This window comes from Lentzea sp. NBRC 105346, assembly GCF_030269605.1.
Taxonomy (GTDB): Bacteria; Actinomycetota; Actinomycetes; order Mycobacteriales; family Pseudonocardiaceae; genus Lentzea.
On record NZ_BSTQ01000001.1, the window covers coordinates 824,521 to 881,464 of the forward strand.

Annotated in this window: 53 protein-coding genes (2 of these 53 running past the window's edge); 29 read left to right on the top strand and 24 right to left on the bottom strand. The window is 69.8% G+C overall.

The genetic code is table 11. The features are described 5' to 3' along the window. Together QSK35_RS03100 and QSK35_RS03105 are read right to left on the bottom strand one after the other, a co-directional pair. Positions 1–316: the start of a S1 family peptidase gene (locus QSK35_RS03100; RefSeq protein WP_285741990.1), read on the bottom strand. Its footprint begins 398 nt before the window's first position; the window shows 316 of its 714 coding nt (coding positions 1–316); its start codon is at positions 314–316; its stop codon lies beyond the left edge, outside the window. 263 nt (positions 317–579) lie between these two features. After that, entirely contained in the window at positions 580–978 is a 399-nt protein-coding gene (locus QSK35_RS03105; protein ID WP_285741992.1) for an SSI family serine proteinase inhibitor, read from the bottom strand. Between the two features lie 406 nt (positions 979–1,384). Between QSK35_RS03105 and QSK35_RS03110 the strand changes: the two genes are divergently transcribed. From QSK35_RS03110 to QSK35_RS03125, 4 genes are read left to right on the top strand one after another with little or no spacing between them, the layout of a single operon-like run. Further along, positions 1,385–1,819, top strand: a complete 435-nt coding sequence (locus QSK35_RS03110) for a hypothetical protein (protein WP_285741994.1) — start codon at positions 1,385–1,387, stop codon at positions 1,817–1,819. Continuing rightward, positions 1,816–3,045: an NRAMP family divalent metal transporter gene (locus QSK35_RS03115; RefSeq protein WP_285741996.1), complete on the top strand. Its 1,230-nt coding sequence runs from the start codon at positions 1,816–1,818 to the stop codon at positions 3,043–3,045. The genes QSK35_RS03110 and QSK35_RS03115 overlap by 4 nt, the downstream gene beginning before the upstream one ends. Next, entirely contained in the window at positions 3,042–3,431 is a 390-nt protein-coding gene (locus QSK35_RS03120; protein WP_285741998.1) for a hypothetical protein, read from the top strand. Before QSK35_RS03115 ends, QSK35_RS03120 begins: the two co-directional genes overlap by 4 nt. Further along, entirely contained in the window at positions 3,421–3,681 is a 261-nt protein-coding gene (locus tag QSK35_RS03125) for a PRC-barrel domain-containing protein (protein ID WP_285742000.1), read from the top strand. The genes QSK35_RS03120 and QSK35_RS03125 overlap by 11 nt, the downstream gene beginning before the upstream one ends. Here QSK35_RS03125 and QSK35_RS03130 read toward each other — a convergent pair whose 3' ends face one another. After that, positions 3,682–5,139, bottom strand: coding sequence for an aminotransferase class I/II-fold pyridoxal phosphate-dependent enzyme (locus tag QSK35_RS03130; protein ID WP_285742002.1), 1,458 nt, complete (start codon positions 5,137–5,139; stop codon positions 3,682–3,684). It lies immediately after the preceding gene. A 29-nt stretch (positions 5,140–5,168) separates the two neighbouring features. Then, positions 5,169–6,182: a Ppx/GppA family phosphatase gene (locus QSK35_RS03135; RefSeq protein WP_285742004.1), complete on the bottom strand. Its 1,014-nt coding sequence runs from the start codon at positions 6,180–6,182 to the stop codon at positions 5,169–5,171. Positions 6,183–6,341: 159 nt separating this feature from the next. Here QSK35_RS03135 and pgfA point away from each other — a divergent pair, with 159 nt between their 5' ends. Continuing rightward, positions 6,342–7,472 (top strand): cell envelope lipid trafficking protein PgfA, encoded by a 1,131-nt coding sequence (gene pgfA / locus QSK35_RS03140; RefSeq protein WP_285742006.1) that lies wholly within the window; start codon positions 6,342–6,344, stop codon positions 7,470–7,472. Between the two features lie 983 nt (positions 7,473–8,455). Here the strand turns inward: pgfA and QSK35_RS03145 are convergent. Together QSK35_RS03145 and QSK35_RS03150 are read right to left on the bottom strand one after the other, a co-directional pair. Next, positions 8,456–9,286 (bottom strand): patatin-like phospholipase family protein, encoded by an 831-nt coding sequence (locus QSK35_RS03145; protein ID WP_285742008.1) that lies wholly within the window; start codon positions 9,284–9,286, stop codon positions 8,456–8,458. A gap of 4 nt (positions 9,287–9,290) precedes the next feature. Next, complete coding sequence (locus tag QSK35_RS03150; protein WP_285742465.1) at positions 9,291–11,831, bottom strand: LuxR C-terminal-related transcriptional regulator; 2,541 nt, start codon at positions 11,829–11,831, stop codon at positions 9,291–9,293. 127 nt (positions 11,832–11,958) lie between these two features. On the opposite strand from QSK35_RS03150, the gene QSK35_RS03155 reads away from it, so the two are divergent. Continuing rightward, entirely contained in the window at positions 11,959–12,510 is a 552-nt protein-coding gene (locus QSK35_RS03155; protein WP_285742009.1) for a hypothetical protein, read from the top strand. A gap of 37 nt (positions 12,511–12,547) precedes the next feature. On the opposite strand, the gene QSK35_RS03160 is transcribed toward QSK35_RS03155, so the two are convergent. Beyond that, complete coding sequence (locus tag QSK35_RS03160) at positions 12,548–12,940, bottom strand: nuclear transport factor 2 family protein (protein ID WP_285742011.1); 393 nt, start codon at positions 12,938–12,940, stop codon at positions 12,548–12,550. 71 nt (positions 12,941–13,011) lie between these two features. On the opposite strand from QSK35_RS03160, the gene QSK35_RS03165 reads away from it, so the two are divergent. The 3 genes from QSK35_RS03165 (at position 13,012) to QSK35_RS03175 (ending at position 15,347) form a co-directional block, all read left to right on the top strand. After that, positions 13,012–13,602, top strand: coding sequence for a TetR/AcrR family transcriptional regulator (locus QSK35_RS03165; RefSeq protein WP_285742013.1), 591 nt, complete (start codon positions 13,012–13,014; stop codon positions 13,600–13,602). An 11-nt stretch (positions 13,603–13,613) separates the two neighbouring features. Further along, positions 13,614–14,447, top strand: coding sequence for a TIGR03560 family F420-dependent LLM class oxidoreductase (locus tag QSK35_RS03170; RefSeq protein ID WP_285742015.1), 834 nt, complete (start codon positions 13,614–13,616; stop codon positions 14,445–14,447). A gap of 84 nt (positions 14,448–14,531) precedes the next feature. Then, positions 14,532–15,347 (top strand): hypothetical protein, encoded by an 816-nt coding sequence (locus QSK35_RS03175; RefSeq protein ID WP_285742016.1) that lies wholly within the window; start codon positions 14,532–14,534, stop codon positions 15,345–15,347. Between the two features lie 9 nt (positions 15,348–15,356). Here QSK35_RS03175 and QSK35_RS03180 read toward each other — a convergent pair whose 3' ends face one another. Together QSK35_RS03180 and QSK35_RS03185 are read right to left on the bottom strand one after the other, a co-directional pair. Then, the gene (locus tag QSK35_RS03180; RefSeq protein WP_285742018.1) at positions 15,357–16,037 is read right to left on the bottom strand and encodes a 3-keto-disaccharide hydrolase; all 681 of its coding nucleotides are present in this window, start codon (positions 16,035–16,037) and stop codon (positions 15,357–15,359) included. Positions 16,038–16,111: 74 nt separating this feature from the next. Further along, a complete protein-coding gene (locus QSK35_RS03185; protein ID WP_285742020.1) occupies positions 16,112–17,149 on the bottom strand; it encodes a LacI family DNA-binding transcriptional regulator in 1,038 nt (345 codons plus the stop codon). 214 nt (positions 17,150–17,363) lie between these two features. On the opposite strand from QSK35_RS03185, the gene QSK35_RS03190 reads away from it, so the two are divergent. The 3 genes from QSK35_RS03190 to QSK35_RS03200 are packed head-to-tail and all read left to right on the top strand — an operon-like array spanning position 17,364 to position 20,200. After that, positions 17,364–18,395: a sugar ABC transporter substrate-binding protein gene (locus QSK35_RS03190; protein ID WP_285742022.1), complete on the top strand. Its 1,032-nt coding sequence runs from the start codon at positions 17,364–17,366 to the stop codon at positions 18,393–18,395. 6 nt (positions 18,396–18,401) lie between these two features. After that, the gene (locus QSK35_RS03195; protein WP_285742024.1) at positions 18,402–19,427 is read left to right on the top strand and encodes an ABC transporter permease; all 1,026 of its coding nucleotides are present in this window, start codon (positions 18,402–18,404) and stop codon (positions 19,425–19,427) included. Continuing rightward, a complete protein-coding gene (locus QSK35_RS03200) occupies positions 19,424–20,200 on the top strand; it encodes an ATP-binding cassette domain-containing protein (RefSeq protein WP_285742026.1) in 777 nt (258 codons plus the stop codon). The genes QSK35_RS03195 and QSK35_RS03200 overlap by 4 nt, the downstream gene beginning before the upstream one ends. A 58-nt stretch (positions 20,201–20,258) precedes the next feature. On the opposite strand, the gene QSK35_RS03205 is transcribed toward QSK35_RS03200, so the two are convergent. The 5 genes from QSK35_RS03205 to QSK35_RS03225 all read right to left on the bottom strand — a co-directional run bounded on the left by QSK35_RS03205 (position 20,259) and on the right by QSK35_RS03225 (position 24,626). Next, entirely contained in the window at positions 20,259–21,458 is a 1,200-nt protein-coding gene (locus tag QSK35_RS03205; RefSeq protein ID WP_285742028.1) for a cytochrome P450, read from the bottom strand. Positions 21,459–21,497: 39 nt separating this feature from the next. Then, positions 21,498–22,334 (bottom strand): oxygenase MpaB family protein, encoded by an 837-nt coding sequence (locus QSK35_RS03210; protein ID WP_285742030.1) that lies wholly within the window; start codon positions 22,332–22,334, stop codon positions 21,498–21,500. Positions 22,335–22,354: 20 nt separating this feature from the next. Continuing rightward, positions 22,355–23,107, bottom strand: coding sequence for an SDR family NAD(P)-dependent oxidoreductase (locus tag QSK35_RS03215; protein ID WP_285742031.1), 753 nt, complete (start codon positions 23,105–23,107; stop codon positions 22,355–22,357). After that, a complete protein-coding gene (locus tag QSK35_RS03220; protein ID WP_285742034.1) occupies positions 23,104–23,724 on the bottom strand; it encodes a TetR/AcrR family transcriptional regulator in 621 nt (206 codons plus the stop codon). The genes QSK35_RS03215 and QSK35_RS03220 overlap by 4 nt, the downstream gene beginning before the upstream one ends. Before the next feature lie 86 nt (positions 23,725–23,810). Beyond that, positions 23,811–24,626, bottom strand: coding sequence for an MBL fold metallo-hydrolase (locus tag QSK35_RS03225; protein WP_285742036.1), 816 nt, complete (start codon positions 24,624–24,626; stop codon positions 23,811–23,813). A gap of 76 nt (positions 24,627–24,702) precedes the next feature. Between QSK35_RS03225 and QSK35_RS03230 the strand changes: the two genes are divergently transcribed. After that, a complete protein-coding gene (locus QSK35_RS03230) occupies positions 24,703–27,840 on the top strand; it encodes a helix-turn-helix transcriptional regulator (RefSeq protein WP_285742038.1) in 3,138 nt (1,045 codons plus the stop codon). Here QSK35_RS03230 and QSK35_RS03235 read toward each other — a convergent pair. Beyond that, the gene (locus tag QSK35_RS03235; RefSeq protein WP_285742040.1) at positions 27,749–28,375 is read right to left on the bottom strand and encodes an MOSC domain-containing protein; all 627 of its coding nucleotides are present in this window, start codon (positions 28,373–28,375) and stop codon (positions 27,749–27,751) included. The genes QSK35_RS03230 and QSK35_RS03235 overlap by 92 nt on opposite strands. Positions 28,376–28,436: 61 nt before the next feature. On the opposite strand from QSK35_RS03235, the gene QSK35_RS03240 reads away from it, so the two are divergent. From QSK35_RS03240 to QSK35_RS03290, 11 genes are all read left to right on the top strand, one after another. After that, positions 28,437–29,537 carry an alkaline phosphatase family protein gene (locus QSK35_RS03240; protein ID WP_285742042.1) on the top strand — a complete coding sequence of 367 codons (1,101 nt, stop codon included), beginning with the start codon at positions 28,437–28,439 and terminating at the stop codon, positions 29,535–29,537. Between the two features lie 20 nt (positions 29,538–29,557). Continuing rightward, positions 29,558–30,472 (top strand): prolyl aminopeptidase, encoded by a 915-nt coding sequence (gene pip / locus QSK35_RS03245; protein WP_285742044.1) that lies wholly within the window; start codon positions 29,558–29,560, stop codon positions 30,470–30,472. Next, a complete protein-coding gene (locus tag QSK35_RS03250) occupies positions 30,472–30,882 on the top strand; it encodes a YciI family protein (RefSeq protein WP_285742467.1) in 411 nt (136 codons plus the stop codon). Before pip ends, QSK35_RS03250 begins: the two co-directional genes overlap by 1 nt. After that, complete coding sequence (locus tag QSK35_RS03255) at positions 30,879–32,054, top strand: RNA polymerase sigma factor (protein ID WP_285742046.1); 1,176 nt, start codon at positions 30,879–30,881, stop codon at positions 32,052–32,054. The genes QSK35_RS03250 and QSK35_RS03255 overlap by 4 nt, the downstream gene beginning before the upstream one ends. Before the next feature lie 9 nt (positions 32,055–32,063). Next, on the top strand, positions 32,064–32,483 hold the full coding sequence (locus tag QSK35_RS03260) for a VOC family protein (RefSeq protein WP_285742048.1): 420 nt from the start codon (positions 32,064–32,066) through the stop codon (positions 32,481–32,483). Between the two features lie 5 nt (positions 32,484–32,488). Continuing rightward, complete coding sequence (locus tag QSK35_RS03265) at positions 32,489–33,076, top strand: DedA family protein (RefSeq protein WP_285742050.1); 588 nt, start codon at positions 32,489–32,491, stop codon at positions 33,074–33,076. A 105-nt stretch (positions 33,077–33,181) separates the two neighbouring features. Continuing rightward, positions 33,182–34,048, top strand: a complete 867-nt coding sequence (locus QSK35_RS03270) for an ABC transporter permease (protein ID WP_285742469.1) — start codon at positions 33,182–33,184, stop codon at positions 34,046–34,048. Then, a complete protein-coding gene (locus QSK35_RS03275) occupies positions 34,045–35,034 on the top strand; it encodes an ABC transporter permease (RefSeq protein WP_285742052.1) in 990 nt (329 codons plus the stop codon). Before QSK35_RS03270 ends, QSK35_RS03275 begins: the two co-directional genes overlap by 4 nt. A gap of 13 nt (positions 35,035–35,047) precedes the next feature. Beyond that, positions 35,048–36,718 carry an ABC transporter substrate-binding protein gene (locus tag QSK35_RS03280; protein WP_285742054.1) on the top strand — a complete coding sequence of 557 codons (1,671 nt, stop codon included), beginning with the start codon at positions 35,048–35,050 and terminating at the stop codon, positions 36,716–36,718. Continuing rightward, positions 36,715–38,292 (top strand): dipeptide ABC transporter ATP-binding protein, encoded by a 1,578-nt coding sequence (locus QSK35_RS03285; RefSeq protein ID WP_285742057.1) that lies wholly within the window; start codon positions 36,715–36,717, stop codon positions 38,290–38,292. The genes QSK35_RS03280 and QSK35_RS03285 overlap by 4 nt, the downstream gene beginning before the upstream one ends. A gap of 12 nt (positions 38,293–38,304) precedes the next feature. Continuing rightward, entirely contained in the window at positions 38,305–39,486 is a 1,182-nt protein-coding gene (locus tag QSK35_RS03290; protein ID WP_285742059.1) for a D-arabinono-1,4-lactone oxidase, read from the top strand. On the opposite strand, the gene QSK35_RS03295 is transcribed toward QSK35_RS03290, so the two are convergent. Further along, on the bottom strand, positions 39,461–40,480 hold the full coding sequence (locus tag QSK35_RS03295) for a Gfo/Idh/MocA family oxidoreductase (RefSeq protein WP_285742060.1): 1,020 nt from the start codon (positions 40,478–40,480) through the stop codon (positions 39,461–39,463). The two genes, QSK35_RS03290 and QSK35_RS03295, sit on opposite strands and share 26 nt — an antisense overlap. Positions 40,481–40,609: 129 nt before the next feature. Here QSK35_RS03295 and QSK35_RS03300 point away from each other — a divergent pair, with 129 nt between their 5' ends. Next, the gene (locus QSK35_RS03300; RefSeq protein ID WP_285742062.1) at positions 40,610–40,825 is read left to right on the top strand and encodes an MbtH family protein; all 216 of its coding nucleotides are present in this window, start codon (positions 40,610–40,612) and stop codon (positions 40,823–40,825) included. A gap of 81 nt (positions 40,826–40,906) precedes the next feature. After that, entirely contained in the window at positions 40,907–41,719 is an 813-nt protein-coding gene (locus QSK35_RS03305) for a class I SAM-dependent methyltransferase (protein WP_285742064.1), read from the top strand. Here QSK35_RS03305 and QSK35_RS03310 read toward each other — a convergent pair. Continuing rightward, on the bottom strand, positions 41,716–42,750 hold the full coding sequence (locus QSK35_RS03310) for an aldo/keto reductase (protein ID WP_285742472.1): 1,035 nt from the start codon (positions 42,748–42,750) through the stop codon (positions 41,716–41,718). The two genes, QSK35_RS03305 and QSK35_RS03310, sit on opposite strands and share 4 nt — an antisense overlap. Before the next feature lie 95 nt (positions 42,751–42,845). Here QSK35_RS03310 and QSK35_RS03315 point away from each other — a divergent pair, with 95 nt between their 5' ends. Further along, positions 42,846–43,736, top strand: coding sequence for an SMP-30/gluconolactonase/LRE family protein (locus QSK35_RS03315; protein WP_285742066.1), 891 nt, complete (start codon positions 42,846–42,848; stop codon positions 43,734–43,736). Here QSK35_RS03315 and QSK35_RS03320 read toward each other — a convergent pair. Continuing rightward, positions 43,733–44,164: an SRPBCC family protein gene (locus QSK35_RS03320; protein WP_285742067.1), complete on the bottom strand. Its 432-nt coding sequence runs from the start codon at positions 44,162–44,164 to the stop codon at positions 43,733–43,735. The genes QSK35_RS03315 and QSK35_RS03320 overlap by 4 nt on opposite strands. Then, positions 44,154–44,576 (bottom strand): SRPBCC family protein, encoded by a 423-nt coding sequence (locus QSK35_RS03325; protein WP_285742069.1) that lies wholly within the window; start codon positions 44,574–44,576, stop codon positions 44,154–44,156. Before QSK35_RS03325 ends, QSK35_RS03320 begins: the two co-directional genes overlap by 11 nt. 55 nt (positions 44,577–44,631) lie before the next feature. Here QSK35_RS03325 and QSK35_RS03330 point away from each other — a divergent pair, with 55 nt between their 5' ends. Both QSK35_RS03330 and QSK35_RS03335 read left to right on the top strand, forming a co-directional pair. Further along, entirely contained in the window at positions 44,632–44,934 is a 303-nt protein-coding gene (locus tag QSK35_RS03330) for an ArsR/SmtB family transcription factor (protein WP_285742071.1), read from the top strand. Beyond that, complete coding sequence (locus tag QSK35_RS03335; protein ID WP_285742073.1) at positions 44,922–45,344, top strand: SRPBCC family protein; 423 nt, start codon at positions 44,922–44,924, stop codon at positions 45,342–45,344. Before QSK35_RS03330 ends, QSK35_RS03335 begins: the two co-directional genes overlap by 13 nt. Here the strand turns inward: QSK35_RS03335 and QSK35_RS03340 are convergent. The 5 genes from QSK35_RS03340 to QSK35_RS03360 all read right to left on the bottom strand — a co-directional run. Beyond that, positions 45,341–46,276: an aldo/keto reductase gene (locus tag QSK35_RS03340; RefSeq protein WP_285742075.1), complete on the bottom strand. Its 936-nt coding sequence runs from the start codon at positions 46,274–46,276 to the stop codon at positions 45,341–45,343. The two genes, QSK35_RS03335 and QSK35_RS03340, sit on opposite strands and share 4 nt — an antisense overlap. Positions 46,277–46,280: 4 nt before the next feature. Next, positions 46,281–47,090, bottom strand: coding sequence for an alpha/beta fold hydrolase (locus tag QSK35_RS03345; protein ID WP_285742076.1), 810 nt, complete (start codon positions 47,088–47,090; stop codon positions 46,281–46,283). 13 nt (positions 47,091–47,103) lie between these two features. Then, the gene (locus tag QSK35_RS03350) at positions 47,104–47,739 is read right to left on the bottom strand and encodes a helix-turn-helix transcriptional regulator (RefSeq protein WP_285742078.1); all 636 of its coding nucleotides are present in this window, start codon (positions 47,737–47,739) and stop codon (positions 47,104–47,106) included. Between the two features lie 433 nt (positions 47,740–48,172). Beyond that, the gene (locus tag QSK35_RS03355) at positions 48,173–48,391 is read right to left on the bottom strand and encodes an MbtH family protein (RefSeq protein WP_285742080.1); all 219 of its coding nucleotides are present in this window, start codon (positions 48,389–48,391) and stop codon (positions 48,173–48,175) included. A gap of 79 nt (positions 48,392–48,470) precedes the next feature. After that, positions 48,471–56,944, bottom strand: the 3' portion of a protein-coding gene (locus QSK35_RS03360) for a non-ribosomal peptide synthetase (protein WP_285742082.1). It continues 5,230 nt past the right edge of the window; only the last 8,474 of its 13,704 coding nucleotides appear in the window; its start codon lies off the right edge, out of view; its stop codon occupies positions 48,471–48,473.

The window sequence follows — 56,944 nt, forward strand, 5'->3', positions numbered from 1 at the left end:
GCTGCAACAGCTTGACGTCCTCGGTGGGGTGGCTGACGCCGCGGGTGACCTTCACGACGGTACCGCCTTTGGTCCGGTCGTTGCTGCCGACCCGGACCGAGGAGGGCGTCGAACAGTGTTTGGCGGTGAGCGCCCAGTTCGCCTTGATCAGCGAACCGGTGCAACCGCCGGTGTAGACCATGAAGGTGTAGTTCTCGGTTGCCGGACGCCCGCCGACGATGAACGGGGTGGGTGTATCCGAAGCGGTGGCGGCCGGTGCCGACACCACACCGGCCGCCGCGACCGTCAGGCCGATCAGCAGAGAGCGTAATTTCATTCGTAACTCCGTTGCGCCGCAGAACTTTCAGTCCGCGGCGGCGGCAGCAACAAACGCTATTGGCTGGTCGGTCTCCGGTCTGCCTCCGTTTGCCGGAACCGGGACCGGCGCCGGTCTCGTTTGGGCAGTGGACTCGCCTGGGCAGGGACGCCTCCACCGTCCGGTGCGAGACGCTCCCGCCCCTGATCGAGGGCCTCGGCCGGCGCACCTACCTCCCGCCGCGCTGGGTGCACGACCTGGCGATCATGCGCGCCGAGCCCCCGCTAGAAGGTGAACACCGATCCTGTCTCACTGCGCAGCACACACGAGTTCGGGAACGTTTCCACGTACTCGACGGTCTGGCCACGCCACGTGCCGATCGCGCTCACCGTGACCGGTGAGTACTCGAAGGTGCAGTACGTCGAGCCCAGGTCACCGGGCAGCTTGGTGAAATCACCGCCGGCCGCCGTGATCTCGTCGCACGCCACGGACGCACGCGGGTGGTCGCCACCGGCCGGGCCGCACCGCAGCTCCGTCACGTTGTTCGTGCCGTTCTCCTGCTGGTGCACCGCCAAGAGCAGGTCGGCCGGCTCCGCGGCCCCTGCGATCCCAGGCGAAGCCAGCGGAACGGCCAGCCCGGTCGCGGCGAGCATGGACATCACAAGGATTCGCTTTCTGGTCATGCCTCCGGGGTAACCGCGATCGCCGCCCGGAACACGACCTGTCACCAAGATTTCGAACTTCGGGGCGGCTTGGAATCCTTGGTGCACAAGGGTTTCCGGTTCGACGCCGGGCGGACTTCACTGGTCCGCCCAGTACTCTCCGGACACCGTGGACACTCCGGCCCATCGCCACGGCGGACCCGAAGGCCACCTTCATCGAGAGCAACACCTCCACCAGGAACACCACGTGGGTGGATCTGTCGTAGGCCCACAGGCCGAGGCCGGTGCCGGAGACCGTGTCCTTGATCCGGCGGTCGGTGGCGCCGAGGACGATCGCGTGCCCGGCGGGTGCGGCCCCGGCGGGTACAGCCAGTCGAGAGGAAGCCCAGCGGTGTTTCGCCTGCCCACGGAGCGGGTAGCAGGTGTTATGCGGCGCTGGTTGCTGGCCGGGACGGTCGTGGTGGTGGCGCTCGGCGCCATCGGCCTCGGACTGCTGCCCACCACTGAGGACGGCTTCCGGTCGACCGCGGTGACCAGTGCGCGCGACACCAGGTCGGCGGTGCTCAGCACCCGCGAGGTCGGCGCCGCCGCGCTACGCGGCCGCGTGTTGCAGTCCTATGTGAACATTGCCGTTCAGCGAGCGCGGGACCAGGTGTCCACGGCCATCACCGACCTGGTGGACACCGAGGTGCCCGGCCCGTCGTCGCAGCGGCTGCGCGACGAGGTGCTGCCGATGCTCACCCGCTCCGCCGCCCGGATCAACGACGTCGCCACCGCGAGCTCCACGGAGGACCGGGACGCGTTGTCCCGGGCCGTCGACGAGCTGAGCGGTCTGGCCGGCGAACTCGGCGGTGTCCGGTGAAACGCGTCTTCGCCATCACCCTCGGCATCCTCACCGCGATCGGTGGGTTCGTCGACATCGGCGATCTCGTCGCGAACGCGGTGACCGGCGCCCGGTTCGGCATGCGGCTGGCCTGGGTGGTCGTCGTCGGCGTCATCGGCATCTGCGTGTACGCGGAGATGTGCGGGCGGGTGGCCGCGGTGAGCGGGCGCCCGGTGTTCGACCTCGTGCGCGAGCGGCTCGGTCCCCGCATCGGGCTGACGAACCTCATCGGGTCCTATCTGGCCACGCTGTTCACGCTTTCGGCGGAGATCGGCGGTGTCGCGATCGCGGTCGAGCTGGCGACGAGCGTGCACTACCTGCTGTGGGTGCCGATCGCGGCGTTCGTCGTGTGGGTGGTCATATGGCGGGTGAAGTTCGAGATGATGGAACGGATCTTCGGCCTCGCCGGCCTCTCGCTCGTCGTGTTCGTCGTCGCGCTGATCCAGCTCGCGCCGCCGTGGGGGCAGCTCGCCGGGCAGGCGGTGACGCCGGTCGTCCCGGCCGGGGAGGACTGGGCCACCTACGGTTTCTTCGCGGTCGCACTGTTCGCCGCGGCACTCACGCCGTACGAGGTGTTCTTCTTCTCCAGCGGTGGCGTGGAGGAACGCTGGACCCGCAAGGATCTCGTGGTCTCGCGGCTCAACGTGTTCATCGGCTTTCCGTTGGGCGGCCTGCTGTCCCTGGGCGTGATGGGGACGGCGGCGACGTTGTTCCTGCCGCTCGGGGTGCGGGTGGAGAGCCTGGACCAGGTCGCGCTGCCGGTCGCCGTGGCGCTGGGCAAGCTCGGCCTCGCCGTGGTCATCCTCGGGTTCTTCGCCGCCACGTTCGGCGCGGCGCTCGAGACGGGTCTGTCGGCGGGCTACACGATCGCGCAGTACTTCGGCTGGCAGTGGGGAAAGCTCGTCCGCCCGCGCGAGGCCGCCCGGTTCCACACCGTGGTGCTGGTGAGCATCCTGATCGGGGTGGCCATGCTGCTCACCACCACGGACCCGATCATGATCACCGAGTACTCACTGGTGTTCAGCGCGGTCGCGCTGCCGCTGACCTACCTGCCGATCCTCATCGTCGCGAACGACCGCGACTACCTCGGCGACCAGGTGAACAGCCGCACGGCCAACGCCCTCGGCGTGACCTACCTCGTGATCATTCTCGTCGTCGCAGTGGCCGCCGTGCCACTGATGATCATCTCCGGGATGGGCGGATGAAGATCCCCGATCCGCTGCGCGTCGACTTCCACCTGCTGGACCGGCAGGTGGTCGATCCCGACGGCTACCTCATCGGCAAGGTCGACGACGTGGAGGTGTCGGTCGGCGAGGACGGTGTGCCCGTCGTGACCGCGATCCACATCGGACAGCACGCGCTGGGCAACCGGATCGGCGGCGTGATCGGGCGCTGGCTGGCCGCCACCGCCCGGCGGCTGCACGAGACCGGTGACCCGCGGCCGCTGCGGGTGCCGTTCGAGCTCGTGCACAAAGTGGACAGTGCGGTCGTGCTGTCCGTGCGGCACGAGCTCATGGACCCCTCGGCGTTGGAGATATGGTTGCGCGACAACGTGATCGGCCGCATTCCGGGAGCGCGTGATGCTGGCTAGTGACTATCTGGGCCGGACCGTGCGCGACGCCGACGGCCAGGAGCTCGGCCGGGTGGCGGACCTGATCGCCCAGGTCGGCGAGGACGGCACACCCCGCATGGTCGCCGTACTGGTCACGCCGCGGTGGCGCGGCCGGCTGCTCGGGTACGAACGGCCCGGCGTGCAAGGGCCGTGGGTCTTCGACAAGCTCGCCGGGTGGCTGCACCGCGGCACGCGCGAGATCCCGTGGGACGAAGTGCGCTGGGAGTGACTACCGCTTGACCACCCTGATCTTCTGCACGTCGACGTCGGTCGGGTCCGGGATGTACATGCCCGCCTCGCGGCCGGACCGCAGGTAGTCGATCACCGGCTGGGTGATCACCTCACCGGGCAGCGCGGCCGGCACGCCCGGCGGGTACGGGCTGATGGTCTCCGCGCAGATCCGCCCGACCGCGTCGGCCGCGTCCACGTGCTCGGCCAGGGCGAAGAACGCGTCGCGGGGCGGCATGGCCTGGTCGAGTTCCAGCTCGCCGGGATCGGGGATCTCGACGTGCCGGGCGCGCGGCAGGTTCTCGGCCTCCTTGGCCAGTGCGGCGATCGCGTCGACCAACCGGCTGACCGTCTCGTCGTCGTCGGCGATCGTGATCTGGGCGGCGATCCGCCGGTGGTCCGAGAGGCCCACGTCGACGCGTTGGTTGTCCCGCAACCACTCCGCGGCCGTGTAGCCGCTGATCCCGAGCTCCCGCACGTCCATCACGATCTTCAACGGGTCGTGGTCGAACGCCTTGCCGTCGCCCACGACGTCCTCACGCGACACCACGCGCACGAGCGGGCCGAGCCGGGCGCGCGTCTCGTGCACCAGGTCGATCGCGCGGTCGAGCAGCTCGTGCCCGTGTTCGTACATCTGCCGGCGCCAGCCGTCCAGGCACGCGTAGACCAGCGCCGACGGGCTGGTGGTGTTGAGCAGGTCGGCGCGCATGGCCAGCACTTCCGGCGCCACGCGGTCGCCCTGCAGGTGGTAGACGGAGCTCTGTTCGATGCCCGCGCCCATCTTGTGCACGCTCGTGACGCAGAGGTCGGCGCCGGCGTCCATCGCCCACGCGGGCAGTCCGTCGTGGAACGGCAGATGCGCGCCCCAGGCCTCGTCGACGATGAGCGTTTTGTCCCGTTCATGGCAAACGTCGGCGATCGCGGCGATGTCGGCGCAGGTGCCGTAGTCGGTCGGCGTGATCAGCAGCAGACCCCTGGTGTCCGGGGCGCGTTCACACGCCGTGACCACCTCGTCAGGTCCCGGCGGGTAGGCCCACTCCCACTCCGGATCCCAGCGCGGATGCACCCACACCGGGTGCACGCCGCTGATGATCAGTCCCGCGACCACCGACTTGTGCGCGTTGCGCGACACCAGCAGGCGTTCACCCGGCCGCGCGACGGTGATGATGCAGCTCTTGACGCTCAACGAGCTGCCGCACGTGGAGAAGTACGCCCGGTCGGCGCCGACGGCGTCGGCCATGAGGTCCTCGGCGTTCGAGATGACCTCGTTGCTCATCTCGCGGTCGTCCAGGCCGTTGAGCACGATGATGTCGGACGCGAAGACGTCCGGGCCGAGTACGTCCAGCACGCGCTGGTCCACTCCTCTGCCCTGCTTGTGTCCGGGCGGAATGAACGGCAGGTGGCCGCGCCGCCGGAAGTTCTCGATCGCCTCCAGGACTGGTGCGCGCGAATGGTCCATGGAGACGATGTACCCGCGTGCGTCCCGCGCTACTCCGGTGTCCCTCGTTCGTGCAGCGGGGTCACCGTGGCGCCGTCCATGCGCACCAGCGGTTGCAGCGGCAACGCGACGCCGGTGTTCGCCATGGTCTCCAGATGCCGCAGCATGATCCCCTCGCGCAGCGCCCACGGGCACACCCGCAGGCGCCGCACCCCCAAAGCGCTCATCGTCGCGTGCGCCACGATGGCCCCGGCCAGCAGCTGCCGGGCCCGCGGCCGCGACACCCCGCGCAACCGCGCGCGTTGCGCCGCCGACATCCCGGCCAGCCGCGGAATCCACGCCCGGACGTCCTCGATCGCGAGCTCACGCGTGACGAACGGCCCCTCGCTCTGCGGTGGCGCCCCCGCCAGCCGGGCGAGCTGCTTGAACGTCTTCGAGGTCGCCACCACCCGGCGTGGCACGCTCTCCCACCGCAACCGGTCGACCACTTCGCCCAGCGTCTCGCGTACGTGTCTGCGCAGCGCCTTCACCTCCCCGCGCTTGGGCGGGTCGTGGTCGAGGAACGCGCGGGTCAGCCGCCCCGCGCCCAGCGGCAACGACAGGGCGAGCTCCGGATCGGCGTCGCGGCCGAGCGCGATCTCCATCGAGCCGCCGCCGATGTCGAGCAGCAGCAACCGCCCGGCCGACCACCCGTACCAGCGATGCGCGGCGAGGTAGGTCAGCCGCGCCTCGTGCTCGCCGTCGAGGAACTGCGGCCGGATCCCCGCGGCCTGCTGGATCCGCCCGATGATGTCGTCGCGGTTCGTGGCGTCGCGAACAGCCGAGGTCGCGAACGGGTACAGCTGGTCCACCCCGTGCCGGTAGGCCGCGGCCACGGCGTCGGCGGCCGCCTTCGCCACCCGTTCGACGCCCTCGTCGCTGACCGACCCGTCCGGCAGAATCTGCTCGCCGAGCAGGGTCGGCTCCTTCACCGCGTGCGCGGGCAGCGGCGGCGCGCCGGGCCGCACGTCGACGATCTGCAGCTGAGCCGAGTTGGACCCGATGTCCAGGACGCCAAGTCGCATGGAGTGCAGTTACCCGCGCGCGGCCTTTCTATGCTCGTTCCGGAATCCCGAAGAACTTTCAAGTTCACCTTGTGATCCATCCCACAGCCTTGGTACAACTGAACGGCTTCACGGCGACTACGACACAGGTCTGAGAGCTCATTGCTCGCGGGAGGACACGTGCGAACCGCAGTCGTCATCGTCTTGCTCGGGTTGGGCGCGTTTGCCGTAGCGGCGGGGTTGGTCCTGCAGCTGCACACCTACCCCACCCTCGCGAAGGTCCAGCACAACATCAACACCGTCTCCGTGTCGCAGGCCGACGGGGCCACCGCCCTGGTCTACCCGCCGGGCAGTCCGATGCCCGAGATACGACACAACCTCAACCTCACCGCGACCACGCACGTCGAGGGTGACCTGGCGCAGCCGGAGGTCAAGGAGGGCGGCGACGTCACCGTGTGGCGGCGGTCGACGATCGTCAAGGAGGACCGCGGCGGCCTCGTTCTAAGCGCCGAGGTGCGGCGAATCTGCGTGAACCGGCACACCGGCGAGTCCGTCTCGCCGTGCCACGGCCAGTTCTACGAGACCGAACAGGACAAGCGAATCACCGCCACGGACAACGAACTCCTGCAGCCGGGCCTGAACTTCGTCTTCCCGTTCGACACGCAACAGCAGGACTACCTCTGGTACGACACCGTGCTCAAGCAGCCGCTGTTCGTGAAGTACGACGCCGAGGACACCGTCGAAGGCCTTGCGGTGTACCGATTCGCGCAGTCCGTGCCGTCGACCATGGTCACCACCTACGCGGTGCCGGGCAGCCTGGTCGGCAAGCCGGACGTGCCGTCGGTCGACGTCGGCCAGTACTACTCCGTCAACCGCACGATCTGGGTCGAACCCCGCACCGGCGCCGTGCTGAAGGTGCGTGAGGACGTGCAGAACGAGCTGCGCGCGGCGGGTCAGGCCGAGGGGCACGGGACTTTTGTGTTCGACGGTGTGCTGCAGCTCAACGATTCCTCCGTGCGAGCGAACGCCGATCAGGTCAAGGCGAATCTGCCGCAGCTGTTCCTGATCACGACGCTGCCTCGGATTCTGTGGATCTCCGGTGCTGTGCTGATCGTGGCCGGGTTGGTGCTGCTCGCCTTGTGGCGCAAGGGGTTCGTTTGGGCTGCGCTCGCGTTGGTGCTCGGGGCTGGGCTCGCCAGCGGGATCACGGTGACGGCTACGAGCATGAACAATCCGGACCGGGAGTTGGATCTCAAGCACGTCGTGCAGTCGGGTGGCACCGAGACAGCCGTGGACTACGGGGTTCGCTGACCGCGTGCGGGGCGGGGACGCGCTGCGGCGGGCTGCCGAGCGGAGGTCCGGGGTTGGTAGGCCCCTGGGATTGTCGGACCTTGGCGCTACGGTCGGCTGGGGGTGTGTCGGCGCGCGGCGGTTACGGGCTGCCCCCGTATCTCAGGCTAGCGACGGGGACCGACAGTTCCGAGGCCGGCAGTTTGGGGTGCGGATACGCGCGGCTCGGGGGTTGGGAACGGTCTCGGGGCTGGGAACGTACGACGTGGAGGTCGGGAACGTACGACTCGCGAGGGGGCTGGGTGGGCGACACGCGGGGGCGGAGTGGGCAACACGCGGCGCGAAGTGGGCGACACGCGGCGCGAAGTGCGGACTCGCGGGTGCTGGGTTGAGGACTCGCCGGGGCTGAACTGGGGACTCGCGCACATCGGGTGCGGGAGCGTCAAACTCGGGGTGCGAGAGCGTCAAACTCGGGGTGCGAGAGCGTCAAACTCGGGGTGCGAGAGCGTCAAACTCGGGGTGCGAGAGCGTCAAACTCGGGGGTCCGGACGGTAAGACTCGCGCCGGGAACGTACGGCTCAGGGGGCGGGAACGTACGACTCGCGCGGGTTGGGGCCCCCGGTACCAGGCGATGCGCGGAGCGCGAGCCGGTTTGGGCATCTACCGCACGAGCGACCGACACGAAGGCGACCACGCACGGAACCGGCAGCCGAGCTGGCGACCACGTACGGCACCGGCAGCCGAGGTGGCGACCACGCACCAAGAGTGGGGCGCGTCTGGTGGGCACGTACGGAACGCGATTGGGGCTTGACTTGGGGTGCGGTGTGGTAGCCCTTGTTGGGCCGGCAGATCTTGCATCTGCCGGCGGAGCCGGCCCACCACGCCGCGAGGGGCCCCAAGTCAAGCCCCAATCGCGCGCCCGAAGGGCGCCCCGGAAGACGCAGCGCCCCACGACACCGGCAGCCAACAAAAGGCGACCACGCACGAAACCGGCAGCAAAAGACTCAGCCCCACACCTCGCTCACAGCCGACGCCACCACGCGAGCCTGAGCAAACCCAGCCTGAGCCGAAGGCCCCCGCCGAGCCGGATCAAGCACATTGCTCCCAATCGCCGCCAAAGCAGCACCATCAGGACTGAGCACGATGGTGTGAGCATCAAGCGCAGCAGCCTGCGAGTCGGGCCGCGCAGCCGGATTGAACGCCCGCGTAATCGGCGCGATCACCACAACGTGGTCGTACCCGGCAGCCAGATCGACGTTGGCGGGCGACCGCATACCACCGTCCATGTACCGGTTCCCGTCGATGGTGACCGGCGGCCACACCAACGGCACCGCACAACTGGCGGCCACCGCATCGACGTACGGCACCCCACTGTCGCGCGAAAACACCGTAAAAGCGCCGGTCTCGGCGTTCACCGCCGTAACCCGCAGATCCCGCGAAGGCCACCCGTTCTGCGCCAGCCGGCCGTCGAACACCTTCCGCCGCTCAGCCTCGGACACAGTTCGCGCCCGCATGGCGGCACGCCCGAGGCGAGCACGTTTCTGCGCACCGGAGCCAGGCAACGCGTAGGCCAGGGCGTAGCGCGCGAGCATGCCGTACGTCAGCCGCGCGGCGATCTCGTTGCCCGCGGGGCGCAGCTGGCCGGCATACAGCTCGGACAACGGTTCGCCGCCCGCGATCTGCGCGGCGACGACGGAACCCGCCGACGTGCCGACCAGCAGGTCCGCCCCGGCGAGGTCGATGCCCGCCTCGGCCAGACCGTGCACGATGCCGATCTCCCAGGCGATCCCGGTGACCCCGCCGCCGCCCAGTACCAACGCCCGCTTGTCGCCCATTCGATCAGCTTGCCATCGCGCCGACCAGGCCCGCGAGGTGGCCCCGGCGCGCGCTGCCGGTCTTGGCGAGCAGGCTGCGCACGTGCGCGTCGACCGTGCGGCGCGACACCGACAGCCGGGTGGCGATGTCGGCGTTGGTGAGGTTGCTCGCGACGAGCAGCAGGACGTCCATCTCGCGGCTGGTCACGCCCATCGCCTGCAGGTGCTGCGGCACGTCGGCGTCGCCGCGTCCGCGCCGGGGCACGGGCAGGCCGGCGTCGCGCATGATCCTCTCGCAGTGGCGGCGCATGAAGTTGTTGCCCAGCAAGGAGAACCGGCTGTGGGCTGCTTGCAGCCACGGTCCCGGTGTGCCCCAGCCGGCGGCGAGCGCGCGGGGTGCGGCCAGGGTGGTGGCGATGGAGGCCATGGTCGGGGCGTACGAGAGGTCGGTGTAGGCGCGCTCCGCCAGGCGACCGTCGCGAGATATCACCGCCTCGCCCAGCAGGGCGAGGCCCCGGTTGGTCCACGAACCGATGCCGTCGACCGGGGTTCGCCGCGCGGGGACGGGATCGTCGTGCAGGACGGCACGCAGCAGCGCGTGCAGGCCGCGGGCCGGTGAGGCACGCATGTCGAGCCGTTGGCGGAGCCGGTCGTACGTGCTGTCGAGCACGGTCAGCGCACCCACCGGATCGGCTGTGCAGAGCAGGCGGAACGCTTGGTACATCACGATGTTCGGCAACGTCGGTGGCAACTGAGGCGTCTCCCGGCCGCGGACGGCGGCGAGCATGGCGGCCATCGCGGTGGCGGTCTCACCGGTGCCCAGGCCGTAGCGGGCGGAGATCTCCGCGGCGTGGTCGCACACGGCCTGCGCCTGTTCGACATCGCCGGACTCCAGCAGCACCGGGTAGAGGTTGACCTCGGCGAGCGCGACGGCGTGCAGGGCGCCGCGGTCGATCGCGGTGCGTCTGGCCTCGCGCAGGCGGGCGGGGTGCATCGTCGTGGCGCGGTCGACCAGGCCCAGCTCGAGGATCGCGCGTTCCCGCCACTCCACCAGGCCGGCGGTGGTCGCGACCTGTTCGAGCCGGGTCAGCGGCGCGATCGCGTCGGTGGGGTCGCCGGCGCGGGCGACGCGGCCGGAGACCAGCAGTGCCGCGCACAGCAGTTCCGGCTCGTCGGCCAGGCGGACCGCCTCCGCGGCCAACGACAATGCCGTCTGACGTTCGCCAATGTCGAACGCGAGGGTCGCGCGCAGCGCGGCCACCCGACTGGCGGGCGCTCCCCCGGCGCGGTCGAGGTGCGCGGCGGCCAGCGCGTGGTCGCCGGTCTCCAGCGCGCAGCGGGCGGCCCGGCAGTGCGCGTCGGCGTCGTCCAGCCGGGCGCTCACCTCGAGCGCCTCGGCGTATCGGCCCATGCCGGTCAGTGCTTCGGCGAGCACGTCGTGCGCGTCCCGGGAATCGGCGAGCCGCAAGGCCGCCAGGGCCGCCTGTTCGGCGGCGCGCAGCTGTCCGCCTGCGAGCAGCAGGCGGGCGTGTTCGACGTGCGACCGCGCCGCCTCGGTGTGGTTCTCGGCGAGCTCGTGCAGCCGGGCGGCCCGCGCGGGCTCGCACCGGACGGCCGCGCGGGCGGCGGTCTCGCGCACGAGCGACGGCGACGCGCACGCCAGCACGGCGTCACGGATCAGGCCGTGGTGGAAGCGGAACCTGCCTCGTCCGGCCGCGGTGAGCACCTGCGCGGCGGTCAGGTCGGCGAGCCCGCGGGCGCATGCGTCCGGGCCGAGCCCCGCGACCGGTTCGACGTCGCGCCACGACACCACGCCGTCCAGCACGGCGACCGCGGTGACGACGGCGTGCAGCTCCGGGCGCATCCGGGCCGCCACCATGGCGTCGACGGACGGCGCGGTCGCCATCGGGACGAGCTCGGACCGCCAGGTCCAGCCGTCGCCGGAGCGGGTGAGGCCGCCGATGCGGACGAGGTCGGCGAGCACCTCCTCGATGATCAGCGGCACGCCCTCGGCGCGTTCGGCGATCAGCGCGACCAGGTCGTCGGGCACGGACCCCAGGACGTCGGTGATCATCGCGTGCTGTTCGGCGGCGTCCAGCCTGCTCAGGCCGTCCGGAGCGCGTTCGGTGGTGACCAGGCACAAACCGACGTCGGGCGCGGCGAGCGCGAGGTGGTCGAGCACCGCCGCGTCGGCCTCCCGCCGGTCGTCGATGATCAGCACGCTGCGCCCGAGCAGCCGCACGACCGCCTCGGCGGTCATCAGGCCGGGTGTCTCGACGACGGGCCGGAACTCCGGCAGCAACGCGCTCAGCGCGGTCCGGTAGCACGGCGCCAGGTCGTGCAGCTCCGGCCAGCCGAGCCGGGTCACGGGTGCCAGCGCCTGCGCGAGGGTCCCACCGCGCAGTACCCGCACGCCCTGGTCGCGGGCGATGCGGGCGAACTCGGTGACCAGGCGCGACTTGCCGATGCCCGCCTCGCCGCGGATCTTGAGTGTTCCGCCGCGGCTGAGTATGCGTCGCCATTCGGCCAGCTCACGACCACGCCCGACGAAGTTCCTGGTTCGCATCACGCGGGCCAGCGTCCGCACTAACTAGGCATCCGCGCCACGTTAATTCCGTTTCCGGTGCCGACGCGCGGACCGATAGCCGGTTGATGGAATCGCCGGGCAACGTCGGAGCAGAAGGGGGAAATCCATGCGAGCACGCGCGTTCGTAGCAGCGGCACTGAGTTCGATCATTCTGGGCCTGGTCGCTCTCGCCACCTCGACCGCCACCGCACAGGCGGCTTACCACATCCACGTGACCAACGGGTTCGAGGGCAACCCGTGGGCCACCTGGGAAGGCCTGTCCGAGGGCAACGCCAACGCGGGCGCCGACATCAACCAGGGGCTGGCTTTCAGAGGCCAGAACAACGGCTGGTTGCACGTCGTTTCCAGCGGCTGGGCCGCCGAGCGCTGGCGGATCGACGTCAGCGGCTCGGAGCGGGACGACTGCGAGGCCAGCATCTGGGCGCGCACCGCCGACGCCGGCCCCGCACCGGTCGAGCTGCAGATCTGGGACCCGAACGGCTGGCGGTTGCTCACCAAGAACACGCCGACCGTCCAGGGCAACAACTACACCCAGATCTTCACGCCCGAGATCGACCTCAGCGGTGTCTCCACCGTGTACGTCCAGGCGATCTACGGCCAGCAGAACGGCCCGGAGCGGTTCATCCGCATCGATGAGGCCCAGTTGGATTGCTACTGAGGTGAAACAGGGCCGCCCCACGCGGGCGGCCCTGCGCTCAGCGCGCGAACGACGGCACCTCGCCCGGCGCGATTATCGGGCCGGAGAGCTGGACGTGCGCGATCGCCCACTCGTCGTCCTGCCGGGTCGCCAGCACGCTGATCCGGAACGAACCGCTCGTGTCGCGCCCCATGGCCGTCGTCTTCTGGTTCAGCACTGCCGTCACGAGCGCGACATTGTCGAACGCCCGGACATGCGGGTCCACCACCGTGAACTCATCGTTCGACAGTGTCGAACCGCGGTGCCTTCCTGTCCATTGATCGCGGTCCAGCATGAACCCGACCGGGCCGATGCCCGCGAAGTCCGGCGTGAGCAGGCCCGCCAGACCGTCGGCGTCGCCCTTCAGCTCCGCTTCCGCCCAGCGGTTCACCAGGTTCAGTACGTCACTCATGATTACCTCCACAATTTTTAGGGTGACTCTAACTCTAGAGCCTCCAGACCTTTAGTGCTACTCTAATTTTTATGACGGGGTTGCGGGAGCTGAAGAAGCAGCAGACGCGGAACCGGATCGCGGACGTCGCGATCCGGTTGTTCGCCGAGCGCGGGTTCGACAACGTGGCGGTCGCCGCGATCGCCCGCGAGGCCGAGGTGTCCGAGGCGACGGTCTTCAACTACTTCCCCAGCAAGGAAGACCTCGTCTACGGCGGCATGGACGAGTTCGAGGAAGCGCTGGTCGAGGCCGTGCGCGAGCGCAAGGAGGGCCAGTCGGCCTTCGGCGCGTTCCGCGAGTTCCTGCTCCAGCCCCGCGGCGCGCTGACCAGCGGCCAGACCGACCGGATCGCCACCGCAGCGCGGATCATCGCGGGCAGCCCGGCGTTGCAGGCGCGCGAACTGCGGTCGTTCGACCGGCACACCGCCGCACTCGCCGAGGTGCTCCAGCGGGAGGGCCAGGCCGCGCCGTGGGTGGTGGCGAACGCGCTCATCGGTGTGCAGCGCGCCATGAAGGACGCCGTCCACCGGCACGCACTCGCCGGCCGGCACGGCGATCACATCACCAAGGACGTCATCGAACAGGCACGTGTCGCACTCGACGTGCTCGAACGCGGACTCTAGGGGGATCCGCAATGCGGGTCAGCATCAGCGTCACCAACTACTCCTGGGACGACCTCAAGGAACTCGACGAGGTCGTCCGCACCGCCGACGAGACCGGCATCGACACCGTGTGGGTGGCCGACCACCTGCTGCAGGCGGACCCGTTCGCCGATCCGGCGCACACCGAGCACCTGGAAGCGTTGACCACACTGGGGTATCTCGCCGCGCGCACCGAACGAGTGCGGCTGGGGACCATGGTCGCCTGCACCACGTTCCGCCCGCCCGCGGTGCTGATCAAGGCGATCAGCACCCTCGCCGCGCTCTCGGGCGGCCGCGCGTGGTTCGGCGTCGGCGCGGGCCACCAGGACGACGAGGCGCGCGCCATGGGACTGCCGTTTCCCAGTACGCCACAACGGTTCGAGCACCTCGAGGACACCCTGCGGCTGGCACGGCAGATGTGGGCGGGCGACGAGACCCCGTTCGAGGGCAGGCATTTCCGGCTCGAACGGCCGCTCAACAGCCCGAACCCCGCGGTGCGGCCGCGCATTCTCGTCGGCGGCGCGGGTGAGCGCCGGACGTTGCCGCTCGTCGCCCGCTACGCCGACGCCTGCAACCTGTTCGACATCCCCGACGGCGGCGCGACCGTCCGGCACAAGCTGGCCGTGCTGGCCTCGTTGTGCGAGGCCGAGGGCCGTCCGTTCGACGAGATCGAGAAGACGATCAGCACGCGGCTGCAGCCGGGCGAGACGGCGGAGTCGTTCGCCGAACGGTGTTCGGGTTTCGCCGACCTCGGCGTGGGCCACGTCGTCGTGATCACGCACGGCCCGTGGACGCCGTCGGCGATCGAGGTGGTCGCTCAGGTGTAGTCACACACGGGGCGGTAACGCTCTGTCGCCCCTCCACGATCCCCAGGCATGAACGCGCACCGCCTCCGACGTGCATGTTCCGCCATGACTGTCGCCATCGCGATCGTCACGGGCGCGGCGGCGTGCACGAACGGTGACGGAGGCGGCGGCGATACCACGACCACTGCCGTGGATCCGCTGACGTCGTTGCGGCTCGACCATTTCTGGGATCTGCAGACACTGGGCTGCATGGCAGGCATCGAAACGGACGTACCCCAGATCGTGGAGGTCGCCGCCATGGTCAAGGTGTGCCAGCGGACCCCCACGGTCATGCGAATGCTCAACACGAGCTCGACATCCGTACGGCTGACCTACCAACCCGCCTGGGCGACGGTCACATACCAAGGCCCACACGCGAAGGACGGTGTGGCGACCACGGCGGTCCTCCGGCAGATGAAGGCGCTCGCCGTCATCGACACCGGCCTGCTGGTTCTGCCCAGCGGGGACTCCGCGATCGTCACGCTCAAGAACACCTCGGGCATGCCGTTCGTGAAGTCGGACGAACAGCACGGCGCACAGGCGTTCTACGGCCGCGCGATCGGCAACCTGATCGACAAGCTGCCCTGGGACAAGGTCGGCGACATCGGCGGTGTCACAGCGAAGGCCACCGCGTGCGCGGGTGGGGCGCTCGCGATCGCGAACCAGCTGGACCTCGACATGAAGGCGGCGATCGACAACGCGAAGGCGTGCTACGACCTGAGCGAGGAGATCAGCCGGCGGTGGAACGAACGCCGGTCGGCCGCACCCGAGGTGCCACGGTTGCGCAGCGGTATCTCGGCCGCGGCCGACGAGGGTTCGCAGATCGCGAACGCGGTGCGACGGTTCGTGACCCGCGCGGGTCAGGTGACCCACCGCGCGTGAGCAACGCGCCTATGTCGTGATCAGCTTCGTCGGGTCCGCCACGGGCGACTCGACCTTGAGGTTCTTGTACTCGTCGTTGATGCCGCTGTTGTGGATCTGGATGGCCAGCGGCCCCACGCGCGCCGCGGTCTTGTCGGTGAACTGCAGGACCTCGGTGGCCTTGCAGGTCTCGGCGCCCTCCGGGATCGGGCAGCACGCCATGCGCGCGACGCCGGTCGCCTGGTTGCCGAGGATCTCGCACTGCGCCCACTTCTTGGCGTCCCACTTGGGGTGCGGGAACGACTTGAAGAGCTTGCCGCCGCTGTTGTTGTGGCCCGGCCGGTAGTCCCAGTGCCCGCCGTTGGGCGGCTGGAACTGGATGGCGCTGAGCGCGTCGCGGATCGGGTTGGTGGTGCCCCAGATCAGCACGGTCGGCTTGTGGTTGCCCTTCACCTGGCGCACGTTGAAGATCCAGCGGAAGCTGCCGTACTGGGCCTTGTTGTAGTACAGCCAGCCGCGGCCGCTGCCGGTGCTGTGGATGGTTCCGTCCTTGACCTCGTAGCCGCCGGGCTTGTTGGCGGTCCAGCCGTCGAGGGTCTTGCCGTCGAACATGGTGACGAACACCGGATCAGCCGATGCGGAGGGGGCGATGACGACGCCGGCGAGCAGGGCCATCCCGGCCGCGAGTGTCCATAGTGGACGACGATTCACAGTTCCGTCCTCCTGGAATGTAAACGTTTTCGCGGAGGCGGTACACCGAGGCTACGAGCGGGACCGGAAGTGCGTCAAGGCGTCGGTGGGGGGATCTCGCCGGAACCGCGCGGCACGAGGACCGCGGGGATCACCTTGTGCACGGCGGGTGAGTCGTCGCCGTCGACGCGGGCGAGCAGCAGTTCGGCGGCGGTGCGGCCGATCTTCGGGACGTCCTGGCGCACCACGGTGATCGCCGGGTCGACCATGTCGGCCAGGGGAAAGTCGTCGAAGCCGATGACCGCGACGCGGTGGTGCAGGCCTCGCGACCGCAGTACGCGCATGGCGCCGACGGTGACGAGGTTCTGCGCGGTGAACAGGGCCGTGGGCGGATTGTCCAGATCCAGCAACGACGCGGCGGCGGCCTCGGCCACGTCGACCCCTTGCAGATCCTTGCGAACCAGCTCTTGGTGCAGTTTCAGGCCGGCGTGCGCGAGGCCCTCGAGGTAGCCGGTGTAGCGCTCCTGGCTGGTCCATAGCGTCTGGCGGTCGCCCAGGAACGCGATGCGCTCGTGGCCGAGGCCCGCCAGTTTCAGCACCGCCTCTCGGGAGCTGTCGCGGTTGGTGGTGGTGACGCTGTCGGTGTGGCCGAACGTGGGCGGGCGGTCGACGAGGACCATCGGGGTGCCGCGTTCGCGTTCCTGTTGCAGGGCGTCCTGGTGGCCGCCGACCGCCATGACGACGATGCCGTCCACGCGGCGAGCGGCGAGCGAAGTGAGCAGTTCCCGTTGCAACGTCGGGTCGTCCTCGTCGCTGCCCGCCAGTACCAGCACGCCGTTCTGGCGGGCACGGTCCTCGATCGCGCGCAGCAGCGCGGAGTCGAACGGGTTGGACAGGTCCTCGAACAGCACGCCGAGGGTGGCGCTGCGGCGGTCGGAGCGGCGCAGGCTGCTGGCGGTGAGGTTCGGGCGGTAGCCGAGCGAGCGGGCCGCGGCGCGGACGCGTTCGGCCGCCTCCTCCCCCACGCCGGGCAGGTCGTTGATCACCCTGGAGACGGTCTTGGTGCTGACCCGCGCGAGCGCGGCGACCTCGCGCATCGTGGGTTCGGACCGCCGCGCGGAGTGATCGTTCATAGCGGAGATCCTCCTTGTTGACCAGTAACGCTTGCGTAACGGGAACTTGTCCGCGCTTCAACTACCACGCTAGCGTCAACGTTGACTCAAGGGAATCCCGCCACGCCCGAACGGGCGGTCGATCAACGGGAATTCCATCGACGTAATCGAGTAACCAGGCCTTTTCGGCGAATCCTGGCCGGTTGCGTCAACGTTGACGTAGGAGGAGAACCTCATGTCCAAGAGAGCACTTGCGGTGTTGGCGGTGGGCCCCTTGTTGGCACTCGCCGCGTGCGGCGGCGGAGGCTCTTCGAGTGGCGGCGGCCAGCCGCTGGCGGGTCTGGTGACGAAGACCGACACCAACCCGTTCTTCGTGAAGATGAAGGAGGGCGCCGAGCAGGCGGCGAGCTCCACGGGGACGCGGCTGCAGTCGTTCGCGGGCAAGCAGGACGGCGACAACCAGTCGCAGGTCGACGCGATCGAGAACCTGATCGGCGCGGGCGCCAAGGGCATTCTGCTGACGCCCAACGACTCCAAGGCGATCGTGCCGTCGGTGGACAAGGCGCGGCAGCAGGGTCTGCTGGTGATCGCGCTGGACACGCAGCTCGAGCCGGCGGACGCCGCGGACGCGACGTTCGCGACCGACAACTTCCAGGCGGGGCTGCTGATCGGCCAGTGGGCGAAGGCGAAGTTCGGCGACAAGCAGGCGAAGATCGCGCTGCTGGACCTGAACCCGAACCAGGTGTCCGTGGACGTGCAGCGCGACCAGGGGTTCCTGCAGGGCTTCGGCGTGGACGTCAAGGACAAGAACCGGATCGGCGACGAGAGCGACCCGCGGATCGTCGGGCACGACGTGACCGACGGCGCGCCGGCGGGTGGCCGCAAGGCGATGGAGAACCTGCTGCAGAGGGATCCGTCGATCAACCTCGTGTACACGATCAACGAGCCCGCGGCGGCCGGTGCCTATGAGGCGCTGAAGGCGGCGGGCAAGGAGAAGGACGTGACGATCGTGTCCGTCGACGGCGGCTGCCCAGGCGTGCAGAACGTCAAGGGCGGCGTGATCGGCGCGACCTCGCAGCAGTACCCGTTGAAGATGGCGCAACTGGGGGTCGAGGCGATCTCGAAGTACGCCAAGGACGGCTCGAAGCCGCAGAACACGGCGGGCAAGAACTTCGTGGACACGGGCGTCACGCTGATCACCGACCAGCCGGCCGCCGGCGTGGAGTCGAAGGACTCCGCGTGGGGCCTGCAGAACTGCTGGGGGTGACGCGACATGACTTCGACTGTCGCGGCCACTCCCCCTGTTGGTGAGGAACACGTTTCGCGCTCTCCGTTGACGCGGTTGCAGCACCTGCTGCACGCGCAGGCCACGATCGGTCCCGCGGTCGTGCTGCTGCTGGCCATCATCGTGTTCGCCCTGATGTCGGACCGGTTCCTGCAGCCGGGCAACATCTCGCTGATCGTGCAGCAGGTCGCGGTCGTCGGGACGCTCGCGGTCGGCCAGACGATCATCATCCTGACCGCGGGCATCGACCTGTCCTGCGGCGCGATCATGGTGCTGACGTCGATCGTGATGGCGAAGGTGTCGGCGGAGCAGGGTGTGCCCGGTCCGCTCGCGCTGTTGCTGGGTTTCGTGATGGGCACGGTGGCCGGGCTGCTGAACGGGTTGCTGGTCACACGGTTGAAGCTCCCACCGTTCATCGTCACGCTCGGCACGCTGAACGTGTTCTTCGCGCTGAACCTCTGGTACTCCAAGAGCGCGACGATCCGCGGCACGAACATGCCGGACCTGTTGCTGTGGACGGGAAAGACGTTCACCGTGGGCGGCACTCGGATCACGTTCGGCTCGGTGATCATGCTGTTGCTGGTGGCGGTGGTGGCGTTCGTGCTGCGCAGCACCGCGTGGGGCAAGCACATCTACGCCACGGGTGACGACGCGGAGGCCTCGCGCCTGTCCGGGATCCGAACCACGCGGGTGCTGCTCAGCGCCTACATCACGGCCGGCGCGATCTACGCACTGGCGGCGTGGATCCTGATCGGCCGCATCGCGTCGGCGTCGCCGCAGGCGGGGCAGACGGAGAACCTCGACTCCATCACCGCGGTGGTGATCGGCGGGACGTCGCTGTTCGGCGGGCGGGGCGCCGTGGTGGGCTCGCTGCTCGGCGCGTTGATCGTCGGGGTGTTCCGCAACGGCCTGGCGCTCGCGGGCGTGGACGTGCTGTGGCAGACGTTCGCCGTCGGCGTGCTGATCATCGTGGCCGTGTCGATCGACCAGTGGATCAGGAAGGTGAAGCCGTGAGCACGCCGATCTTGCAGGCCCGTGGCCTGGTGAAGCGGTTCGGGAAGGTGACCGCCTTGAGCGGGGCGGACCTCGACCTGCTGCCCGGTGAGATCCTCGCGGTGATCGGCGACAACGGCGCCGGGAAGTCCAGTCTCATCAAGGCGTTGTCCGGCGCGCTGGTGCCGGACGAGGGCGAGATCCGGCTGGACGGCTCGCCGGTCTCGTTCACGACGCCGATCGACGCGCGGGACGCGGGCATCGAGACGGTGCACCAGTCGCTGGCGGTGGCGCCGTCGCTGGACATCGCGAGCAACCTGTTCCTGGGGCGGGAACGCCGCCGCAAGGGCCCGCTGGGCTCGATCCTGCGGATGACTGACCGCGCGGGGATGCGCGAGGAGGCGCGCAAACAGCTGAACTCGCTGGGGATCATGACGATCCAGAACCCCGGCCAGGCCGTGGAGACGTTGTCCGGCGGGCAGCGTCAGGCCGTGGCGGTGGCGCGGGCCGCCGCGTTCGGCAGCCGGGTGGTGATCATGGACGAGCCGACGGCCGCGCTGGGTGTGCGGGAGTCGCGGGCGGTGCTGGACCTGATCCTGCAGGTCCGCGACCGAGGGTTGCCGGTGATCCTGATCAGCCACAACATGCCGCACGTGTTCGAGGTGGCCGACCGGATCCACATCCAGCGGCTCGGGCGGCGCAAGGCGGTGGTCGACCCGAAGTCGATCTCGATGTCGGACGCGGTCGCGATCATGACGGGAGCCATGGAGCCGCCGGGCTCCGAAGCCGCCTGAGATTCCATGAGGGGAGCCTTCATGGACGTGAGGTCCATGAAGGCTCCCCTCATGGACGTCAAACGCGGATGTACAGGGCGGCGACGCCTTCGGAGAGTGGGAAGATCGGCTGCACGGCGGCCGAGACGAGCTCGACGTCGCGGGTCAACAGGATGCGGAAGCACTCGTCGGCCTCGGCCCTGGCCAGCGCGGCGCCGAGGCAGTAGTAGGTGCCCATGCCGAAGCCGATCTGCTGCCCGGCGTTCGCGCGCGTGACGTCGAAACGGTCGGGGTCCGGGTAGTGCTCGGGGTCGCGGTTGGCGGTGGCCAGGCCGAGGAAGAAGCGGGTGCCTTCGGGGAACGTCTGGCCGGCGATCTCCACCGGGGCGGCGGCGATGCGCGGGATGAACGTCGCGGGGCCGCCCATCCGCATCATCTCCTCGACCGCGCCGGGAACAAGCGACGGGTCGGCGCGCAGCAGGGCGACCTGGCCGGGGTTGTCCAGCAACAGTTTCGTGCCGTTGGCGATGAGCGAGGCGGTGGTCTCGTGGCCGGCGAACAGCAGCAGCACGCAGTTGGCGACGATCTCGGCCTCGGTGACCAGGCCGTCGCGTTCGGCGGCGGCGAAGACGGTGAGCAGGTCCTCGCGCGGCTCGAGGCGGCGGGCGTCGAGCAGGGGGCGCAGGTAGTCCTGCATCTCCAGGACGCTGCGCTGGGCCTGGGACAAGGCCTCGAAGTCCGGGCCGCCGAACAGGGCGGTGATGTCGCGCGACCACAGCTGCAGCTGCTCGCGGTCCTCCAGCGGCATGCCGAGCATCTCGGCGATCACGCTGGCGGGCAACGGGTACGCGAGGCCGGACACGACCTCCAGGTCACCGCCGGCGCGGTCGATCAACCCTTGGGTGATCTCGGCGATACGCGGGCGCAGGCCGTTGACGGTGCGCGGGGTGAAGTAGCGCTTGAGCAGGTTCTGGAATCTCTTGTGGTCCTCGGGAACGGTATGCCCCATCCAGAGCACGACCGAGTCGTACACCGGTTGCAACGCGTCACGCTGTTCGGCCGGTAACCGCTGGATGTTCTGCGTGAGTCCGGTGTTCGACAGCGCCTTGTCCTTCAGCGCGGCGGTGACGTCCGCCCGGCGCACCAGCAGGTAGGCGTTCAGCGCGGGGATCCAGGAGATCGGGGCGTCGGCGAGCAGCTGGTGCAGCAGCGGCCACGGTTGCGCCACCGGATCCAGGGGCGTGCCGATGTCGAGCGACGGAAGGTGCGCTGTGGTCATATGTCCGATGATGCCAGCGAAAACCCGTTCGCAGTTCGACTAACCGGCGGTGACCCAGCGCAGGCCGCCGACCAGGGCGTGACCGGCGAGGCGGATCGTGGTGGCCTCCGACAGCGGGAGGAACGGCAGCCGCAACGGCCAGCGCGCCCACGCGGGCAACATGCTCACCGCGGTGGCGCCGAGCACGGCGTAGGGGGCGCGGGCCAGCAACGGCAGCGGTGGTTGCAGCAGCAGGAACCGGGCGGCCTCACGGGCTTCCGGGGTGCCGCGCAGCTCTTTCCGGTACGCCGCAAGGGTTTCCGCGAGCTCGTCGCGGGTGGTGGGCGGGTCGGCGACGCCGATTCTGGTGGCGATGTGGGCCATGTCGGTGATGTAGGCGTCGCAGTCGTCGTCGGTCAACGGTTGCGCGCCGAAGCGTTGGTGGCAACGCAGGAAGCTGTCGACCTCGACCGCGTGCACCCAGGCGAGCAAGTGCGGGTCGCCCGCGCGGTAGGCGCGGCCGTCGGGCGCGGTGCCGCGGATGTGCCGGTGCACCTTGCGGACCTGGTCGACGGCGCGCTGGGCGTCCTCGGCGGTGCCGTAGGTGGTGACGCCGATGAAAGCGCTGGTGCGTTGCAGCCGGCCCCACGGGTCGGTGCGGTAGTCCGAGTGTTGTGCGACGGCGGCCATCGCCAACGGGTGCAGCGACTGCATCAGCAACGCGCGCAGCCCGGCGACGAACATCGCGGCGTCGGCGTGCACATGACGGATCGGCCGGTCCTCGGCGAACCAGCGCGGGCCGGGCGTCTCGTGGATGCGCCGCGCGATGGCCTCGCCGTCGGGGCCGGCCACCATGGAGAACAGACCGGCGCCCAGCCGATCCCGCAAGGTGGTCACCAGGCCATACTCCCCCACCCTCAGCGCAGGTAGGAAGCTCCGTTCAGGTCGATGATCGTTCCGCTGGCCCACTGCGCCTCGGGGGTGGCCAGCCACGCGACCGCGGACGCGACCTCCTCCGGTTCGGCGACCCGGCCGAACGGGCTCTGCGCGCGGATCGCGCCACCGTCCGGTCCGGCGAGCAGGTCCACGGCCATCTCGGTGTTCACGAACCCCGGCGCGACGCCGGCGCATGCGATTCCGTGTGGTGCCAACGCGATCGCGAGCGACTGGGTCATCGAGTGCACCGCGGCCTTCGACGCGCCGTAGGCCGGGGCGTCGGGCTCACCGCGGAACACGCCGCGCGAGCCGACCGTGATGACCTTCGCGCCGCCGGGTCCCTCGGGGCGGTGCAGCAGGTGGTCGACGACGCACCAGGTCGTGTTGGCGACGCCGTGGGTGTTGATGTCGATCGTGCGCCGCCACGCGGCCTGCCAGTCCTCGTAGGAGGACGTGATCGGGTGGTGGAAGTAGACGCCGGCGTTGTTGATCAGCACGTCGATTCCGCCGAGTTCGGCGACGGCTTTGGCGACGAACTCCTTGACCTGCACGGGATCGGCGACGTCGCCGGTGACGACGGTGTGGCCGGTGCCGGGCAACGCGTCCACGACGGCGCGCGCCTGCTCGACGCCGGTGCGGCAGTGCACCGCGACGGCGTGGCCCGCCCCGGCGAGCGCCGTGCTGATGGCGGCGCCGATGCCGCGCGATCCACCGGTGACCAGTGCGCGCCTCATGGATTTCCCTCTCGTTTCGGACCGTACGCGGCCAGGAACACGCGCACGGCCTCGTCGGCGAACCGTTCGAGCTCCGCTTTGGGGAACGGCTCGTCGCCGGGCGTGAACATGGCCCTGTTCATGGGGCTGGACAACACGAGCGACGTGAGGTGCTGCGCGGCGAGGCAGGCGTCGGTGATCTCGAGCAGACCGGCCAGCGCCTCGAAGCGGGCGGCGAACACGCGTTCCGGTGAGCTTTCGCGCCAGGCACGCGCCACCTCCGGAAACCGGTCGGCCGCGCCGATGATCATGCGCCGCTGCCGGACGAGGTGCGGGGCCATCAGGGTGGTGATCATCAGGCGGGCGATCTCGCGGAGGTGTGCGGCGACGTCGCCGTTGTCCGGCAACGCCTCCACCGCCTCCCGTGCGCGGGCCCTGGTCTGCTCGATGTCGCCGAGGACGATGCCGGTGAACAGCCGTTCCTTGTCGGCGAAGTGCTTGTAGACGGTCTGCTTCGACACCGACGCGAGCGAGGCGACCTCGTCCATGCTCGCGCCCGCATAGCCGCTGCGCAGGAACACCTGGCGGGCGGCCTCCACGATCGCCCGCCGCTTGCGCGCCGACCGGCTGTCCTCCATGGCCAGGGGATGGTACTGGACCGTCCAGTACTCATCGCGGTGTCAGGTTTGTCGCACGGTTCCGGGCGCCAGGCGATTTGCCCGGTTCACCGCCAGCGCTGGACGCCTCTGGCCCCCATTTCGAACACGGCGCCGCCGGGAAAGTGCGCCGGTAGCACCAATGCGGTGTGGTCCCGGCACCACTCGAGCGTCGCCTTCCGGGACTTCGTGGCGTTCGCGGGGTCCTCGTCGAACGACGGGCAGCACTCCGGTTCGTCGATCTGGAGCGGACTGTGCAGCAGGTCGCCGACGAACACCGCGGTCTCGTTCTTCGATTTGAGGGTGAGGATCGCGGACCCCGGCGTGTGACCGGGCGCCTCCGACAGGCGCAGGTTGCCGTCGATGTCGTAGCGGTCCTCCCACAGCACGGTCTGGTTCTTCACCGGCAGCACGCTGTCCTCGAAGACGTTCTGCATGCGGCGGTTGTGGTTGCGGTCCGGGTGGTAGAACTCGAAGTCGGCGCGCGGCATCAGGTGCGTGGCGTTCGGGAATGTCGGCACCCATTCGCGGTTGTGCAGATACGTGTTCCAGCCGACGTGGTCGCCGTGCAGATGCGTGTGCACGACCAGGTCGACCTCCTCCGGGTCGAGCTGCTCGAGGAACTTCGTGTCGTGGTGGGCGAAGAGCGGCATGTACGGGCGTTCCTTGTGGTTGCCGATGCCGGTGTCGACGAGGATGGTCCGGCCTCCGCTGCGCACCAGCCACGTCTGCACGCCCCCGAGCACCGCGTCGTGCTCCGCGTCGTAGAACTTCCGGAACTCGCTTCCCGGCGTGTCCGGGAAGATCAGCTCACGCGGCATCGGCGCCGTGTCGTGCTCGGTCACGCGGGTGATCTCGACGTCGCCCAGGATGATCGTTTCCATGCCGCCGAGTCTCGGCGTCGTACTGGTTGAGCGGTATCAGCATCATGACCGCACTTCGTGACTTACTCTCCCCCGCGTGAGGGACGACGAGACCGCCGCGGTGCTCGGCGTGGAGAGCGGCGCGCTGGTCGTCACCGGCGAGCCGGGCTCCGGCAAGAGCACGCTGCTGTCGCTCGCGGCCGCCCAGTCGTCCCGGCTCGTGCTGTCCACCTCCGGTGTGCCCAGCGAGACGAACCTGCCGTTCGCCGGTCTGCACCACCTGCTGTCCGGCGCCGATCTGGCCTCGCCAGACCGGCTTTTCGTTGGACTCGGCGTGCTGTCGCTCCTGTCGTCGCTCGCTCCTGTGCTCGTCGTCGTCGACGACGTGCAGTGGCTCGACCGCGAGTCGCGCGACGCGCTGGTGTTCGCCGGACGGCGGATCTTCGACGAGCAGGTCACCCTGCTGATGGCATCGCGGGAAGCGGTGCCTGGGCTGCCTTCCGTGCGGCTGGCGCCCCTGTCCGCGCACGAGGCCAACTGGTTGCTCGACCAGCAGCCGCGGCCGCCGCGCGGCCAGCGGCGGATGCGGATCCTCACGCAGGCCGCCGGCAACCCGCTGGCGTTGATCGAGCTGTCGCGGGTGGAGAGCGGGGACGAGCCGCTGGTGCCGCTCACCGAGCGGCTCGAGTCGCTGTTCGCGGCTGAGCTGCGGGCGCTGCCCGAGGCGTGCCGGTACGCGCTGTTGCTGGCGGCCGCCTCGGAGACGCCGTCGGCGGGCCGTTCACCGCGGGCGGGGGCCGAAAATGTCAGACCCTTCTGGCAGAGTGAAAACCGGGGGTCCCCCTGGGCGGGGGACTCCGCGGCAGCCGTCGGCGGGTCCGGCGTCGGACGCGGCTGGCTGGGTAAGAAGCGGGGGGCCATCAAGGCTTCTGCGGCGGCCGACCCCGGAATCGTCAGCCCGCATCAGCGAAGTGAACCCTCGCATGTCAGGCCAGCCATCGCTGAGCTCGGAACCGACGGTCCCCACTGGCAAGGTGAACCCTCGCAAGCTGGACCGGCCATCGCCGAACCCGGAACCGACGGCTCACACCGGCAACGTGAACCCTTGCAAGCCAGACCAGCCATCGCCGAACCTGGCACTGTCGACGCCGACCGGCGAAGTGAACCCCCGCAAGCTGGGCCAGCCATCGCCGAACCCGATGGCCTCCACCGGCAAAGTGAACCCCCGCAAGTCAAGCCCGCCATCGCCGACCTGGGAACCAACGGTCCTCACCAGCAAAGCGCGGCTCCGCAAGCCGGGCCAGCCATCGCCGGTCCCGGAACCGATGGCTCCCACCGGCAAGATGCAGCCCCGCACGCCGGACCCACCATCGCCGGACCCGGAACTGTCAGACCCGTCTGGGAGAATGAAAACCGGGGGTCCCCAGCGCCGGGGGACCTCTTCGCGCCGTTGCGCGCCGACGACCTCGCCCCCGCCGAACGCGCCGGCCTCATCCGCGTCACCGCAGGTCGCGTCCACTTCCGTCACCCGCTCGTCCGCGCCGCCGCCTACCACTCCGCCCCGCTCGCCACCCGCCGCCAAGCCCACCGCGAGCTCGCCCAGGCCACCACGGGTGACCGCCGCGCCTGGCACCGGGCCGCCGCCGCGGACCAGCGCGACGAAGACGTCGCCGCCGACCTCGAACGCACCGCCACCCAGGCCTGGCAGACCGGCGGCTACGCGGCCGCGGCGACCGCACTCGAACGAGCAGCCGAACTGAGCCCCGCGCCCTACGACGCCGCGCGCCGACTCGTTCTGGCCGCCGATGTCGCGGTGCTGACCGGACAGGCCCACTGGGTCGATCACCTCGCCGCCAAGGTCGACGGCCTCACCACCGACCGCACCCTGCGCGCGAAGGCCGCCCTGCGCCGAGGCCAGGCGCGCGCGCTCACCACTGGACACACCGAAGCGCTCGAACTCCTCCGCGAAGCCGCCCGCGAACCCGAGATCGCCCACCTCGCCCGCACCACCGCCGCGGCGGCCGCGTTCTACGCCGGCGACACCGGCCGGCTCGACCACGACGACGACCCGTGGATCAAGGCCGTCCTCAACCCCCATCGGGACCGCGACGAACTCACCAAAGCCCTGTCAACACTCGAAAATCACGACCGGACCGCGGTCGGCGCCATGGCCTGGCTGCTCGACGAGACCCGCGAAGCCGTGCGCATCTTCGACGACGCCCTGCACCGCTGGCGCGCGTCCGGGCAACTGCCCAGCGGACTCGGCTGCGGCGCCGGCTGGGCCTACCTCGACCACGGCCGCTGGGCGCAGGCCCGGCTCGCCGCCGAAGGCGCGAAACAGTTCGCCGCCGAGGCCGGCCTCGACCACCTCGGTGCGGCCGCGAAGGTGCTCGACGCCGGCGTCGACGCCCTCACCGGCAACATCGGCAAAGCCCGCGACCAGATCGCCAGGGCACTCACCGAGATCGACCCGTGGCGCAGCCGCGCGATCGGCGTGCGCGCCCGCTGGGTTCTCGGCATGGCCGCGGTCGCCAAGGGCGACCACGAGTCGGCCTGGGAACAGTTCCGCCTGCAGTTCACCGCCGACGGCGAACCCGTGCACTACTTCTGGTCCTACCACGCCCTCGGCGAGCTCGGCGCGGCCGCCGCACGCGTCGGCAAACACCAGGAAGCACGGGAAATCGTCCAACGGGCCCAGAAACAGGTGGAATCACCGCGTCTGCACGCGTTGATCCACCGCGCGAAGGCGCTGCTGTCCACCGAGGAGAGTCACTTCCACCACGCCGTCGACGGCACCGAGCAATGGCCCTTCGAACGCGCGCAGGCGCTGCTCGACTTCGGCGAATGGCTGCGCCGCGAACGCCGCATCGTCGAAGCCCGGCCGCTGCTCACCGAAGCCAAGAACCTGTTCCGCGCCCTCGGCGCCGAACCCTGGACACACCGCGCCCAGGCCGAGCTCCGCGCGGCGGGCGCCGAACCGGAACCCGTCACGCCGCACGCCCTCAACACGCTTTCCCCGCAACAGCAACAGATCGTGCGGCTCGCCGCGCGGGGACTGAGCAACCGCGAGATCGGCGAACGCATGTTCCTCTCACCGAAGACCGTCGCCTCGCACCTCTACCGCAGCTACCCCAAGCTCGGCGTCACCGGACGCGCCCAGCTACGTGACCTCGTAGATCCGCCGCCAGCGCCGGCAGATCCAGCAGCCGCGGCAACAGCTCCGCCTCACCCGTGATCGCCCGGAACACCGCCGCCACCGACATGCCGTGCCCCGGCCGCGACAGCACCTCGACGTCGTCGCCCGCGCACACCGTGCCCGGCGTGATCACCCTGAAGTAGGCGCCGGGGCGACAGGCCTCGACGAACGTCTTCACCCACTTCTCCCGCCCCAGCCACGCCGCGAACGTCCGGCACGGGATCCGCGGCTGCGACACCTCCAGCACCGCCGAACCGACCCGCCACCGCTCACCGATCTCAGCGCCGCTCACGTCCACGCCGGACACGGTCAGGTTCTCCCCGAACATCCCGTTGGTGAACGCCGGATCCCAGAAGTCCAGATCCTCCCGCGCATACGCGTACACCGCCTTGTCCGGTCCACCGTGGACAGACGCGTCGGCGATCTCGTCACCACCGACCCCGGACCGCCCCCGCTCCGGCACCCCGACCGCCACCGGCCCCTCGACCGGCCGCTTGTCGATACCGGACACGCCCATCGTCGTCGCCGCCCGCGGACGAAGGCCCCCTGCGTTCACCGAGAGAAGAGTCCCCATGACCCCACGGTAGATCCCGCCCCAACCGGTTTTCCATGGTCCGGACCGCTATGGTCCGCTGATGCCCACCCTCGCCGACGTGGTCCCGTCGCTGCTCGCCGGCCTCGACGTCCCCGGCACGACCAACCACCTGAACCTCCCCGCCGCCCGCCGAGCGTGCCTGCTGCTGGTCGACGGCCTGGGCTGGGAACTGCTGCGCACCCACGCCGACGATGCGCCCTTCCTCAGCTCACTCGAAGGCGGACCGGTCACCGCGGGCTTCCCCGCCACCACCGCGGCGAGCCTCGGCACGATCGGCACCGGCGTCCCGTCCGGCGAACACGGCCTCGTCGGCTACACCTTCGCGGTCTCCGACGACGTGCTGCTCGACGCCCTGCGCTGGAACCACCACGGCACCGACCTCGACCTGCGCGGCCTGTTCGTCCCCGAGGAGCTGCAGCCGCGTCGAACGGCGTTCGAGATTGCCGAACAGGCGGGCGTCGCCGTGCACGTCGTCACCGGACACGAGTTCGCCGGCAGCGGCCTTACCCGCGCCGCACTGCGCGGCGGCCGGTTCGACGGTGTCTTCGCACTCGGCGACCTCGCCCACCGAACGCTGGACGCACTCGGCGAGGACCGCTCCTTCTGCTACGCCTACCACGCCGACCTCGACAAGCTCGGCCACCTGTACGGGCCGGGCTCCGAACCGTGGCGAATGCAGCTCGGCTTCGTCGACCGGCTCGCCCGCACGATCGCCGAACGCATGCCGCCCGACGCGCTGCTCGTCGTGACCGCCGACCACGGAATGGTGACCGTCGACGACCGCATCGACTTCGACGCCCATTCGACATTGCAGAACGGCGTTCGACTACTCGGCGGCGAAGCGCGCTACCGGCACGTGTACACCGACGTCCCGGACGACGTGCTCGCCACGTGGCGCGGCGTCCTCGGGGACAAGGCCGACCTCGCGTCGCGGGACGAGGCGATCGCCCTGGGCTGGTTCGGACCGGTCGTCGCCGACCACGTCCGGCACCGCATCGGCGACATCGTCGTGGCCATGCGCGGCACCCACGGCATCGTCCGCAGCGTCGCCGAACGCCGGGTGAGCCGGTTCGTCGGGCATCACGGCTCGTTCTCGTCAGCCGAGCAGCTGGTGCCGATACTGACTTTCAGTCAACACTGAAGCAATAGTGGGGGAAATAGATGATCGACGATCACGGGCTGCTCGACGTCGGCGACGGCAACCACGTCTATTGGGAGACGTGCGGCGCCCCGGACGGCAAGCCCGCGCTCTTCGTGCACGGCGGACCGGGCTCAGGCTGTTCGCCCAGGTCGCGCAACGTGTTCATCCCGCACGGGTTCCGCGGCATCCTGTTCGACCAGCGCGGCTGCGGCCGCAGCATCCCGCACGCCGCGGGCCCGGACGTGGACATGAGCGTCAACACGACGTGGCACCTCGTCGAGGACATGGAGAAGCTGCGCGAACACCTCGGTGTCGAGAAGTGGCTGCTCTATGGCGGGTCGTGGGGCTGCACGCTGATCCTGGCGTACGCGCAGAAGTACCCGCACCGCGTGTCGGAGATCGTCATGGCCTCGATCACCAGCGGCCGGCGCGCCGAGAGCGACTGGCTCTACCGCGGCGCGGCGCGGTTCTTCCCCGAGGAGTGGGCACGGTTCCGCTCGCTCGTATCGTCGGACGACGTCATCTCGGAGTACTCACGCCTCATGGAACACCCCGAGACGAGGGCCGGCGCCGCGGCGGAGTGGTCACGCTGGGAGGACGTCGTCGTCTCGCGCGAGCCGGGCGCCAGGCCGAACATGTACAGCGACAAGGACGAGGACGCGCTGATCGCGTTCGCCCGGATCACCTCGTGGTACTGCGCCCACGGCGCCTGGCTGGAGGAAGGACAGCTGATCGGGAACGCCGACCGGCTCGCGGGCATCCCCGGCGTCCTGGTGCACGGCCTGCTCGACCTCAGCTGCCCGTTCAACACCGCGTGGGAGCTGGCGAAGGCCTGGCCGGACGCCGAACTCGTCGCGTTGCCGAACACCGGTCACCAGGCCACCGACGAGCGCCGCGACACGATGCGCCGGGCAATGGAGAAATTCTCGGCGTGATGGTGTCGATCCAGCGCGACGCCGTTCGTGTGGAGGGTGAGGACAAGGAGGCGACCATGCAGTACGTGCTCAACGTGATCGAACCCGCCCACGAACCCGGCGACATCCCGCCGCCCGAGGTACTCGAACCGATCATGAAGAACGTCCAGCTGCTCGAGCGGGAGATGAAGGACGCCGGCGTGTGGGTCTTCTCCAGCTCGCTCGCGCACCCCGCGACCTCGACCGTCGTGCGCGTGAACGACGGCGAGGTGCTGCTGACCGACGGGCCGTTCGCCGAGGGCAAGGAGCACATCGGCGGGTTCACCCTCATCGAGGCCGGCGACCTCGACGAGGCGCTGCGCTGGGCCCGCAGGTCCGCCGAGCTGATCGGCCTGCCGATCGAGGTGCGTCCCACCCAGGGCGTGCATTGACCATCGGAAAAGTCTTCCGCGAGGAGTACGGCCGCGCGGTGTCCGTGCTGGTCCGCGTCTTCGGCGACATCGACGTCGCCGAGGAGGCGGTCCAGGACGCCTTCGCCGAGGCCGTGAAGCGGTGGCCCACCGACGGGCCGCCGCCCTCACCCGCGGGCTGGATCATCACGACCGCCCGCAACAAGGGCATCGACCGCCTGCGCCGCGAGTCCACAAGGGACGATCGCCACCGGCAGGCGATGCTCGTTCACGCGCAGGAAGAACCGATGGAGGTGGGTCCCGTGCGCGACGAACGCCTGCGGCTCATCTTCACCTGCTGTCACCCCGCGCTCGGCCCGGCCGCCCGCGTCGCGCTGACGTTGCGGCTGCTCGGCGGCCTCACCACCGCGGAGATCGCGCAGGCGTTCCTCGTGCCGGAAACCACGATGGCGCAACGGATCGTGCGCGCGAAGCACAAGATCCGCGACGCGCACATCCCCTACCGGGTACCGGAGGACGCGGACTTGCCCGACCGCCTGCGGGCCGTTCTCGCCGTGCTGTACCTGATCTTCAACGAGGGCTACAGCTCCACCCGCGACGACCTGTGCGCCGAGGCGATCCGGCTGGCCCGGCAGCTCGGCGACCTGATGCCCGACGAGCCCGAGGTCCAGGGCCTGCTCGCGTTGATGCTGCTCACGCAGTCCCGGCGCGCGGCCCGCTTCGACGCCGCGGGCGGCCTGGTGCTGCTCGCCGACCAGGACCGGTCATTGTGGGACCGCGACCTGATCGCCGAGGGGCAGCGGATCGTGCGCCGCTGCCTGCGCCGCGACCAGCCCGGCCCGTACCAGATCCAGGCCGCGATCAACGCCGTGCACAGCGACGGGCCGGCCACCGACTGGACGCAGGTCGTCGCGCTCTACGACCAGCTCTTGACGTTCACCCCGACGCCTGTCGTGGCACTCAACCGGGCCGTGGCGGTCGCGGAGATCGAGGGCCCTGAGACCGCGCTCGCCCTCGTCGACGAGCTCGACCTGCCGCGCTACCACCTGTTCCACGCCGTGCGCGCCGACCTGCTGCGCCGCCTCGGCCGGGCGGCGGACGCGGCCGAGGCGTACGAGCGCGCGATCGCGTTGACCTCGCAGGACGCCGAACGCGACCTGCTCCGCAGGCGGCTGGGAGCCCTGAGTTCCTAACATGCGGGTATGCCCGATATCCCACGCTTCCACCTGGCCGTTCCCGTCGACGACCTCGCCGCCGCGCGCCACTTCTACGGCGAGGTCCTCGGCCTCGCCCAGGGCCGCAGCTCCGACACCTGGGTCGACTGGAACCTCGACGGCCACCAGTTCGTCACCCACCTCGCGCCGGAACGGGCGCAGCGGATCCACAACCCGGTCGACGGCCACGACGTACCGGTCCCCCACTTCGGCCTGATCCTCACCGTCCCCAAGTTCCACGAGCTCGCCGACCGGCTGCGCGCCGCCGGCACCGAGTTCGTGATCGAGCCGTACGTGCGGTTCGAAGGGCAGACCGGTGAGCAGTGGACGATGTTCCTGCTCGACCCGGCGGGCAACGCCCTGGAGTTCAAGGCGTTCGCCGACGACTCACAGGTGTTCGCGAGCTGACCGCCGTGCTCGACTTCCTCCGGAACCTGCCGCCCGGCCTGGTCCTCACGCTGGTCTTCCTGATCCCGGCGCTGGAGGCGTCGACCATGCTGGGCGTGATCTTCCCCGGCGAGGTGACCATCCTCGTCGGGGGCGCGGTCGCCCACGCGGGCGGGGTTCCACTGTGGAGCGTGATCACGGCGGGAGTCGCCGGCGCGATCCTGGGCGATCTGACCGGATACCTCGTCGGCCGCAGGTACGGCCGCCGCCTCATCCCCAGGAAGATCAGTCCGCAGAAGATCGACAAGGCGGCCGAGTTCATCCGGGAACGCGGTGGCCCGGCCGTCTTCCTGGGCCGCTTCACCGCGCTGCTCAGGGCACTCGTCCCCGGCGTGGCCGGCATCAGCGGCATGACACCGGCCAGGTTCCTGCCGTACAACGCCGCGGGCGGTGTGGTGTGGGCCACGGGTGTGACGTTGATCGGCTACGCGGCGGGCGCCAGCCTGAAGCTCGCCGAGCAACGCCTGGGCCTGGCCAGCGAGATCACGCTCGCCGTGCTCGTCGTCGCGGGAACGGCGATTTGGCTCCGGGCCAGACGGGTTCCCAGATCGTGAGAGCTGGTCTGGGCCTGTCCCGCTGATGCTTAGGGTGAGCGCGCCCTCCCGCTCCCCCTAGGCAGGTAATCGTTGTCAGCTCCACTAGCGCGCTCGGTCGTGACGATGCTGCGCCGCGACCGCTGGGCGTTCGCCGGCGCGGTGACGATCGTCCTCATCGGACTCGTCGCGCTCGGCGGCACCGCGCTGACGGCTCTGGCCGGGCAGGACCCGTACACCTACCACCCCGAGGCGCTCGATCCACAGACCGGCGGGCCCGCGGGCCTGCTCGGCGGGATCAGCGGCACGCACTGGTTCGGCGTCGAGCCGCTCACCGGGCGGGACCTGTTCGCGATCGTCGTGCACGGCACGCGCACGTCGTTCCTCATCGGGTTGGCCGCCACGGCGCTGTCGGTCGTGCTGGGGGTGCTGATCGGTGCGGCCGCCGGGTACCTGGGCGGGTGGACGGACCGGATCATCACGTGGGTCGCGGACGTCTTCCTCGGGTTCCCGTACCTGGTGTTCATGATCGCGATCGGCCTCGTGGCGCCGCCGAGTATTCCAAAGCAGGTGCTGCTGATCGTGGTGATCGGGTTCTTCGGCTGGCCGTCGGTGGCACGGATCGTGCGGGCTCAGACGCTCACGCTGAAGAAGCGGAGCTTCGTCGCGGCGGCGCGCGTGCTCGGCGCGAGCCCCTGGCAGGTGTTCCGCACCGACCTGCTGCCGAACCTGTGGGCGCCGATCATCGTCGTGGCAACGTTGTCGGTACCCGGCAAGATCGGCCTGGAGGCCGCGCTGTCGTTCCTCAACGTCGGCGTGCCGCCGCCGACGCCGAGCTGGGGGCGGTCGATCTTCAGCGCGATCCAGTGGGTCGCCACCGACCCGATGTACCTGATCTTCCCCGGTGCCGCGCTGTTCCTGACCACGTGGGCGTTCAACGTCTTCGGCGACGGGCTGCGCGACGCGATCGACCCCAAGGGCGGCGTCCGATGACCAAGCTCGTGGCGACCAGGCTCGCCGGGATGCTGCTGGTGCTGCTCACCGTGGCGTTCTGCACCTTCGTCGTGTTCTACCTGGTGCCGTCGGACCCCGCGCAGCTCGCGTGCGGCCGGCCGTGCACCGAGCAGAACCTCGCGCTGGCGCGGGAGTTCATGGGCCTGGACGAGTCGTGGTGGCAGCAGTTCCTGGACTTCCTCACCGGCATCTTCGCGGGCCGCACGTTCGGCACCGGAGCGACCGCGATCCACTGCGCGGCACCGTGCTTCGGCTACTCGTTCCAGCAGAACACCGACGTGGTCACGCTGATCGCCGACCGCGTGCCGGTCACGTTCTCGCTCGCGTTCGGCGCCGCGGCGATCTGGCTGGTGTTCGGTGTCGGACTCGGCGTGCTGGCGGCGTTGCGCAAGGACACGCCGATCGACCGGATCACGCTGGCCGGCTCCGTCGCCGGGGTGTCGGCGCCGGTGTACCTGGTGGGGCTGCTGGGGATTCTGCTCTTCGGCTTCACCCTCGACGTCGTGCCGGTCGGCGGGTACGTGGCGTTCGCCGAGAGCCCGCTCGACTGGGCGTGGCGGCTGATCCTGCCGTGGTGCGTGCTGGCGTTCGCGCACGCGGCGTTCTACGTGCGGCTGGTCCGGTCGTCGATGCTGGAGACGCTCAACGAGGACTTCATCCGCACCGCGCGGGCGAAGGGCGTGCGGGAGTCCACTGTGGTCGGTAAGCACGCGCTGCGCAACGTGTTGCTGCCCGTCGTCACGCTCGTCGGCATCGACCTCGGCGGGCTGCTCGGCGGCGCCGTGATCACCGAGAGCGTGTTCAGCCTGCCGGGGCTCGGCGGACTGCTGATCGACGCGGTGCACCAGCGCGACCTGCCGCTCGTGCTCGGCTGCACCTTGTTCGCGGGCTTCCTGGTCGTCGTGGCGAACACGCTCGTCGACCTCTGCTACGGCGTGCTCGATCCCCGAGCACGGCTCACCTGAGGGGAGAAACCCGGTGTACCGAAAGAAGATTCTCGCCGCTGCGCTGACCGTGCTCGCGGTCGCCGCGTGTGGCGCGAACGACCAGAAACCCGCGGGTGGGCAGGCCGCCAAGGCCGAGAAGGGCGGCACGCTCTTCATCCTCAGCGAGGGCAAGACCCAGAACTACGACCCCGCGAAAAGCTCGAGCCTCGCGATCACCTCGCTCGGCCTCGTGCACCGCAGGCTCACCGGGTGGCTCAACGCCGAAGGCAAGGAGGCGAAGGTCATCCCCGACCTCGCCGACACCGGCAAGGCCTCCGACGACGGCAAGACGTGGACGTTCGCCCTCAAGGAGGGCCAGAAGTTCCACGACGGCACGCCGATCACGTCCGCCGACGTGAAGTGGGGCGTCGAGCGGTCGTTCGCGCCCGCGTTCTCCGGCGGCCTCGGCTACCACAAGCAGCTGCTCGTCGGCGGTGCCGACTACCGGGGCCCGTTCGAGGGCAAGGAGCTCGACTCGATCGAGACACCGGACGCGAAGACGATCGTCTTCCACCTCACCCGGCCGTACGGCGACTGGCCGTGGATCGCGTCGATGCCCGCGTTCGCACCGGTGCCGAAGGGCAAGGGCGCCGAGCCCGACTACAGCGAGCACCCCTTCGCCTCCGGCCCCTACCAGGTGGCCGAGTACAAGAAGGGCGTCGAGGTCAAGCTGACCCGCAACCCCAGCTGGGACAAGGCGACCGATGAGATCCGCGGCGGCCTGCCGGACCAGATCCTGATCAAGCTCGGCCTCGACGCCTCCGTCGTCTCGCAGCGGCTCGTGGCGGACTCCGGCGACGACCAGTTCGCGTTCGGCTCGTCGTTCGCCTCGCCCGCGCAGCTCTCGCAGATCCAGACCAACGCCTCGGCCAAGCAGCGGCTGGTCACGTCGAAGACCGGCGCGCTCGCCTACCTCGCGCTGAACACCCAGAAGGGCCCGCTGGCCAACCCCAAGGTGCGGCAGGCCTTCCAGTACGCGGTCGACAAGTCGTCCTACCAGATCGCGTCGGCGGGCAACGCCGCGCTGGCCGGTGAGGCCGCGACGACGTTGATCACGCAGGGCATCGCGGGCCGCGAGCAGTTCGACCTGTACTCCGCGCCGCCGAACGGCGACCAGGAGAAGGCGAAGAAGCTGCTCGCCGAGGCCGGGTTCCCGAACGGCCTGGAGAACCTCGACTTCGTGTTCAACAAGGACAACAACTACACGGAGAAGGCGCAGGCCGTGCAGGCCGCGCTGCTCAAGGCGGGCATCAAGGTCAACCTCCGGCCGCTCGAGTCCGACGCGTACGAGGCCGAGACGAGCCTCGCCAAGGACGCGAAGTACGACCTGACGCTCGCGTCCTGGCAGCCCGACTTCCCCAGCGCCAACGCCAACATCCAGCCGCTGTTCCAGTCGTCCGAGATCGGTGGCGGCGGTTACAACATCTCGCGGTACAACAATCCCGCGGTGGACAAGCTGATCGAGGAGGCACAGGCCACCATCGACCCCGCCGAGGCGGGCAAGAAGTGGGCTGCGATCGACCGGAAGATCCTCGAGGACTCCCCCGTGGTGCCGTTGATCTACACGCGGAACTCGTTCCTGCACGGTTCGAAGGTCGGCGACTTCTTCATCGCCGACTTCCCCGCCTACCCCAACTACCTGCAGGTGGGTATCACCAAGTGAGCCTCTTGTCGGTCGAGTCCGTCTCGGTGGACTTCGGCGGCACCCCGGCGGTCAGGGACGTCTCGTTCGCCCTGGCCGCCGGGGAGGTCCTCGCCGTCGTCGGGGAATCGGGCTCGGGCAAGACCGTGACGGCGATGTCGCTGCTGGGGTTGCTGCCGCGCACGGCGTCCGTGCGCGGCCGCGCGTTGCTGAACGGGCGCGACCTCTTCTCGTTGTCACCGCAAGTGCTGCGTTCGGTACGCGGCAACGAGGTCGGCCTGGTCTTCCAGGAGCCGATGAGCGCGCTCAACCCGGTGTTCACCATCGGGGCGCAGATCGTCGAGGCGGTGCGCGCCCACCGGTCCTGTACGCGCGCACAGGCTCGTTCGCGCGCGTTGGAGCTGTTGCGGCTGGTCGGTCTGCCGGTCGAACGTTTCAAGGCATACCCGCACGAGATGTCCGGCGGGCAGCTGCAGCGCGTGGTGATCGCGATGGCCGTCGCGAACGAGCCGTCGCTGCTCATCGCCGACGAACCAACGACCGCGCTGGACGTCACCGTGCAGGCCGAGATCCTGGACCTGCTGCGGGACCTGCGCGGGCGGCTGGACGCGGCGATCCTGCTGATCACGCACGACATGGGCGTCGTCGCGGACCTCGCGGACCGGGTCGTCGTCATGCGCGACGGCGTGGTCGTCGAGACCGGTGACGTCGAGCCGCTCTTCGCCGCACCCCAGGCGGAGTACACGCGGCAGCTGCTGGGATCCGTGCTGTCGGTCGGTTCCGCCCCCGCTCGCGCCGCTGTCTCGTCGGAACCCGTGCTGCGGTTGTCCGACGTTTCGGTGCGGTACAAGAAGATTCACGCCGTGTCGTCGGTGTCGCTGGAGATCGGCCGGGGCGAGGTGCTCGGGCTGGTCGGCGAGTCGGGGTCGGGCAAGAGCTCGATCGCCGGTGCGATCACCGGGCTGGTGCCGTCGTTCACCGGCTCGATCACCCTCTCCGGCGAGGACATCTCCCGGTTGCGCGGCCGGGCGTTGAAGGAACTGCGCGGCCGGATCGGGCTGGTGTTCCAGGACCCGCTGTCGTCGTTGAACCCGCGGGCCACCATCGCGCGGTCGATCGCCCAGCCGCTCTTGCTGCACACCTCGTTGCGCGGTACGGCGTTGTCCTCGCGCGTCGCGGAACTGCTGGAACGGGTGCACCTCGACCCCGCGTTGGCGGAGCGCTACCCACACGAACTGTCCGGTGGCCAGCGGCAGCGCGCCGGCATCGCACGGGCCATCGCGCTCGACCCGGACCTGCTGATCGCCGACGAGCCGACGTCGGCGCTCGACGTGTCCGTGCAGGCCAAGATCCTGGACCTGTTCCGGGAGCTGCAGCGGTCGCTGCGGTTCGCGTGCCTGTTCATCAGCCACGACCTGGCGGTGGTCGAACAGCTGGCGGATCGGGTCGCGGTGCTGTACGACGGCCGTGTGGTCGAACAAGGCACCGAGGTGTTCTCCGCTCCCGCCGAGCCCTACACGCGCCGCCTGATCGCGGCGGCACCGATCGCGGATCCCGTTGCGCAGCGGGTCCGCCGGGCGATGCTGAATACCTGAGGATCTGGGCACGTGAAGACCAACTGGGCGGGCAACGTCGCGTACTCCGCGACGCGGTTCGCGTCACCCACATCGCTGTCAGAACTCCACGCTGTCGTCAACGAGTCCGCACAGGTGCACGTCGTCGGCGCGGGCCACTCGTTCAGCCGCGTCGCGGACACGCCGGGCACGCTCGCCTCCCTGGAGGCCATGCCGCGCGAGTTCAGGGTGGGCGACACGGTCCACGTGTCCGCGGGCATGCGCCTGGCCGAGCTCGCCACCCGGCTGCACGCCGCGGGCCTGGCCCTGCCGACCATGCCGTCGCTGCCGCACATCACGGTCGCCGGCGCCGTCGCCACGGCCACGCACGGTTCGGGCGACGCACATGGATCCCTGGCGTCGTCCGTGCGGTCTTTCACCCTGTTGTCCGGCCGGATCGCGGAGCCGGGCGCGGTCGTGTCGCTGGGCGCGCTGGGGGTGGTCACCTCGGTCGAACTCGAGGCCGTTCCCGCGTTCGAGGTCGAGCAGCACGTGTGGGAGACCGTGCCGTGGGAGGTGTTGCTCGGCCACCTGGACGAGATCTTCGCCAGCGCGTACAGCGTCAGCGCGTTCGTGTCGTGGCCCGCGGGCGCCCGCCTGTGGGTGAAGCGCCGCGTGTCGGACCCGCCCGCGGAGCTCGGCTGGACCGGTGCGGTGCGGGCCACGTCGCCCCGCCACCCGGTTCCCGGCCAGCCCGCGGACAGCTGCACCCAACAACTTGGTGTGCCGGGGCCGTGGCACGAACGCCTGCCGCACTTCCGGGCCGACTTCACGCCGAGCGTGGGCGACGAGCTGCAGTCCGAGTACTTCGTGCCGCGCACCCGTGCGGTGGCCGCCCTCCGGGCCCTGAGCGCGCTGGGCGAGGAGATCATGCCCCTGCTGCTCGCGTGCGAGCTGCGGACCGTGGCCGCCGACGAGGCGTGGCTGAGTCCCGCCCACGCGACGCCCAGTCTCGCGGTGCATTTCACGTGGCGGCCGGACGAACCCGCGGTGCGGGCCCTGCTCCCCCGCGTCGAGGAGGCGCTCGACCCGCGTCCGCACTGGGGCAAGCTGTTCACGTTGAACGATCTCGCGACGCGCTACGACCGTTGGGCGGACTTCACCGCGTTGCTGCGCGAGCACGACCCGGACGGCAAGTTCCGCAACGCGTTCATAGATCACCACTTTCCACGCTGACCGGCCGCCCGGTCCGCCACGACTCGGCGATCGCCTCGGAGATCGCCTGGTCATGGCACGCCTGCGCCAGCGGGTACGGCGGCGGGCCCTCCCCCGCGACCCACGCGCCCATCCGGTCGAGCAGCGTCGCGATCGCGATCTCCTCGTCGGACAGCCGCGCCGGGAAGTACGGGTTGCGCCACCGGACCTCGCCGTCGACCGACAACGTGTCCAGCGCGAAACCCTCCAGGTTGCCGCCGAGCCCGGTCTGCCGGCGGGTGATCAGGCTCCGCACCGGTGTGCGGTGGTCGGCCATTCTCGTGATCTCCTCGTCGACGATCTCGCCGTGCGTGCCGCGGACCGCGTGCCGGTGGGTGCGCAGCGGGTGCCACCACTGGCCGTCGGTGAAGTCGTAGGTGCCGGTCCGGCCGTCCCAGTCGAGGAACGCGAACGTGCGGTCGGCCTCGGCCAGCTCGGCGGACTCGGGCCAGCCCGCGCGGTCGGGGCCGCGCAGTACCTGTTCGGTGTGGCGGTGCGCGGTGACCCGCACCGGGGCGAGACCCACACCGAGCAGGTCCCGCAGCAGCGCGACGGCGTGGTAGTCGTGAGTGGACGACACGGACGCGTTCACGGGCGTGCCGATCACGCCGGCACGAACCAGCTCCGCGCGCACGAAATGCAGTGGCTGCAACGGATACTGCTCGGCGACCTGCACCAGACCCCCGGCGCACAACGGACGCATCGACGTCAGCGCCGGGGTTTCGGACAGCACCGGCATGTCCATTGCCACCAGCGACGACACGATCTGCGGGTTGACGTCGCGCGGCACGGACGTGACCACGAACGCGGAGTCGCGCAGCTGCGACACCGACTCGAATGCGGGCACATCCCAGTTCGCGACGCGGTCTGGCGAACGGGTCACTATGCCGGTGACCGTAAAACGGGACGGCAGCACTCGGGCCAATTCCAGGTAGAACCGGGCGCGCCAGCCGGTGCCCACGATGCCGAACCTCATGTCCGCCAACTATGCCAGCGATCTCAGTAGGCCCTGGTCTCGATAGGTTTTACGCCTGGACGGCGGTATGGGCGAGAAAGGGGATTACCGAGGATCTGGAACCGCCGGAATACCGAAGGGAAGCACACCATGACGAATCCGTTCGACGACGAGGACGGCCGCTTTCTCGTGCTCATCAACGACGAGAAGCAGTACTCGCTGTGGCCTTCGTTCGCCGCCGTCCCCGAAGGCTGGACGACCGTGTTCGGCGAGGACACCAGAGCGGCCTGTCTGCAGTACGTCGAGACCAACTGGACCGACATGCGCCCGGAGAGCCTCCGGCAGAAGATGGACGCCCAACAGTGACAGCCGGGGCCATCTCGTCGCGGTGACCGCGCTACAGTGCGTTCAGAGGATTGTGAAACTTCTGAACGAGGGGGAAGCACTGTGGAGAAGGTTCACTTCACCGAGGAGAAGGCCACCATGCTGGCCACGCTCTACGGGCGCGCGCTGGACAACCGGACCACCGATCCGGTGCTGGGCGACCAGGCCGCGGACGACGCCGTGGCGCGGATCGACTACGACTTCGGCAAGCTGGGGATGAGCCCCGACCTGGCGATGGCCGTCGTGCTGCGGGCCAAGCCGATGGACGCGTGGGCGGCCGAGTTCCTGCACGCGCACCCGGACGCCGTCGTCGTGCACCTCGGGTGCGGCATGGACAGCCGCGTGTTCCGGCTCGACCCGCCGCCCACCGTGACGTGGTTCGACGTCGACTACCCCGAGGTCATCGCGTTGCGCCAGAAGATCTACCCGGTTCGGGAGGGCTACCACCAGATCGGCTCGAACGTCACCGACTTCGGCTGGCTGGACGAGGTTCCTGCGGACCGGCCGACGCTGGTGGTCGCCGAAGGGCTGACGATGTACCTGACCGAGGAGGGCGGCCACGAGCTGGTCCGCAGGCTCGTCGACCGGTTCCCGTCCGGCGAGATGATCCTCGACCTGTACAGCCGGTTGGGGGTCAGGCTGCAGAAGCTCAACCCCATCGTGCGCAAGGCCGGCGCCACCCTGCACTGGGGTGTCGACGATCCATGTGAGCTGGAGGCGCTCGGGCTGACGCTGGTCCGGGCGCTCGATGTGGCCACCGCATATCCGGATTCCGACATGCATCGCGTGTCCGCCGGAACCCGGCTGCAGATCCGCATCGCCCGGATGATCCCGGCGTTGCGGAAGATGGGCCACATCGCGCGCTACCGGTTCTAGCGGTCCTCGGCCGGCCGGCGCCTGCGTCGCACGTCGACCAGCGCCTGTGGGCGCCAGACGCCGTCCGGGTGGTAGACGTTGGTGCCCGGCGGCACGATCTCGTCGATCCGGTCGAGCGTCGTGTCGTCGAGCGCGCGGATGCCCTTGAGCGTCGCCTCCAGCTGCTCCATCGTGCGCGGCCCGATGATCACCGACGTGACGGCGGGATGCGCTGTGGTGAAAGCGATCGCGAGCTCGGGCAGCGTGCAGCCGATCTCCTCGGCCACCTCGACGAACCGCTCCACGGCGTCGAGCTTCGCGGCGTTCTCCGGCCGGGCCGGGTCGAACCGCTCGGGCCGCAGCTTCGCCCGGCCGCTCGTCAGGTCGACGTCGCCCCTGCGGTACCGGCCGGTGAGGAAGCCGAACGCGAGCGGGCTCCACACCAGCACGCCCATACCGAGGCGTTCGCACGTGGGCAGCACGTTCGCCTCGATCCCCCGTGCCAGCAACGAGTACGGCGGCTGCTCGGTACGGAACCGCTGCAGGTGCCGGTCACGTGCGACGTGGTAGGCCTCGACGATCTCCTCCGCCGGGAACGTCGAGCAGCCGAACGCGCGGATCTTGCCCTGGGTGACGAGGTCGCTCAGCACGCCGAGCGTCTCCTCGATGTCGGTCGTGTGGTCGGGCCGGTGGATCTGGTAGAGGTCGATCCAGTCGGTGTCCAGCCGCCGCAGGCTCTCCTCGACCTCGCGAATGATCCAGCGCCGCGAGTTGCCGCCGCGGTTGTGGCCCTCCCCCATCGGGAAATGGACCTTCGTCGCGAGCACGACGTCGTCGCGCCGGCCTTTGAGTGCCTTGCCGACGATCTCCTCCGACTCGCCACCCGAGTACATGTCGGCGGTGTCGACGAAGTTGATGCCCGCGTCCAGCGCGCGGTGGACGATCCGCACGCAGTCGTCGTGGTCGGGGTTGCCGATGGCGCCGAACATCATCGTGCCGAGGCAGTGGTTGCTGACTTCGATGCCGGTGCCGCCGAGCGTGCGGTAACGCATGGTCATGAGCGCCAACCGTAAGTGCTGGAGCGCGCTCCAGGTCAAGGCCTTCCGGCCTCTGTGGACTCGTCCGCCCGGCGGCGCATACTCGCCGGATGACCAAACGCAGCCTGCTGCTCGCCGCGGTCGCACTGGCCGCGGCCACCGCAGTTCCAGCCCACGCCGCCCAGCCGGACCGCGCGATCGTCCTGCCGGGGGCCAGTTCCGCCGAAGGCATCGCTTCGGGGCGCGGGTCCACTTTCTACGCGGGCGACCTGTTCCGTGGTGATATCTTCCGCGGCGACGTCCGCGCCGGCACCGCGTCGAAGTTCATCGACGTCCCGGACGGCTCACGCATGGCCGTCGGCATGGCCGTGGACCTCACGCGCCACTGGTTGTTCGTCGCGGGTGGACCGTCGTTCGGATACGTCTACGACCTCGACACCGGTGCCACGCTGGCCACCTACGCGTTCGGCGGCGGGTTCGTCAACGACGTCGCGTTGACCGACGCCGGCGCGTGGTTCACCGACTCGAACGTGGGTCAGCTCTACTTCGTCCCGTTCTCGCTCGGTCCACATCGGACACTCGCACTGAGTGGCCCGGCCGCGGATACGAGCAGTCAGTTCAACAACAACGGGATCCAAGCCACTACTGATGGCACCCGGCTGATCGTCGCGCACTCGGGTCAGGGCGCGCTGAACGTCGTCGACCCCGCCACCGGCGCCAGTTCCACCATCGCCGGCGTGAGCGTGCCGTTCGTCGACGGCATCCTGCTGGAGTCCGGCCGGCTGTGGGCCGTGCAGAACTTCATGAACCAGGTGTCGTCGGTCCGGTTGGCGCAGGATCTGTCGAGCGGATCGGTCACCGGTGTCATCACCAGCCCGTTGTTCCAGGTGCCGACCACGGTCGCGCGGGTCGGTGGCAGCCTCGCGCTGGTGAACGGGAAGTTCGACACGGGCCTGCCGCCCACGGCGTCGCAGTACGAGGTGGTGGTCGTGGACCGTTAGGACTCGAGGCAGTTCCGCAGCCGCTCCAGGTCCGCGGTGATGCTCTTGCGCACCTGACGTTTCATCAACGGGGTCGCCCAGCCGAAGAACCCGCCGGGCGACCCGCTGGCGTGGATCGCGACGAGCGTGCCGTCCGGCGCGTCGTCGAGCTCGTAGCGAACGGTCATCGGGAACGGCCGGTCGACCTTCATCTCGACGAGCCGGTCGGGTTCGTGGTCGGTGACCTCGTAGCCGTAGACGAACTCGCGCCCGAGGAACTTCGCCGTCCGCTCAACGGTGGCGCCCTTGCCGAGCGGGCCGGGCTGGGCCGGCCTGCTGTCGGTGATGCCGCCCGTCCACTTGAGATCGTTGGCGGGGTCGAACATGAAGGCCGCGACCTCGTCGCGGGGCCGGTGCACCAGCACCTCGGGCCGGACGTCAACTGCCATCGGTCGCCTCCTGCTGCTCGAAGAAGGGCTGGGCCTGGCCGGTGTTGGCGTAGCGCACCAGCCTGTCGTGAATCATCGCCCACCCCTGCGTGACGCGCCCGAGGTCCGGCTCAGGGAAGCCCTCGCCGAACCCGTAGTGGCGGAACAGGATCTTCGAGCCGTCGAGCTCCCACTCCCACGTCGAGCCGCCCCAGTACGGGAAGCCCTCGGTGCAGTGCATGCGGACGAGCTTGCCGGGCTCGGTCGTCACGTCGGCGTGCAGGTCGACCGGGGCGTGTGGGAAGCCGAATCTGGCGTGTCCCTCGGTGATGTCGCAGTCCTGGGTCCAGAACGCCCGCTGCCCCTCGGTCGTCGACAGGATCTCGAAGACTCTCCCGGCGTCCGCCTCGACCTCGTTGTACAGGGTGATCATCACTCCTCCTTATTTTAGATGCAGCTAAATTAAGATGCCGCTACAGTAGCTGTCAATGGAACCGTTGCAAGTGATCGCCGCACCGCGGCGGATGCGCATCCTCGAGCTGGTCTGGGACCGCGAGCTCGCGGCGGGTGACATCGCGGCCGAGTTCGACGTGTCCTGGTCGGCGGTGAGCCAGCACCTGACCGTGCTGAAGAAGGCCGGTTTCCTCGTGGAGCGCCGCGAGGGCACGAGCCGCTTCTACCGCGCGGACAAGGAGGCGCTCGGGCCGTTGCGCGCGGTCGTCGAGGACCACTGGCGCACCAGCCTCCTGCGCATCAAGCACCTCGCCGAGGAGGAAGAGTGCTCGAAGTGAGCATGCACATCGCGGCTTCTCCGGAGACGGTGTTCCCGTACTTCACCGACCCCGCGCGCTACTCGCAGTGGATGGGCAACGCGGCGATCCTCGACCCCGTGCCCGGCGGCGCCTACCGGGTCCGCATGCGTGACGGCGTCGAGGCGTCGGGCGAGTTCGTCGAGATCTCCCCGCCGCACCGCGTCGTGTTCACGTGGGGCTGGACGCATGACCAGGCCGTCGCGCCCGGCTCGACGCGCGTGGTCGTGACGCTGCACGAGGAGAACGGCGGCACCCGTGTCGTGTTGCGGCACCACGGGCTGCCCGACGACACGCAGATCACCATGCACCGCAAGGGGTGGGAGCTGTACCTCGACCGGCTCGGGGTTCGGGTTCTGGGCGGGGACCCCGGTCCCGACCCGAACGCCTAGGTCAGCGACCGCATGTCCTCGTCGCTCAGCTCGAACGTCAACGCGCCCGCGTTCTCCGCCGCCTGCGCCCCGTTCTTCGCCCCCGGAATAGGCAGCACGTCCCGCTGAATCAGCCACCGCAAGGCGATCTGCGACCGAGTCTTGCCGTGCTTCGATGCCAGCGCGCCCACCGCGGCGTTGACGCGTTCAAGCGAAGCCAACGCGGCAGCACCGCGGAAGGGCGCCCGGTACCGCCGCCACCCCGCGGGCCGATGCGAAGCGGAGTACTTCCCGGTGAGCGCACCGGAAGCGAGCGGCATGTAGGCGATCAGCGTGACGCCGAGCGAGCGGCACGTGTCGAGTACGCCGTCGGTCTCCGGGTTGCGGTGCAGCAGCGAGTACTGGACCTGGTTGGACGCCAGCGGAATGCCCCGCCGTCCCAAAGCCTCGTGCGCCACACGCATCTGCGCGGCTGAATAGTTGCTGACACCGACAGCCCGGACGAGGCCGGACGACACGGCGTCCGCCATCAGGTCCATCACGCGCGGGATCGACATCCAGCGCACCGGGAAGTGCACCTGGTACAGGTCGATGACAGGGCGGCGCAGCCGGGAGAGCGACGCGGCCAGGGTCGAGGGCAGGCTGGAGGCACGGGAGAAGAACGCGCCGGGGAACTTGGTCGCGATCACGACCGAAGGGTTGCCCTCGGTCAACTCGCCTAGGCGTCGCTCGGAGACGCCCTTGCCGTACATGGCGGCGGTGTCGAACAGGTTCACGCCCGCGGCGAGGCTGACGGCCAGTGCTTCGACCTGGTCGTCCAGGCTGCTGGTGGGTCCGTAGGCGTTGCGGGCCGGGTCCATCCGCGGCGCCGCCGTCATGTCGCCCCACACCATGACGCCGACTCCGAGCGGAGGCACGGCCACGTCGGTCCGGCCCAGCTTGTGCACCGGCACGTACCTATTCTGCGCTCGGACCCCAGTGCTTCTCCAGTGCCGCTACCAGCTCTGGGGCGCGTTCGTCCACGAAGAACAGGCGGCCGCCCGGGACCTCGACGACCTCGGTCGCGCCGGGGATCAGGCGGCGCAGCCAGTGCGCCCAGTCGAGGTGGAAGAAGATGTCGCCGGTCCCCCACACGAGCACGGTCGGCACGGTGCACGAGGCCAGTTGCGGCCGGATCTCGCGCAGCGACGTCGGGTTCATGGACGCCAGTAGTTGCTCCATGAACCGCGGGGCCGCCAGCACCGGGGTCAGGTAGCCGGTGATCACGTCGTCCGGGATCGACGACGGGTTTTCGTAGCCCAGCCGGTAGATCTGGCGGGCGAGCCACGGCATCCGCGTCATGAACCCGGCCAGCCGAAGCAAGCCGAGACGCGCTCCGAACACTGCCGGGCGGAAAGCCGCGGGCGGGAAGTTGCCCTCTGTGTCGCAGTTCGTCAGCGCGAACGACGTGAAGCGCGACGGGTCGCGGGTGAGTACTACCTGCGCAACGGCGCCGCCAGTGTCGTTGCCCACCAGCGCGATGTCGCGCAGGTCCAGTTCCCGGATGACACTGTCGACCGCGTCGGCCAGGCCCCAGACCGACGGGTCGCCCAGGGGTGGCGTGAGGCCGTGACCTGGCAGGTCGACGGTGATGCACCGCCGGTGCGCGAACAGCAGGCGGACGCAGTTGCGCCACAGCCTGCCGTTGGTGAAGACGCCGTGCACGAAGAGCGTGACCGGCCCGTCGCCCACGTCCTCGTAGTGAATTCCGTCCGCGGTGACCCCCATGGGGTCGAGTGTGTCACTTCACGAAGTCCGGCGAGACCTTAGGTGGCCAGCTGGCTATGCTCAGCGCACCTAGGCTGTAGGCCTTGGAGATCAGCGCCACCCGGTTGGGCGCCTTGAGCTTCTTCAACATCGTGGCCACGTGGTACTCGACGCCCTGGCGGCTCAGGAACAACCGCGACGCCAGGCGTGCCGTGGACTCGCCCGCGGCGATGCCTTCAAGGATGCGCGCGTCGAGTTCGGTCAGGATGCGGGTGCGGTCGAGGGTGTTGGCGGGTGTTTCCGCCTTCTCCGGCTGCACCACGATGAGGATCAGGGCGAGTTGTCCCGCCGAGCCGCGCACCGCGATGCCCGTGAGGTCGCCGGGGAACACCGAGCCGCGTGGGCCGATTCCCGCCAGCCTGCGGACGAAACGGCTGCGGCGGCCGTCGAGTAGCCGTTCGAACTGGCCACGCAGTGGCGCGTGCGTCGCGGGGTGCAGCAGATCGAAGAAACTGCGGCCGGTCGGATCACCGAAGCTGGCGACGAAGTCGTCGTTCGCCTCGACGACGCGCAGCCCCAGGTCGAGGCTCGCCACGCAGAGGCCGGCGTGCTCCAGCAGCGACCGGAACACGTGCTCGTCCGCCACGGCGTTGCCGTCGCGTGTGGACACGGTTTGCATAGAGACGATTCCTTTCGACTCGTCCCCGGCTCCGCAGAAAGAAATCGGCCGCCGACGATTTAATCCAAAGCCCCACCTTGCATCCGATCGTATGAAGATCACGCTTTCCCGGTCAACGACCGGCCGTAATGTTGTGGTGGACAAGACCTCAAGGTTCGGTCAGCGCACCGAAACGTCCGTCTCAAAACCTTCTACCAGGCGCTGACCTGTGCGTTCGATACCGAACCATGCGGTACCTACCGATACGATGTTGACCCAAACGAATGGCTTGACGAGGCACTTTCGTCTCCTTTGGAGATCGCCGGCAAGACAACGGACATTGCGGCTTGAGGTTCGCTTAGCATTTTTCTTTCTGGAACTCCTCAATAAATAGAACACCGCGACACCGGTCATCGGTGCCGCGGTGATCGCGAGTCCGGCGAGGTCAGCTCGCGGACTGCTCCATGGCGTCCACGAGGCTCTTGGGCCGCATGTCCGTCCAGTTCTCGTTGATGTAGTCCAGCGCCTCCTGCCTGCCGGTCTCCGCGAGCTCGACCGTCCAGCCGGCGGGCACGTCGATGAACGACGGCCACAGCGAGTACTGGCGCTCCTCGTTGATCAGCACCAGGTAGCGGCCGTCCGGGTCCTCGAACGGGTTGGTCATGAGTCCTCCTTCGTGATCACGGGTCAACCTAGGGCGCGGTACTGAGATCGATCGATGTGAGCTGTCCGCCGACCGCCCATCAGCCGGTAAGCCGCGCGGAGAGCACCGCGCCGATCTGCGCGGCCGCCGAGGGACGCAACATCTCCTGGTGCGTGCACGGGACGTGGTGCACCTCGACGCCGGCGACGTGCGGATCCCACGCGGACGGGTCGGCCTCCGCCACGAAACACAGCATCGAGCCGTGGAACGGGCGCGGTGAGAACGTTCGCATCACCGACGACAGGTTGGTCGTCGCACGCATGTGCCCGTCGAGGTTGCGGTCGAGCAGGCTCGCCAGGCCGGGGTCGTGCAGGCGGATCCGGTCCAGCGCCTCCGGCGTCAGCTCGGACGCCCCGTACTCCGCCAGCAGGTTCGCGAGCGCCGCGGAGGCGTCGATTTCCGGAACATCGGGCTGTGGCGCCGAGTCCAGCGTCACCAGCAGCTCGACCTCCTCCCCCGCGTCCTGCAACAGCGTCGCGATCGCGTGCGCCACGAGCCCGCCGAACGACCAGCCGAGCAGGCGGTACGGACCGGCCGGCTGCACCGAACGGATCTGTGCCAGGTAGTCGGTGGCCATCTCGTCCATCGACGCGGGCAGCCCGTCAGCGGTGGAAATCGCGCGCGCCTGCAGGCCGTACACCGGCTGGCCGGGGTCGAGGTGGCTCAGCAGCCGCGAGTAGCACCAGCTCAGTCCCACCGCCGGGTGGACGCAGAACAACGGGGTGCGCGAGCCGTGCGGGCGCAACGGCAGCAGCACGTCGAAGTCGGATCCGCCCTCGGAGTCCAGGCGCTGAGCCAGGCCGGCCACGGTCGGCGCCTCGAACACGGCCCGGATGCCGACCTCGACGCCCAGCTGCGACCGGATCCGGCTCACCAGCCGCGCGGAGAGCAGGGAATGTCCGCCGAGCGCGAAGAAGTCGTCGTGCACGCCGACCGCGGGCAGGCCGAGGAGCTCGGCGAACAGGTCCGCCAGCACCTGCTCCCGTGCCGTCGCCGGCGCGCCGCCGGTCGAGGAGACCTGTACCGCCGGGAGTGCCCGCCGGTCGACCTTTCCGTTGGGGTTCAACGGGATCGCGTCCAGCGACACGTAGGCGGACGGCACCATGTACTCGGGCAGCCGCTGCCGCAGGTGCTCCCGCAACCCGTCCGTCGCGCCGACGACGTAGGCCACGAGCTGCTTGATCCCCGGCCGGTCCTCGCGCAACACCACCACGGCCCGGTCGACCGCCGGATGCGCCGCCAGGGCCGACTCGATCTCGCCCGGCTCGATGCGGAACCCGTTGACCTTCACCTGCTGGTCGGCGCGGCCGACGAACGTCAGCGTGCCGTCGGCCGACCACTTCGCCAGGTCGCCGGTGCGGTACATGCGATAACCATCATTTTGGCTACCGAACGGGCAAGCCACGAACCGTTCCGCGGTCAGCGAAGGCCGGTTGCGGTAACCGCGGGCGAGCCCGAGACCGCCGATGTACAGCTCGCCGACGACACCGGGCGGCACGAGACGCAGGCCCGCGTCGAGCACGTACACCTGCGTGTTCGCCACCGGCGAGCCGATCGACGGGTCGCCACCGGTCAGGTCGGCGGCCGTCGACCACACCGTGGTCTCGGTGGGCCCGTACATGTTCGTCACCGCGCGCGTGCGTTCGTGCAGCTCACGGCCGAGCTGGGCGGGCAGCGGCTCGGCACCGACCAGTGCGCGCACGTGCGACAGCGAGGCCCCTTCGGCCAGCAGCTCGTGCCACAGGCTCGGCGTGGCCTGCAGGACGTTGATCTCGTCGCGCCGCAACACCTCCGGCAACGCGGCGGTGTCGCGCACGGTGTCCTTGCCGGCCATGACGATCGTGGCGCCGCTGACCAGCGGCACGTACAGCTCGAACACCGCCATGTCGAACCCGGCGGTGGTGACCGCGAGCAGCCGGTCGCCGTCGCCGAGGAACTGGTGTTCGCGCATGGCGTGCAGGAAGTTCGCGAACGCGCCGTGCGGGATCATCACGCCCTTGGGCGTGCCGGTGGAGCCCGAGGTGTAGATGACGTACGCCAGGTCGTCCGGCCGCACCCGCACGCCCGGATCGGGCGCCGTCTCGCCGTCCACGGTCAGCCTGCCGTTGGTACCGCGCAACGCCGGGTCGGCCGAGATCACGACCGCCGGCCGGGTGTCGCCGAGCACGAAACCGATGCGGCTCATCGGGTGTTCCGGGTCGATCGGCAGGTACGCGGCGCCGGACTTGAGCACGCCCAGCAGTGCGACCAGGAGATCGGCCGACCGCGGCAGCACGACGGCCACGATGTCCTCGCGCCCGACCCCCTGTGCGAGCAGCTGACTCGCGACGTGGTTGGCCCGCGCGTCCAGTTCCGCGTAGGACAACGAGGTCTCGCCGCACACCACCGCCACGGCGTCCGGAGTTCGTGCGACCTGCGCGCGGAACAGTTCGAGCATGGTCGGCGCGGCCGCGGGACGGGTGGTGTCGTTCCACTTCTCCAGCAGCTGGCGGCGTTCGTGGTCGCCGAGCAGGTCGACGGCGCCGATCCGCTGGTGCGGATCGGCGGCGACCGCCTCCAGGAACGTGGTGAGCCGGTCCGCGATCTGCCGCACGGTGTCGTGGTCGAACAGGTCCAGCGCGTACTCGGCGTGCCCGGTGATGCCTTGTTCCGTCTCCCGGAAGGAGAAGCTGAGGTCGAACTTCGCCGTGTCGTGCCGCGCGGGCACGGCCGTCGCCTCGACGCCGCCGATCTCCATGCGCGGCGACTCGGTGTTCTGCACGGTCATCAGCACCTGGAACAACGGCTGGTGCGCCAGCGACCGGGTCGGGTTGACCGTCTCGACGACGTGCTCGAACGGCACGTCCTGGTGCGCGTACGCGGCCAGGTCGGTGCGCCGCACGCGGTCCAGCAGCTCGGTGAACGCGGGGTCGCCGGACACGTCGGTCCGCAGTACCAGGGTGTTGCCGAAGAAACCGACCAGGTCGTCCAGCGCGTCGTCGGTGCGGCCCGCGATCGGGGCGCCGAGCGGGATGTCGGTGCCGGCACCGAGCCGCGTGAGCAATGCGGCCAGTGCCGCCTGCAGCACCATGAACAGGCTCGCCTGCCGCTGCCGTGCCACCTTGAGCAACGCGGCGTGCACGTCCGGCGCGATCTGGAACGTGAGGTCCGCGCCGCGGTAGGACGGCAGGGCCGGCCGCGGCCGGTCCTGCGGCAACGTGATCTCCTCGGGCAGGCCCGCGAGCGCGTCCGTCCAGTACTCCAGCTGGTCGGCGATGGGCAGCTCTCGTTGCCACAGGGCGTAGTCCGCGTACTGCACGGGCAGCTCGGCCCACACCGGCGCGCGCCCTTCCGAACGGGCGGTGTACGCGGCGGCCAGGTCCCTCCACAATGGAGCGATCGACCAGGCGTCGCCCGCGACGTGGTGCAGCAGGATGAGCAGCACGTCGCCGCTGGCCCACGCCCTGATCGGGATCTCTCGCGCGAGGTCGAACCGGTGCGCCGCCGCCGCGTCCAGGTCGTCGGTCTCCTCCAGCGAGACATCGGCGTGTGGCAGCACTACCTGACACGGCATGCCGTCGTGTTCCGCGACGACAGTCCGCAGGCTCTCGTGCCGCGCCACGACGTCGTTCAGCGCGGCCCGCAGCACCTCGGCGTCCAGGCCGGGCGCCCGGACGGTCAGCGGCAGGTTGTAGACGGGGTTCGGGCCTTCGAGCCGGTCGAGGAACCACAGGCGCTGCTGCGCGAACGACAACGGCACGCGCTCCGGCCGTTCCCGGCGCTCCAACGGGTTTCGCGCCGTGCCGACGGTGATCTGCGCACAGAGACCGGCGACGGTCGGACTGTCGAACACCGTTCGGACGCTGATCTCCGCGCCCAGCGCCGTCCTGATGCGGCTCACCAGCCGGGTAGCGAGCAGCGAGTGGCCGCCGAGGTCGAAGAAGCTGTCGTCGATGCCGACCTCGTCGTGGCCGAGCAGGTCGGCGAACAGGCCGGCGACCAGTTCCTCGTGCGGGGTGCGCGGCTTGCGTCCGGTACTGACGAACGCCGGCTCCGGCAACGCGTCCCGATCGAGCTTGCCGTTCGGCATGAGCGGCAGCTGTTCGACAGTGACGAACGCCGACGGCACCATGTGGTCCGGCAGCCGGCGCGCCACCGCGTCCCGCAACCCGACCGGCTCCTGGTCACCGGACGGCACGACGTAGGCGACCAGCCGGTCGTCCCGCACGATCACCGCGGCGCGGCGCACCGCGGGCAGGCTGGTCAGGACCGCCTCGATCTCGCCGGGTTCGATGCGGAACCCGCGGATCTTGACCTGTTCGTCCGCACGCCCGACGAACTCGAGAGTGTCGGCCCACCGGACCAGATCGCCGGTCCGATACATGCGCCCGTTCGGCGATGCCACGAACCGTTCGGCAGTGAGACCCGGCTGGTTGAGGTATCCGCGAGCGACGCCGAGCCCGCCGATGTACAGCTCCCCCACCACGCCCTTGGGCACGGGCCGGAGCAGGCGGTCCAGCACGAAGACGCGAGCGCCCGCGATCGGCGACCCGATGCCGGGCACGCCCTCCGTGACCGGTCCGGTCGCGGTGGCCGCGATCGTGGTCTCGGTCGGGCCGTAGGCGTTGATCAGCAGCCGGCCGGGCGCCCAGCGCGCCACCGTCTCCGCGGCCATCGGCTCGCCGCCGGACACGACCGTCCGCACCGACGCGGCCCGTTCCTCCGGCACCGCGGCCAGCATCGAGTGCGGCATCATGATGTGCGTGACGCCGTCGAGCGCCTCGCCGGACAGCACCTTCTCCTTGGGAGCAAGCACGAGCGCCGCGCCGGTCGACAATGCCATCAGCTGTTCGACCAGCGCCACGTCGAAGCTCGGCGACACGCACTGCAGCACGCGGCTGTTCGGCATGACCGAACAGCGTTCGACATGGTCGGACACCAGCGCGGCGAGGCCCGTGTGCGGGACGACGACGCCCTTCGGCGTGCCGGTCGAACCGGAGGTGTAGATGACGTACGCGGGGTGCGATGGCCGCAGATCCACCACGGGATCCGTCGTCGGCCCGTCCGCCGGAGCCGACGTGAGCACCACCTGGGGCGAGGCGTCGGCGAGCATGAACGCGATGCGATCGGCCGGGTAGTCCGGGTCGATCGGCAGGTATGCCGCACCCGCCTTGAGCACGCCGAGCATCGCCACCACGTAGTCAATGGAGCGCGGGATCCGCAGCGCCACCAGGCTTTCCGGGCCGACACCGAGCCCGATCAGGTGGTGCGCCACCTGGTTGGCGCGGGCATTCAGCCCGGCATACGTAAGGAAAGCGCCCTCGGAGATCACCGCGGTGTTGCCGGGCGTGCGCGCCACCTGTGCGTGGAACAACTCGGGCACGGTCGCCACCGGCGCGTCCGCCACGGTGTCCAACCGCGAGCGTTCGTCCGCGGTCAGCACATCGAGCCGGTGCACCGGAGTCGCCGGATCAGCGGCGATGGCCTGGAGCACCCGGACGAGCCGTCCGGCGATGGTCTCGACGTCGTCGGTCGTGAAAACGCCGTGCTGGTACCCGAGCCGCAGCTGCAGCCGATCGCCGGGCTGGGCGAGCAGGTTGAGTGGGTAGTGGGTGTTGTCGCCGCCCTTGCCGCCGGCGAGCCGGATCGTCAGACCGGTGCCGGGGTGCTCGAGCGCCGCGTCGGAGATCGGGTAGTTCTCGAACACCGTCAGCGTGTCGAACAGCTCCCCCACGCCCGCGATCCGCTGGATGTCCAGCAGTCCGAGGGGCTGCCGGGCCAGCAGGCCGGAGAGCTGGTCGCGCACGTCCGTCACGACGTCCAGCAGCGTGCCGCGCGACCGCACACGCAGCGGCAGCGAGTTGATGAACAACCCGACCATGGTCTCTGAGCCGGGGATCTCCGGCGGACGACCGGCGACGGTCGTGCCGAACACGACATCGTCGGTTCCGGTCAACGTGCCGAGCAACAGCCCCCAGGCGGCCTGCACCACGGAGTTCAGCGTCAGGCCGTGCTGCCGCGCCTGTGCGGTCAGCCGTGCGGTGTCCTCTGAGGACAGTGCGACGGCCACCGCGTCCGTTCCGGTCGAGACACGAGGGGGCGCGATCCGAGTCGGCGTGACCCCGGCCAACGCCTCACGCCACGACTCCTCGGCCGTCGCACGGTCCTGGTCGCGCAACCAGTGCAGGTACTCGCGGTACGGCGTCGCGGGCGGCAGCTCCGCACCCGCGTACAGCTGGAACAGCTCACCGACCATGATCGGCGTGGACCAACCGTCGACCAGGACGTGGTGGTAGGTCAGCACGAGCCGATGCAGGTCCGGGCCCATCCGCACCAGTGCCACACGGAACATCGGTGGGTCCGCCGGGTCCAGCGGGTGCGCCAGCTCCTCGGCCAGCACCGAGTCCAGGTCGTCCCCCGAGCGCCAAGGCAGTTGGACATCACGCGGGAACACCTGGACGTCCTCGTGGAACGCGGCGACGAGCTGCGGATGCCGCCGCACCAACGCCTCCGCCGCCCGTCGCAGCCGGTCGGCGTCCAGCGGTCCGGCGAGCTCCAGCACGACCTGCACGCGGTAGGTGTCCGAGGCGACCGTGCCGTCGAGGACGTGGAACAGCAGACCCTGCTGCAGCGGCGCCAGCGGCAGGACGTCGGTGATCGGCCCGTACCGCTCCTCCAGCCGTTCGATCGGCTCCACCAGCGCCGTCAGCTCCGCGAACCAAAGCGAGCCCAGTTCACGGATCTCCTCGGGGGTGAACAGCTCGCTTGCGAACGTCCAGCGCGCGGTCAGCTCCGGTCCGTCCGGCCGTTCCTGCGCGACCGCGTTGACGGAGATCGCGTGCGGCAACGGCAGCACGGCCTCGGGCAGGTCCGCGGCGTCCGGAAGCGGCGCCCAGTCCTCCGGCGAGGCCGCGCCGAACCGGCCGAGGTAGTTGAAGCCCAGCTGCGGCTGCCGGAAGGACTCCCCGTCCAGGTAGCGCAGCAGGGTGTAGCCGATGCCGTTGTCCGGCAATGTCGGCACCGAGTCGCCTGGGAGCAGCCGGACCGGGTGGACGCTGGTGAACCAGCCGACCGTGCGGGACAGGTCCGCCTGCCCGGACACGGCCTGAACCTCACGACCGTGGCCCTCGACCTCCACGAGCACGCCATCGGGCCGCGGACGCCACCGGTGCACGGCAGCGGCGAACGCCTGGAGCAGCACGTCGTTGACCCGCGCGTGCCGCAGGCCGGGCACACGTGTGAGTAGCGGTGCCGTCACCGCGGTAGGAAGCGTCAGCTCCACGGTCCCCGCGGTCGCCGTGGTGTCCCGCTCGGGATCCAGCGGCCGATGCGACAACAGCGGGTCATCGCCGTCCACAATGGACCGCCACAACGGCAGCTCCGAGCGCCGGTTGGCGACCTCGTCGTGCAACAGGTGCGCCCAGCGGCGCAGCGAGGTGCCGACCGGGTCGAGCTCGCCGGTCTCGACCGCCTGCTTCAGGTCCGGCAGCAGAATGCGCCACGACACACCGTCGACCACCAGGTGGTGCAGCACGACCAGCAGCCGGCCGCGTTCGAGCAGCTCGAACCGCGCCATCCGCCCGGCCCACGGGTCCAGCTCGCCCACGCAGTCGCGGGCCGACACCGCACCGCGCGGCAGGATCTCGACATCCCAGCCGGTCAGCTTCATCCGCAACGCGTCGTGCCGGTCCAGCAACAGCTGCACGGCGGCGAACACGTCTTCCTCAGTCAGATCGTCCGGAACCCTAAGCAGCACGCTCTGGTGGAAGTTCGCGGAATCGCCGCCGCGCTCACGCAGCCATGAGACCATCGGCAACGTCGGCACGGCACCAACGCCGTCGTCCTCGACCGAAGCCGCCGCCGTGGTCTCAACAGCAACCGCCGCGAGCCCGGCCACGGTCGGGCAGCGGAACACCTCGCGCACGCCACCGAACTCGACCCCGGCCTTGCGCGCCCGGCTGACCAGCTGGACCGCGGTGATGCTGTCACCGCCGAGATCGAAGAAGTCGTCGTCCACACCGACGGTCTCGACGCCGAGGATCTCCGCGAACACCGAGGCGAGCGCTTCCTCCTGCGGCGTCCGAGCCTGAGCGCCGCGACCCGTCACGACCTCGGGTGCGGGCAGCGCGGCGCGGTCGAGCTTTCCGTTGGGCGTCACGGGGAACGCGTCCAGCTCGACGACCGCGGACGGCACCATGTAGTCCGGCAGTGCCAGCGCGCCGAGGTCGGCCTTGCCGATCACGTAGGCAACCAGTCGATCGTCGCGCACCAGGGCGACGGCACGGGACACCGTGTCCTGCCGTTCCAGCGCGGCCTCGACCTCGCCCAGTTCGATGCGGTACCCGTGCAGCTTCACCTGCTGGTCGACGCGTCCGGCGAACTCGAGTTCACCATCGGCCGTCCATCGGACCAGGTCGCCGGTCCGGTACATCCGCCCACCGAACGGGCACCCCACAAACCGCTCGGCCGTCAACGAAGGCCGATTCAGGTATCCACGCGCAAGTCCAGCGCCCGCAACGTAAAGCTCCCCCAGCA

Bases quoted from the DNA above. Each gene is read 5' to 3' on its own strand.
- QSK35_RS03105 (WP_285741992.1), bottom strand. From the start codon at position 978: ATGACCAGAAAGCGAATCCTTGTGATGTCCATGCTCGCCGCGACCGGG.
- QSK35_RS03110 (WP_285741994.1), top strand. From the start codon at position 1,385: ATGCGGCGCTGGTTGCTGGCCGGGACGGTCGTGGTGGTGGCGCTCGGC.
- QSK35_RS03120 (WP_285741998.1), top strand. From the start codon at position 3,042: ATGAAGATCCCCGATCCGCTGCGCGTCGACTTCCACCTGCTGGACCGG.
- QSK35_RS03125 (WP_285742000.1), top strand. From the start codon at position 3,421: ATGCTGGCTAGTGACTATCTGGGCCGGACCGTGCGCGACGCCGACGGC.
- QSK35_RS03130 (WP_285742002.1), bottom strand. From the start codon at position 5,139: ATGGACCATTCGCGCGCACCAGTCCTGGAGGCGATCGAGAACTTCCGG.
- QSK35_RS03135 (WP_285742004.1), bottom strand. From the start codon at position 6,182: ATGCGACTTGGCGTCCTGGACATCGGGTCCAACTCGGCTCAGCTGCAG.
- QSK35_RS03145 (WP_285742008.1), bottom strand. From the start codon at position 9,286: ATGGGCGACAAGCGGGCGTTGGTACTGGGCGGCGGCGGGGTCACCGGG.
- QSK35_RS03150 (WP_285742465.1), bottom strand. From the start codon at position 11,831: ATGCGAACCAGGAACTTCGTCGGGCGTGGTCGTGAGCTGGCCGAATGG.
- QSK35_RS03155 (WP_285742009.1), top strand. From the start codon at position 11,959: ATGCGAGCACGCGCGTTCGTAGCAGCGGCACTGAGTTCGATCATTCTG.
- QSK35_RS03160 (WP_285742011.1), bottom strand. From the start codon at position 12,940: ATGAGTGACGTACTGAACCTGGTGAACCGCTGGGCGGAAGCGGAGCTG.
- QSK35_RS03165 (WP_285742013.1), top strand. From the start codon at position 13,012: ATGACGGGGTTGCGGGAGCTGAAGAAGCAGCAGACGCGGAACCGGATC.
- QSK35_RS03170 (WP_285742015.1), top strand. From the start codon at position 13,614: ATGCGGGTCAGCATCAGCGTCACCAACTACTCCTGGGACGACCTCAAG.
- QSK35_RS03175 (WP_285742016.1), top strand. From the start codon at position 14,532: ATGACTGTCGCCATCGCGATCGTCACGGGCGCGGCGGCGTGCACGAAC.
- QSK35_RS03185 (WP_285742020.1), bottom strand. From the start codon at position 17,149: ATGAACGATCACTCCGCGCGGCGGTCCGAACCCACGATGCGCGAGGTC.
- QSK35_RS03190 (WP_285742022.1), top strand. From the start codon at position 17,364: ATGTCCAAGAGAGCACTTGCGGTGTTGGCGGTGGGCCCCTTGTTGGCA.
- QSK35_RS03195 (WP_285742024.1), top strand. From the start codon at position 18,402: ATGACTTCGACTGTCGCGGCCACTCCCCCTGTTGGTGAGGAACACGTT.
- QSK35_RS03205 (WP_285742028.1), bottom strand. From the start codon at position 21,458: ATGACCACAGCGCACCTTCCGTCGCTCGACATCGGCACGCCCCTGGAT.
- QSK35_RS03215 (WP_285742031.1), bottom strand. From the start codon at position 23,107: ATGAGGCGCGCACTGGTCACCGGTGGATCGCGCGGCATCGGCGCCGCC.
- QSK35_RS03220 (WP_285742034.1), bottom strand. From the start codon at position 23,724: ATGGAGGACAGCCGGTCGGCGCGCAAGCGGCGGGCGATCGTGGAGGCC.
- QSK35_RS03225 (WP_285742036.1), bottom strand. From the start codon at position 24,626: ATGGAAACGATCATCCTGGGCGACGTCGAGATCACCCGCGTGACCGAG.
- QSK35_RS03235 (WP_285742040.1), bottom strand. From the start codon at position 28,375: ATGGGGACTCTTCTCTCGGTGAACGCAGGGGGCCTTCGTCCGCGGGCG.
- QSK35_RS03240 (WP_285742042.1), top strand. From the start codon at position 28,437: ATGCCCACCCTCGCCGACGTGGTCCCGTCGCTGCTCGCCGGCCTCGAC.
- pip (WP_285742044.1), top strand. From the start codon at position 29,558: ATGATCGACGATCACGGGCTGCTCGACGTCGGCGACGGCAACCACGTC.
- QSK35_RS03250 (WP_285742467.1), top strand. From the start codon at position 30,472: ATGGTGTCGATCCAGCGCGACGCCGTTCGTGTGGAGGGTGAGGACAAG.
- QSK35_RS03260 (WP_285742048.1), top strand. From the start codon at position 32,064: ATGCCCGATATCCCACGCTTCCACCTGGCCGTTCCCGTCGACGACCTC.
- QSK35_RS03270 (WP_285742469.1), top strand. From the start codon at position 33,182: ATGCTGCGCCGCGACCGCTGGGCGTTCGCCGGCGCGGTGACGATCGTC.
- QSK35_RS03275 (WP_285742052.1), top strand. From the start codon at position 34,045: ATGACCAAGCTCGTGGCGACCAGGCTCGCCGGGATGCTGCTGGTGCTG.
- QSK35_RS03295 (WP_285742060.1), bottom strand. From the start codon at position 40,480: ATGAGGTTCGGCATCGTGGGCACCGGCTGGCGCGCCCGGTTCTACCTG.
- QSK35_RS03300 (WP_285742062.1), top strand. From the start codon at position 40,610: ATGACGAATCCGTTCGACGACGAGGACGGCCGCTTTCTCGTGCTCATC.
- QSK35_RS03310 (WP_285742472.1), bottom strand. From the start codon at position 42,750: ATGCGTTACCGCACGCTCGGCGGCACCGGCATCGAAGTCAGCAACCAC.
- QSK35_RS03315 (WP_285742066.1), top strand. From the start codon at position 42,846: ATGACCAAACGCAGCCTGCTGCTCGCCGCGGTCGCACTGGCCGCGGCC.
- QSK35_RS03320 (WP_285742067.1), bottom strand. From the start codon at position 44,164: ATGGCAGTTGACGTCCGGCCCGAGGTGCTGGTGCACCGGCCCCGCGAC.
- QSK35_RS03325 (WP_285742069.1), bottom strand. From the start codon at position 44,576: ATGATCACCCTGTACAACGAGGTCGAGGCGGACGCCGGGAGAGTCTTC.
- QSK35_RS03330 (WP_285742071.1), top strand. From the start codon at position 44,632: ATGGAACCGTTGCAAGTGATCGCCGCACCGCGGCGGATGCGCATCCTC.
- QSK35_RS03345 (WP_285742076.1), bottom strand. From the start codon at position 47,090: ATGGGGGTCACCGCGGACGGAATTCACTACGAGGACGTGGGCGACGGG.
- QSK35_RS03355 (WP_285742080.1), bottom strand. From the start codon at position 48,391: ATGACCAACCCGTTCGAGGACCCGGACGGCCGCTACCTGGTGCTGATC.